39 protein-coding genes (2 of these 39 only partly in view) are annotated in these 57,671 nt (G+C 35.2%); 21 read left to right on the top strand and 18 right to left on the bottom strand.

The annotated features are described in order from the left end of the window. Both KMW28_RS27955 and KMW28_RS27950 read right to left on the bottom strand, forming a co-directional pair. On the bottom strand, nucleotides 1–60 hold the start of the coding sequence (locus tag KMW28_RS27955) for a thioredoxin family protein (protein WP_169666662.1). It extends 603 nt beyond the left edge of the window; the window shows 60 of its 663 coding nt (coding positions 1–60); its start codon is at nucleotides 58–60; the stop codon falls past the left edge of the window. Nucleotides 61–68: 8 nt separating this feature from the next. Beyond that, a complete protein-coding gene (locus tag KMW28_RS27950) occupies nucleotides 69–599 on the bottom strand; it encodes a TlpA disulfide reductase family protein (protein ID WP_169666659.1) in 531 nt (176 codons plus the stop codon). Between the two features lie 255 nt (nucleotides 600–854). Here KMW28_RS27950 and KMW28_RS27945 point away from each other — a divergent pair, with 255 nt between their 5' ends. Next, complete coding sequence (locus tag KMW28_RS27945) at nucleotides 855–1,034, top strand: hypothetical protein (RefSeq protein ID WP_066215675.1); 180 nt, start codon at nucleotides 855–857, stop codon at nucleotides 1,032–1,034. A gap of 788 nt (nucleotides 1,035–1,822) precedes the next feature. On the opposite strand, the gene KMW28_RS27940 is transcribed toward KMW28_RS27945, so the two are convergent. Next, complete coding sequence (locus KMW28_RS27940; RefSeq protein WP_066215674.1) at nucleotides 1,823–2,128, bottom strand: hypothetical protein; 306 nt, start codon at nucleotides 2,126–2,128, stop codon at nucleotides 1,823–1,825. A 297-nt stretch (nucleotides 2,129–2,425) separates the two neighbouring features. Here KMW28_RS27940 and KMW28_RS27935 point away from each other — a divergent pair, with 297 nt between their 5' ends. The 7 genes from KMW28_RS27935 (at nucleotide 2,426) to KMW28_RS27905 (ending at nucleotide 9,443) form a co-directional block, all read left to right on the top strand. Continuing rightward, nucleotides 2,426–3,817, top strand: a complete 1,392-nt coding sequence (locus KMW28_RS27935; protein WP_183363968.1) for a sigma-54-dependent transcriptional regulator — start codon at nucleotides 2,426–2,428, stop codon at nucleotides 3,815–3,817. Next, entirely contained in the window at nucleotides 3,807–5,159 is a 1,353-nt protein-coding gene (locus tag KMW28_RS27930; RefSeq protein WP_169666653.1) for a sensor histidine kinase, read from the top strand. Before KMW28_RS27935 ends, KMW28_RS27930 begins: the two co-directional genes overlap by 11 nt. A 26-nt stretch (nucleotides 5,160–5,185) precedes the next feature. Further along, entirely contained in the window at nucleotides 5,186–6,226 is a 1,041-nt protein-coding gene (locus tag KMW28_RS27925; protein ID WP_169666650.1) for a sensor histidine kinase, read from the top strand. Between the two features lie 3 nt (nucleotides 6,227–6,229). Continuing rightward, nucleotides 6,230–6,991, top strand: a complete 762-nt coding sequence (locus tag KMW28_RS27920) for a LytR/AlgR family response regulator transcription factor (protein ID WP_169666648.1) — start codon at nucleotides 6,230–6,232, stop codon at nucleotides 6,989–6,991. An 11-nt stretch (nucleotides 6,992–7,002) separates the two neighbouring features. After that, a complete protein-coding gene (locus KMW28_RS27915; RefSeq protein WP_169666645.1) occupies nucleotides 7,003–7,596 on the top strand; it encodes an alpha-ketoglutarate-dependent dioxygenase AlkB family protein in 594 nt (197 codons plus the stop codon). A 1-nt stretch (nucleotide 7,597) separates the two neighbouring features. Beyond that, nucleotides 7,598–8,560: a transglutaminase domain-containing protein gene (locus KMW28_RS27910; protein ID WP_169666642.1), complete on the top strand. Its 963-nt coding sequence runs from the start codon at nucleotides 7,598–7,600 to the stop codon at nucleotides 8,558–8,560. Between the two features lie 130 nt (nucleotides 8,561–8,690). Beyond that, the gene (locus KMW28_RS27905; protein WP_169666639.1) at nucleotides 8,691–9,443 is read left to right on the top strand and encodes a class I SAM-dependent methyltransferase; all 753 of its coding nucleotides are present in this window, start codon (nucleotides 8,691–8,693) and stop codon (nucleotides 9,441–9,443) included. Here the strand turns inward: KMW28_RS27905 and KMW28_RS27900 are convergent. Then, the gene (locus tag KMW28_RS27900) at nucleotides 9,433–10,356 is read right to left on the bottom strand and encodes a sterol desaturase family protein (protein ID WP_066215657.1); all 924 of its coding nucleotides are present in this window, start codon (nucleotides 10,354–10,356) and stop codon (nucleotides 9,433–9,435) included. The two genes, KMW28_RS27905 and KMW28_RS27900, sit on opposite strands and share 11 nt — an antisense overlap. A gap of 36 nt (nucleotides 10,357–10,392) precedes the next feature. Then, the gene (locus KMW28_RS27895; protein WP_066215656.1) at nucleotides 10,393–10,752 is read right to left on the bottom strand and encodes a tellurite resistance TerB family protein; all 360 of its coding nucleotides are present in this window, start codon (nucleotides 10,750–10,752) and stop codon (nucleotides 10,393–10,395) included. Between the two features lie 135 nt (nucleotides 10,753–10,887). Between KMW28_RS27895 and KMW28_RS27890 the strand changes: the two genes are divergently transcribed. After that, complete coding sequence (locus KMW28_RS27890; protein WP_066215654.1) at nucleotides 10,888–11,310, top strand: hypothetical protein; 423 nt, start codon at nucleotides 10,888–10,890, stop codon at nucleotides 11,308–11,310. A gap of 103 nt (nucleotides 11,311–11,413) precedes the next feature. Here KMW28_RS27890 and KMW28_RS27885 read toward each other — a convergent pair whose 3' ends face one another. After that, nucleotides 11,414–18,352, bottom strand: coding sequence for a PKD domain-containing protein (locus KMW28_RS27885; protein ID WP_169666636.1), 6,939 nt, complete (start codon nucleotides 18,350–18,352; stop codon nucleotides 11,414–11,416). Between the two features lie 11 nt (nucleotides 18,353–18,363). Beyond that, nucleotides 18,364–19,425 (bottom strand): PorP/SprF family type IX secretion system membrane protein, encoded by a 1,062-nt coding sequence (locus tag KMW28_RS27880; protein ID WP_169666634.1) that lies wholly within the window; start codon nucleotides 19,423–19,425, stop codon nucleotides 18,364–18,366. 406 nt (nucleotides 19,426–19,831) lie between these two features. Here KMW28_RS27880 and KMW28_RS27875 point away from each other — a divergent pair, with 406 nt between their 5' ends. The 3 genes from KMW28_RS27875 (at nucleotide 19,832) to KMW28_RS27865 (ending at nucleotide 24,425) form a co-directional block, all read left to right on the top strand. Further along, the gene (locus tag KMW28_RS27875; protein ID WP_169666632.1) at nucleotides 19,832–21,193 is read left to right on the top strand and encodes a glycoside hydrolase domain-containing protein; all 1,362 of its coding nucleotides are present in this window, start codon (nucleotides 19,832–19,834) and stop codon (nucleotides 21,191–21,193) included. Between the two features lie 48 nt (nucleotides 21,194–21,241). Further along, nucleotides 21,242–23,545, top strand: coding sequence for a GH92 family glycosyl hydrolase (locus tag KMW28_RS27870; RefSeq protein WP_169666629.1), 2,304 nt, complete (start codon nucleotides 21,242–21,244; stop codon nucleotides 23,543–23,545). A gap of 358 nt (nucleotides 23,546–23,903) precedes the next feature. Beyond that, nucleotides 23,904–24,425, top strand: coding sequence for an outer membrane beta-barrel protein (locus tag KMW28_RS27865; protein WP_169666626.1), 522 nt, complete (start codon nucleotides 23,904–23,906; stop codon nucleotides 24,423–24,425). A 118-nt stretch (nucleotides 24,426–24,543) separates the two neighbouring features. Here the strand turns inward: KMW28_RS27865 and KMW28_RS27860 are convergent, their stop codons facing one another. The 4 genes from KMW28_RS27860 to KMW28_RS27845 form a co-directional block, all read right to left on the bottom strand. Then, nucleotides 24,544–25,059, bottom strand: coding sequence for a M15 family metallopeptidase (locus KMW28_RS27860; RefSeq protein WP_169666623.1), 516 nt, complete (start codon nucleotides 25,057–25,059; stop codon nucleotides 24,544–24,546). Nucleotides 25,060–25,432: 373 nt separating this feature from the next. Continuing rightward, the gene (locus KMW28_RS27855) at nucleotides 25,433–25,942 is read right to left on the bottom strand and encodes a transposase (protein WP_169666621.1); all 510 of its coding nucleotides are present in this window, start codon (nucleotides 25,940–25,942) and stop codon (nucleotides 25,433–25,435) included. Between the two features lie 358 nt (nucleotides 25,943–26,300). Beyond that, a complete protein-coding gene (locus KMW28_RS27850; protein WP_169666618.1) occupies nucleotides 26,301–26,999 on the bottom strand; it encodes a DUF6873 family GME fold protein in 699 nt (232 codons plus the stop codon). Further along, nucleotides 26,971–27,981, bottom strand: a complete 1,011-nt coding sequence (locus tag KMW28_RS27845) for an elongator complex protein 3 (protein WP_169666615.1) — start codon at nucleotides 27,979–27,981, stop codon at nucleotides 26,971–26,973. Before KMW28_RS27845 ends, KMW28_RS27850 begins: the two co-directional genes overlap by 29 nt. 184 nt (nucleotides 27,982–28,165) lie before the next feature. On the opposite strand from KMW28_RS27845, the gene KMW28_RS27840 reads away from it, so the two are divergent. Together KMW28_RS27840 and KMW28_RS27835 are read left to right on the top strand one after the other, a co-directional pair. Continuing rightward, nucleotides 28,166–29,590: a glycoside hydrolase family 28 protein gene (locus KMW28_RS27840; protein WP_205958234.1), complete on the top strand. Its 1,425-nt coding sequence runs from the start codon at nucleotides 28,166–28,168 to the stop codon at nucleotides 29,588–29,590. A gap of 2 nt (nucleotides 29,591–29,592) precedes the next feature. Next, a complete protein-coding gene (locus KMW28_RS27835; protein WP_169666613.1) occupies nucleotides 29,593–31,140 on the top strand; it encodes a sulfatase-like hydrolase/transferase in 1,548 nt (515 codons plus the stop codon). A gap of 92 nt (nucleotides 31,141–31,232) precedes the next feature. Here the strand turns inward: KMW28_RS27835 and KMW28_RS27830 are convergent, their stop codons facing one another. The 4 genes from KMW28_RS27830 to KMW28_RS27815 all read right to left on the bottom strand — a co-directional run bounded on the left by KMW28_RS27830 (nucleotide 31,233) and on the right by KMW28_RS27815 (nucleotide 36,322). After that, nucleotides 31,233–32,441 (bottom strand): hypothetical protein, encoded by a 1,209-nt coding sequence (locus KMW28_RS27830; protein WP_169666610.1) that lies wholly within the window; start codon nucleotides 32,439–32,441, stop codon nucleotides 31,233–31,235. A 311-nt stretch (nucleotides 32,442–32,752) separates the two neighbouring features. Next, nucleotides 32,753–34,846, bottom strand: coding sequence for a xanthine dehydrogenase family protein molybdopterin-binding subunit (locus KMW28_RS27825; protein ID WP_169666606.1), 2,094 nt, complete (start codon nucleotides 34,844–34,846; stop codon nucleotides 32,753–32,755). Nucleotides 34,847–34,848: 2 nt separating this feature from the next. After that, nucleotides 34,849–35,313, bottom strand: coding sequence for a (2Fe-2S)-binding protein (locus tag KMW28_RS27820; RefSeq protein ID WP_317171303.1), 465 nt, complete (start codon nucleotides 35,311–35,313; stop codon nucleotides 34,849–34,851). Further along, entirely contained in the window at nucleotides 35,300–36,322 is a 1,023-nt protein-coding gene (locus tag KMW28_RS27815; protein WP_169666601.1) for an XdhC family protein, read from the bottom strand. Before KMW28_RS27815 ends, KMW28_RS27820 begins: the two co-directional genes overlap by 14 nt. A gap of 691 nt (nucleotides 36,323–37,013) precedes the next feature. Here KMW28_RS27815 and KMW28_RS27810 point away from each other — a divergent pair. Continuing rightward, nucleotides 37,014–38,828, top strand: coding sequence for a hypothetical protein (locus KMW28_RS27810; RefSeq protein WP_183363956.1), 1,815 nt, complete (start codon nucleotides 37,014–37,016; stop codon nucleotides 38,826–38,828). Between the two features lie 92 nt (nucleotides 38,829–38,920). Here the strand turns inward: KMW28_RS27810 and KMW28_RS27805 are convergent, their stop codons facing one another. Further along, nucleotides 38,921–39,145: a hypothetical protein gene (locus KMW28_RS27805; RefSeq protein WP_169665640.1), complete on the bottom strand. Its 225-nt coding sequence runs from the start codon at nucleotides 39,143–39,145 to the stop codon at nucleotides 38,921–38,923. A gap of 188 nt (nucleotides 39,146–39,333) precedes the next feature. Between KMW28_RS27805 and KMW28_RS27800 the strand changes: the two genes are divergently transcribed. Next, entirely contained in the window at nucleotides 39,334–42,573 is a 3,240-nt protein-coding gene (locus KMW28_RS27800) for a glycoside hydrolase family 2 TIM barrel-domain containing protein (protein ID WP_169665638.1), read from the top strand. Nucleotides 42,574–42,730: 157 nt separating this feature from the next. Here the strand turns inward: KMW28_RS27800 and KMW28_RS27795 are convergent, their stop codons facing one another. Together KMW28_RS27795 and KMW28_RS27790 are read right to left on the bottom strand one after the other, a co-directional pair. Next, a complete protein-coding gene (locus KMW28_RS27795) occupies nucleotides 42,731–43,114 on the bottom strand; it encodes a carbohydrate binding domain-containing protein (RefSeq protein ID WP_244994573.1) in 384 nt (127 codons plus the stop codon). 79 nt (nucleotides 43,115–43,193) lie between these two features. Continuing rightward, a complete protein-coding gene (locus tag KMW28_RS27790) occupies nucleotides 43,194–44,060 on the bottom strand; it encodes a family 16 glycosylhydrolase (protein ID WP_169665636.1) in 867 nt (288 codons plus the stop codon). A 444-nt stretch (nucleotides 44,061–44,504) separates the two neighbouring features. Between KMW28_RS27790 and KMW28_RS27785 the strand changes: the two genes are divergently transcribed. The 5 genes from KMW28_RS27785 to KMW28_RS27765 all read left to right on the top strand — a co-directional run. After that, nucleotides 44,505–49,907, top strand: coding sequence for a PKD domain-containing protein (locus tag KMW28_RS27785; RefSeq protein WP_169665634.1), 5,403 nt, complete (start codon nucleotides 44,505–44,507; stop codon nucleotides 49,905–49,907). A gap of 264 nt (nucleotides 49,908–50,171) precedes the next feature. Further along, entirely contained in the window at nucleotides 50,172–52,406 is a 2,235-nt protein-coding gene (locus KMW28_RS27780) for a beta-galactosidase (protein ID WP_169665632.1), read from the top strand. A gap of 243 nt (nucleotides 52,407–52,649) precedes the next feature. Next, nucleotides 52,650–55,220, top strand: a complete 2,571-nt coding sequence (locus tag KMW28_RS27775) for a glycoside hydrolase family 2 TIM barrel-domain containing protein (RefSeq protein ID WP_169665630.1) — start codon at nucleotides 52,650–52,652, stop codon at nucleotides 55,218–55,220. Between the two features lie 3 nt (nucleotides 55,221–55,223). Then, complete coding sequence (locus KMW28_RS27770; protein ID WP_169665628.1) at nucleotides 55,224–56,639, top strand: family 16 glycosylhydrolase; 1,416 nt, start codon at nucleotides 55,224–55,226, stop codon at nucleotides 56,637–56,639. Between the two features lie 127 nt (nucleotides 56,640–56,766). Beyond that, nucleotides 56,767–57,671, top strand: partial view of a sulfatase family protein gene (locus KMW28_RS27765; RefSeq protein ID WP_169665626.1) — the 5' portion only. The gene runs 607 nt beyond the window's last position; 905 of the gene's 1,512 nt are visible here — the first part of the coding sequence; its start codon is at nucleotides 56,767–56,769; the stop codon falls past the right edge of the window.

The following is a 57,671-nucleotide window of genomic DNA, read 5'->3' as shown; positions in this document are numbered from 1 at the left end:
AGTAGATCCACAAGAGAAAAATAATAAAACAGATAAAGTGCTTAAAATGAAAGTTTTCATAATTAAAGTTAGATAGAATTTATAATTGTTTTTATGTCGTCTAGAGATTCAAAATCTCCAAAATGGAATTTTTTATTTTGACCTTTAATAAATAAAGTAACGGGGATAGCACCATCCCAATCTTTTTCAATTTCACCAATCCAATAATTAGCATTGGCATCATCCAACCAATAACTAGTGGTATTAATTTTATTTTTATCGATGAATTTCACTAAGTTTTTTTCGCTTAGATCTAAACTAATCAACATCACTTTACTTTTTTTGTTCTGTGATTTAAACTCTTGATCTAAAGTAGTGAAGAATGGGATTTCCTTTACACAAGGAGCACACCATGTCGCCCAAAAATTAATTACTCTTAATGTATCATCTTGATGTTTAAATAAGGGAGCTAACTTATCAAAATTCTCAAAGTATTGAATTTCTGTAGTGGAAGTTGAAATTGTTTTATCAGGATGTAAAACTAGTGGTTTGTTTTCTTGGCAGGCACTCAAAGAGAGCATCATTCCAATTAAAAAGAATAAATAATAGAACTGTTTCATATGTAAAAAATGAAGATATAATGGATTAAACCTACTTCGTACAATTTTGAGGTAATTATTTTATAAAAATATTAAAAACATCCTTTAGAATCTAAAAGAGGAAATTAAATTAATTTAAAATATATAGAATTTATATGTCATAGTTCACAATTGGTGATTTAATTAAGAAATCATACATCATAATCATTTCAATTTAAAACACTTTGCAGGTATTAAGGGTATAAAAAACTGATGAACAATTAAACGCTAATTATTATGTCGAAGTATTCTAAAACCTCACAAAAGAAATTAATTATATATAGTATTGTAACATTGTTTACGCTTACTTTATCATTAGTTGCAGAAAAGAAATTTGATAACAAAAAGCATGATGATCACATTGTTGTTGTGGGTATTATGAATCAAAATCATATCAAAATGAAATACATGGAATAGAACTGTTTATAATTTAGAAATCATATAATTTTAAATAGATAATTATAATAATTTGGGTGAATTGATTAACTTAATAAACACACCACCCAAATTATTATATGACAAAATTCAAATTCGTTATTACTTTATACACCTTACTGTTTTTTACACTTGTTCTTATTAGCTCTGGCTTACGATCGAAAAGAATAAAACAGAGTTTCGTTTCTGAAAAATCTTACGATCACAAATTCACTAAATTATTCTCTAGACATACTGGATTAAGGCCAAATAAAAATTTTTCACCTTGTGTGAGATATTTTTCTGGTCAATAATTGTCCACATTGAATTTTCGGTTGTCTTTAGAATTGATTAGCATATTACTATAGATATACATTGAAAAATCTTACTGATGAAAGAAAAAAATTTCACTCAATTAATTTACAGTGATCATTTAAATTACTACCGATTGTCCTTAATAAACTTTGTTTTAGGTTTATTACTTCTTCTGAATACATATTCTGTAGAAGGAATGTCTTACAGCAGTTTATTATTAGTTCTAGTATTTTCTTTTGGTGCATTGAGTTTTCTAAGCATTGGCTTAGTAAATTCATACTTGACTAAAAAATTAACCTTTTAAATATCACACACAAGAAATTAGTAAAAGAGGTAGTCATAATTTGTATATGACTACCTCTTTTTTTTAAAGATTTTGAGACTATATTTTTTCTGTTTTAAAACAAACTTCTGAGTTTCGATTCATCAATAGAAATAAAAAAAGCCTGAGATTTCTCACAGGCTTCATAATTCTTTTATTTACTCCATTTCATGTATGGATATTTTGCAGTTGTTTGATCAACTGTTTTACCAGCATTTACACCTTGTGCTTCTGCCAAAGTATTTACGCCAGCATGGTTTTGTATGTGGTAAGCACCTTTGCGGTTCTTTCTTACAACAGCAACATCTTCATTTGTTGAAATACTCTTTTGAGTTTTCTGTACTGTTGTTGTTTTGTAACCCTTTCTCACTTTGTTCTTTTTAGTGATTGGGTTGTCTGCTAAAGATGTTAGTGAAACACCTGCAGCAAGAAGAATCGTACCAATTAACTTTTTAGTCATCGTTTTATGTTTATAGTGTTCCTTATAAGTAATATTATGTATTTATATACCTCAAATTTATAGAAATTGTTACAAAAAATTATTGAATGAATCTTAACGAGGGAACTCTTATTTTTATCAATTGTAAATCACCTAATATTCTATTGATTTGCTAGTAAATCCACTAACAAATTGATGTTTTTGTTAGAAATAACATGATAAAACAAAAATATTGTATCACTTATTTTTTTCATAAATTTTTTATTCTTTAATTGTTCTGTCCATAAACGTACAATCAAATTATAATTCACCGTCGAAATAATGAGTAAGCCCCTTGGAAAAATTCTAGTAATAGATGACAACGAAGATATCTTGTTGGCAGCCAAAATGTTATTAAAAAAGAATGCAGATTTGGTTCAAGTTGAGAGTAACCCAGGTAAAATTCCGTTTTTATTAAAGAACGATAGCTATGATGTTATTCTTTTGGATATGAACTTCACAAAAGATACTACTTCTGGAAAAGAAGGGTTTCATTGGTTGGAGCAAATATTAGAAATAGATCCAAATGCAGTCGTCGTTATGATTACCGCATACGGTGATGTAGAAACTGCTGTAAATGCTGTAAAACAAGGAGCGACAGATTTTGTACTAAAACCATGGAATAACGAAAAACTTATTGCGACATTAACTTCTGCTGTTCGATTAAAAAAATCGTACGAAGAAGTAAAATCCCTAAAAGAAGAAAAAACAGAATTATCATCTGCATTAAATAAAATGCCTGGTTCTGAGGGTATTGTAATAGGTGATAGCCCGGCCATGAGAAAAGTGTTTGCTCTTATTTCTAAAGTAGGTAAAACGGATGCAAATATTCTTATCCTTGGCGAAAACGGTACAGGTAAGGAAGTAATCGCCAGAGCCGTTCACGAACAGTCACTACGACATGAAAATGTCTTTATTGGAGTGGATATGGGATCTATTTCAGAAACACTCTTTCAATCAGAATTATTTGGACATAAAAAAGGGGCGTTTACCGATGCTAGAGAAGATCGTGCTGGTCGATTTGAGATTGCAAATAAAGGTACCTTGTTCCTAGATGAAATTGGTAACTTGCCAATGACTTTACAATCTAAATTGCTTACTGTCTTGCAAAAGAGAGAAGTAATTAGAGTGGGTGATAATAAAACGATCCCTGTTGATATCCGTTTAGTGTGTGCGACCAACATGCCGGTATATGAAATGGTGGAAAATAAAGAATTTAGACAAGATTTACTTTATCGTATTAACACTGTAGAAATTCATTTACCACCTTTAAGAGATAGGGCAGAGGATATTCCTTTATTAGTGGCACACTTCTTAAAGATATACGCTAATAAATATCGTAAAGGAAAAATGAAGGTAGCTGCTTCTACTATGAAGAAGCTTCAGAAATATTATTGGCCAGGTAATGTAAGGGAGTTACAACACGCTTTAGAAAGAGCAGTAATTATGGCAGATACCGATACATTACAGCCAACAGATTTTACTTTCTTGGTTGAAAAGAAAAAGGAAGAAGAAGATTTTGACTTATCAGAATTTGATTTGGACACTGTTGAAAAAATGATGATCCAAAAAGCTGTAAGTAAATACTCAGGTAACATCTCTAAAGCGGCTAAATCTTTAGGTTTAACGCGAGCATCTCTCTACCGTAGATTAGAAAAACATGGTCTTTAAACAATTTAGACTTCAGGTCTCCTTACGTGTTTTCTTAATCGTATTGAGTGCCTTTATATTTAGTTTCTTTTTACAAAAAGAATTAATTGCCAATGCCGTATTTGTGTTTGCATTAATATGGTATCAAGTATGGCTTTTATTGCAAAAATTAAATAGTATTGCTTTTGATTTACGTAAGTTTTTAGATTCCATTAATTATGATGATCTAACACAGACGTTTACCATCAATAATACCAACGAGGCAAAAGATGATTTAAATAAAACTTTTCAAAAAGCTTTAAACAGGTTTAGAGACAAAAGATCACAAAGAGAATCTGATTTACAATTTTATAAATCAATAGCACAGCAGTTAGATACCGCAATTGTGGCTTTTGATACATCTGGTAAAGTGGTTTTTTCTAATAAAACTACAAAACGTCTTTTTACTGGAGTGAAGTCTTCTCACGTATTGGATTTCGAAGATATATCAGAAGAATTATTCAATATCTTTAATAACAAAGATGAGGAAGGCATTTATCACTGTACTATTCCTGGAATGTATGCATCCGAAAGGGTTGTAGTTCAAAAAATGCTCTTGTATGTAAAAGGAGAAATGATTCATGTTTACAGTATATCAAGAGTAGAAGAAGAGGTGGAGAAAGTGGAGATACAAGCTTGGGAAGCTCTTATTTCTGTGCTTACTCATGAAATCATGAATGCTATTGCACCTGTTGCGTCTTTAAGTGATACTGTGAAAGGAGAACTTGAATACTTAAAAGATAATTATGACAAAGAGGTGCCTACCAAAGAAGAAATTTCTGATTTAATTTCTCCTATGGAAACCATTTCACATCGAGTTTCATCACTTTCTACTTTGGCGGAGAATTTTAGAGTGTTAGCACATTTAAGAGAAAGTCAATTTGAACATTTCAATGTCAATAAACTTTGTGAAGAAGCCGTTGAATCTTATCAATCGACTTATCCTAATGTGAAGTTCGAACTTCAATTACAGCAAGAAAGTATATTAGTGACGGCAGATCCATTGCAAATTAGATCGGTGATTGATGCCGTTGTAAAAAATGCAGTGGAGGAGCTAGAGACTTCAGGTGCTGAACGAGCATCCGTGATCATAAGAAGTACTCAGGATGAGAATAAGAACAAGCCTATCATCAGAATTATTGATAATGGATCTGGAATTGATTCGGAAGCTCAGAACAAAATATTTATACCGTTTTATACCACAAAGAAAGACCACGTAGGTATTGGACTTAGTTTATCAAGACAAATAATGCGTAGAAATAATGGTCGATTAACGCTTAAAACAGCATTAAATGAGGGTAGTGAATTTACCTTAAGATTTTAGTAATAACGCTTACACCGTACTATTTCATGACAATACTAGAAAAAGATTATCCTTGGTTATCTCCGGTACTTACCTTTTTTGTATCAATAATTTTATTCCTATTTACTTATTGGTCTGTATCTGATGACTTTTACATCAGGGAAATGTTTTTCTTTCCCATTACTTATATCTATTTGATTTATTTTAATGGGACTGTTTTTGTTGGGAAGAGATTATCTAAGTACATGGATAACTTTTCAATAAGAGACAAACCTCATTTAAGGATCACCTTGGAATTGGTATTTCTATGCATTCTAAGTTTTTTGTTTTTTTATATCTCAATTGTTCTTTTGGGGATTATTAATGAAAAAGAAAATCCATTTCAGTTTAGAAAACAAGAAGTTGTTCTTGCGTTGAATCAATGCATTGTATTGCTTTTATATTCTTCTTTAGCAGTAACCGACGATTTTCTTAGAAAATGGAGGACGTCTTCATTACAAATAGCTGAACTAAAACAAGAAAAGTTGAAAGTGGAAAACAGAGCTTTACAATCTCAGTTGAATCCACATTTTTTATTCAATAGTCTTAATGTTTTAGTTTCGGAAATAGATTATGATCCTCAATCAGCTAAGACTTTCGTATTGGATCTATCTAATATTTATCGTTATGTATTGGATAGCAAAGATAAAGAGTTGGTGCCCCTCAAAGAGGAATGGGAATTTATGAAGAGGAACATCAGAATTCATCAAGTTCGATTAGGAGATGGACTATTACTGAAAGAAAACATTGATAGTACACAAATGGAATTGAAAATTCCACCGCTTGCATTACAGTTGCTACTAGAAAATTGTTTTAAACATAATACGGCCACAGTTCGAAAACCTCTAACAATTGAAATTGAAGTTAAAGATGGTTTCATAAGTGTTATAAATAATAAACAGTTGAAACCACAAAAGCCACAATCTCATAAAATTGGCTTAACTTTCTTAAAGGAAGCCTACAAGAACTTTTTAGATGGGGAGGTTGTAGTAGAGGAAAATGAAGAGTATTTTAAAGTTAAAGTTCCACTTATAGACGAAAAACAATAAAAGGTGAAGATATTAATTATTGAAGACGAAATTCCAGCACAGAGATATTTAAAAAAGTGTATCGAAAAAGTGATGCCAAGTGCTGAGTTTATTTTTCCTATACAATCTGTGGAAGAGGGTAAAGAGTTTTTTAATAGTAAATCTGATCTACCCGATTTAATTTTTTCTGATATCGAATTATCGGATGGTTTAAGCTTCGATATTTATAAAGATATTGACCTAAAAGTGCCAATCATTTTCGTTACAGCATATAATGATTATGCATTAAGGGCATTTGAGGTAAATAGTGTTGACTATCTTCTAAAACCCATTAACGAAAGTGATATTGAAAAGTCATTAGAAAAGTTTAATAACAATACTATTAATCACTTGTCTAATGAAACCATCAAAGACGTTGCTAAAGGAGTAGAACAACAAGAGCTATCATTTAGACAACGAATATGGGTAAATTACCCTACCAATCTAACTATTGCAGAAGTAAATCAAATACATGCTTTCCAATCTGAAAATAAAACTGTTTTCGTTCATCAAGATAATGGTGTAAGTGGTCATATTGACTTAACTTTAGATAAGCTTGAGAAAGAGTTAGATCCTGAATACTTCTTTAGAGTGAACCGTCAGTTTATTGTAAATATTAATGGAGTTGTAAGTATTGAACCACATTACAACGGGAAGTGGGTACTCAGAATAAAAAGTGATGAGCAAATTGAGATCATTATCCCCAAAGAAAAGGTAAGTAAATTTAAACAATGGATGGTGAAATAGATTGATATTTTATGACCTATACACCCTCTGATATACAGCTACCTTATGATGGTATTATAGAATACTATCCTCATCTGTTTTCCAAAACAGTAAGTGATGAATATTTCGAAATTTTAGCCAATGAAATCCATTGGGAACACGATAAAATCATGATGTTTGGAAAAGAAATCATTACCAAACGGAAAGTAGGGTGGTATGGGTTAAAGCCGTACGAATATACTTACTCAAAAAATACAAAAGTGGCCTTGCCTTATACAGAGGTATTAAATGATTTATCAAAGGTAGTACAAGGCATATCAGACACTACTTTTAATTCTTGTTTACTTAATTATTATCATAATGGTGAGGAAGGAATGTCTTACCATACGGATAACGAAAAAGAATTAAAACCAAGAGGGACAATAGCATCTTTATCTTTTGGAGCAACAAGAAAATTTTCATTTAAACATAAAGTTTCTAAAGAACGTATCGATCTTCAATTAGAAAATGGTACTTTGTTATTGATGAAAGGTGAAATTCAAGAGCATTGGATGCATGCTTTACCAAAAACGAAAAAGGTGAATACTCCACGTATCAACTTAACTTTTAGAACTATAATCGACTAAAATGGCAAAATTTATATCAATTATTCTTTTCAATTTAATATCGCTATCCCTTTTAGCACAAGATCTTAAGGCTGTTGATGAATATGTGGTACAGCGTTTTCTTAAAGTGAAAGATATTGATGTCTTGGCTACAAAAATCAACCAAAAATATACCGATCCTTTAAGCAAAAGTAGAGCAATCTACTGCTTTATAGCAAATACAATAGCTTATGATGTAGATGCTTGGAAAAATCCACAAAGAGGATATAAGTTTACCTATAAAACGGAAGCCGAAAAATTAGAAAAGCTCGAGAAAATAAGAATTGAAAAAGCCGAGAAGGCCATTAGATCAAGAAAAGCGGTATGTGATGGATACTCTACCTTATTCGAAATTTTGTGTGAAAAGACAGGAGTAGAGTGCTATACTGTGAATGGGACTAGTAAAGCTTTTGTTTCTGACCTTCCCAAAAAAACAGTCGATAAGATACCTAACGATCATGCTTGGAATATAATTACCATTAAAGGAGAAAAATATTTAGTAGATGCTACATGGGGTGCAGGAAGTGTAGACTTTAATCAGCAATTTGTAAAGAATTATACAGATACTTATTTCATGATGCCTCCAAAAGATTTTATTCTAAATCATTATCCTTCTTCTGAAGGTGACAAATTGATTAATGTAAATAAGAAAACATTTTACGATTATCCGTTATTTTATTTGGACTATTTTCTATCTCATGTTGAATTAGTTCAGCCTCTAAATAAAGAAGTCAAAAGTAAGAAAGCTTTTCAGATGGTGTTCACCGATGTAAATAATCAAAATGATTTATTGTTCGCATATGATGATAGTAAATATGCTTTGGAAGTGAAATTTTCAAAAAGGGGTAATAAATTGATAGCAGAAGTTCCGGCATCAACCGCAAAGTCAAAATACTTCAATGTTTATTTTAAAAATAGTAGTATTGTTACTTTTTTAGTGAAATAACATGATTAATTACCTGTTTATTTGCATCTCAAAAACATTGAATTTATTTTGAGTATATAATACTTAAAAACTTGAGTCTATTGATTTTAGGCTTTTAAATTCTTTCTCAATTTCTCATAAACTATTAACGATGAAACAGGTTATTGACAGATTCACCACAACGTCTTCTACTTACAAAAAATTTAGACCAAAATACCCATCAAGTATTTTTGAATACATATGTCAGAATACCAAAAACTTTGAAACAGCTTTAGACTGTGGTACAGGAAACGGACAAGTCGCTATTCATCTATCTAAAAAATTTAATTCAGTCATTGGAATTGATATCAGTAAAAATCAGATCAATAATGCTGAATCCCAAAAAAATATATGGTACATAGAAAGTAGGGCTGAAGTAACTCAATTTAAAGATGAGTACTTTGATCTAATTACCGTTGGACAAGCTTTGCATTGGTTCGATCTAGAACTCTTTAATAAAGAGGCTTTTAGATTATTAAAAAAAGGAGGTACTATAGCTTGTTTTGGATATAACCTTTTTAAAGTGAATGATGAAATTGATGAAATGATCAACTATTTCTATTATGATGTAATTGGCCCTTTCTGGGATCAAGAACGTAAAATTTTAGAGGAGGAATATAAAAACGTACCCTTTGATTTTGAAGTGATCTCAAACGAAGGATATGTAGATATGACTGTCAATTGGGATTTGGAGCAATTGTATGGATTTATTCATACTTGGACTAGTGTTCAGACGTACTTAAAAGCCAATCCAACACATGATCCTGTTCAGGAATTAATGGAAAACTTGAAAAATATTTGGGGAGAAAACACCAAAAGAGAGGTGAAATTCCCTATTTTCTTAAAGCTCGGAGTTAAAGGATAATCTTGGATTTCTCCTGATCTTCTGATAACTGTCTTCTTAAAGTTTTTGCCCTTTTATCATCACCTAGATGACTCCAACCCGGTGCTTTAAATAAATACCGAAGTTTATCAGTAAAACGATCAGCACTTTTGATGTCCCTCCAAAGGTTTTGATATTCATGAGTAACCACCTTGAACTTATTGAATGTATTAATATTTTCAGTGAGTCCATAAACAGGAGGGTCAATTTCTTTAAGTTCTTCAGCATAGGTACCAAAAAATCTATCCCAAATAATTAAAACTCCAGCATGATTTCTATCTAAATATCTAATGTTAGATGCATGATGAACTCTGTGATGGGAAGGAGTATTAAAAAAATATTCAAACCACTTTGGTAACTTATCAATCAATTCGGTGTGCACCCAAAATTGATAAAATAAGCTGAGCCCCATCATGGTGAAAATCATTAATGGATCAAACCCTAGAAGAGGTAGCCATAGCCAAAAAAAGTATTTATGTATTCTTTCTCCAACTCCTTGTCTTAAGGCCGTGCCAAAATTAAGATACTCTGAGGAATGATGAGTGACATGCCCTGCCCAAAAAAGTCTTATTTCGTGATTTAGTCTATGGAAAAAATAATAGGAGAGATCTTCACAAAAGAAAAGTAATAACCATGCCCACCATTGTCTTTGTATTATATCTTTTAAAGGACTGATCTCATGTAGATATATAAAGACTATAAATGCTATAAGCTTGGGAATAAATTCAATTATTCCAGCAAAAAGCATCATTAAAAGGGATACGCTTGTATCTTTTCGGTTATATTTTTCTTTGGCTACTTTTACTTCAATTATTATTGCGATGAAAAATATAGGAAGTGAAAAATAGAGAAGTTGATCTTGTGAAAGTTCAGCTAAATAATTCGATAGTGTCATTGTATTGGTGTTGGTTAACAATGAATATCAGAAAAATTAAGAGGATCTCCAAGAATTAGCCTGAGGTTTAAAATGAATCAATTGGCATAGATTGTCAATTAGCACTTTTTCATTAGGATGAAATTCATCATCTACATTTGCCAATTCAACTAATGAATCATAGACAATTTGTTTCTTTGAATTTGACATCAGTTTTAAAATTTCAACACATTTCATGGTATCTAATCTTTTAGCCTCTTCAACGAAATCATTAGTAAAACTTAGCCTTTTTTTCAATTGCTCAAAATACATTAATTCTTCCTGTTCAACTTTGCAGTCAGCATGAATCATATTTTCTATTACTTTGATGAAAGATAATTTTTCATCAAAATTAAAATCGGAGATAATTTTTACCATAACAGTACTTATAGTTGTTTATTTACATATATTAAACAATTTATTTTAGAAATTAGTTTATACGACTTTTTTTATTCTGAATTTTATAAACTGTACAATAGGTTATTAATTTTGTACCGAAAAAAATAAATGAAAATGGAGAAAATTAAATTCTTTAAAGTAAATACTTATGTTCAGATATGTGTTTATATCTTATCAATATTATGTGTTTCTGTAGGAGGAGGTTTTATCAAGAATAATCTATTACCCTTGTACAATAATATTCTAATGGTAATTGGTTTTATTATTCTGATGGCTTATCAGTTAAAAATGGTTTTTTGGAAACATTATGTTGAAATTAATTCAACTGGATTGCTGATAAAAGTAAACTCAAAAAAAGGTATCCGTTTTTTAAATCGTCAAATTCAATCATCAAACCTAAATAAAAATACCTTAACAATCACTTTGATAAATGGTCAAGATTGGGAGTTTGATATGAGTAACATTGATAGAAATGATGTTCAAGAACTGCATTATATTATTATGCAGAAAACTATTCAAGAATTAGAGGAGAAGTAATAAGATTATAGGGACATTGTTCTATATGGAGGTTGCTCCGTACGGACGTTGCACTGCAACGTCCCTACCGAACTACGTTAATAAAAGAACAATGTCCCTAAAACTATCTGATAACAGTTAGAGGAGTAGAATTTCTATAATTTTCTCCATCTAACTCACTTAAATATTCCACAATAACAGTATAGACACCACCCATTACTAAGTTCCCTCTATACATACCATCCCAACCATTTCCTTCCGTTCTCGCTTCTTTAGAATCTGCATATGTTCTACTGAAAATAATTTCTCCCCAACGGTTATAGATATTTAATTTAATGTCAGTGGCATATTTAGAACGAATTAAGAACTCATCATTGGTTCCATCGTAGTTTGGAGTGAACGCTGTTGGAACTATTAATCTAGGAGGACAAATATCATCAACAACAACACTTGTAATTGTTTCACAATCTGTGTCGTAACTTTCATCAATGATATAAACGGTGTATTCCCCTTCTTCAGTTCTGCTCACCGTTGAACTTGTTTCGCCAGTATCTTCCCAATAGTAAACAAAGTTATTTCCTTGAGGAGCTTCTAAAATGATTTGACTTTCTGTATCGAAACAAATAACTCTTTCTTTTACCGCAAATTCTGCTGGAAGTGGTCGGTGTACAACCTCAAAACTTTGTGTTAGTACACATTCTTTTCCACTTTCATGCGTCACTGTATTGCTTACAGTATATGTACCTGGCTGATCAACATAAATCACATCTGATGTTTCTCCATTCGACCAAACAAAATCTTGACTAACACCATCATAATCATCAATGTTAGCATTTAACTCAACAGTTTCTCCTTCACAAACTTCATAATAAGAGGCTTCCACTTTTATGTTTGGAATAACATAGACTGTAACACTATCATAAGATACACATCCTGCAGCAGATGTTACTTGAACTACATAGGTCTGATCTTCTTTTGGATCCACAGTAATTTTATTATCAGTGAGGCCTAAACCTTCCCAATAATATGTTGAACCACCACTTGCTTCTAAAGTAATTTGATCATCCTCACAAATGTAAGTGTCTTCTGTAAGTGAAATAACTGGTTCAGGATGCACTATAAGTGTATTCATAAATTGCTTAATACAACCATTCGTTGTTGTTACCTGTAATAGGATGGTAAACGTTCCTGATTCATTATAGGCATTTCTAGGAGAGAACTCATTAGAAGTGAAGTTTGGCGTAGAACCATCATAATTAAAATCCCATTCTATTAACGCAATATCAAAACCTCCTTCTAGAGCTCTTACTCCTTGGTAAGTGGTGTTATTATTAAATTCCGCTTCACCATAAACACAAATTTCATCCACATCAAAAGAAGGTTCAGGAAGTTCATAAACAGTTACCGTTTGGGTAACTGCAGGAGAAGGACATCCCCCGATAGGGTTGACCACTAAGGTAACTTCATGATCACCAAAATCTGGGAATTCATAAGTTAAATTAGGAGTGTCTGTTGTAATTGATTCATACGAACCTAATGTCCATTGATACTCAATTTTCAATCCATCAAGATTTTCATATTGAGCTGTTAATTCAGTCTCAGTACCTAAACAAACTTGGGTGAAAGCGAATGCTGCATCAGTAAGTGGATCAAATACAACTACACTTGTTGTTGTTGAACAATTTGTGGTGTCAGATGTATCCGTAATGGTCACCGTGTAAGTACCTGGTGCATTTTGGATGACAGATGGAGTGTTTTCTCCTGTATCCCAAGCATACGCATATGAAGGGCCTGTTGGAGCATCAATTGTAATAGGACCATCAGAGAAACAGTGCACCAATGTATCTACTGCAAATCCATCAGGAAGAGGATTAAATCTAGCCGTAAACGTCTTAGTAAATGTACACGATCCGCCATCAGGTCTAGTTATCGTATTAATTACAGTATAATCTCCTGGAGTTGAAACAGTAAGCGTAGGGTCTGTACTGCCATTATCTACCCATTCGAAGGATTCAATAGTGCCATCATAATCATTGATTCTGGCATCAAAAGTAATCTCTTCACCTTCACATGCAACAAAGATCGTTTGACTCTCTCTGAAGTCAGGAATAACAAATACCTTAACGCTATCGACAGTTAAACAATTGTATTGATTCCATGCTTTCACTACAAATAAAGAATCTGCAATTGGAGCAACGGTAATATCTTGAGTAGTTTCTCCAGTAGACCATTCATAAGTAGTTCCTCCGTTAACTGATAATGTTACCTGATCACCGAAACAGATATACAAACTATCACTCACTGTAATGGTCGGAAGCTCTCTTACAATCACTTCCTTCGAGAAGGATTCCATACAACCTTCTAACGTGAAGACTTCCAATAGTACATTATATGTACCTGGTGCAGGATAAGTATATAATGGGTTAATATCTGTTGAACCCACATCATTAGGTGAGTTGTCGACATCAAAATACCATTTTACTTCTTGAATAATACTTGGATCTGTAGAAATTTCAGTACCCTCAAATGTAGTAAGGTTATTGAAAAGCATTTCATCCCCAATACAAACCTCTTGAGCTTCAAAGTCAACTACAGGTAATGGTTTTACTCTTAATGTTTGACTCACTGTAGAGTCTGCACAAATATTATCAGATACGACAGTTAACTGAACATCATAATCACCCTCTTCTGGGAAAATGATTCCTAACTCAGGGTCAGTGGTTGTGGTATCTTTTAAATAAGAATTAGCTGATGTAATATTCCAACGATACTCAGTGATGTTACCTCTTGTATAAGGTTGGAAACCAGAGCTACTAGCATTAATGTAAATAGAATCTGATAAACAAATTGGATTTAATGTCGGAAGTACTGCTACAGGAGTTGGATCGTATTTTACATTAAATGTTCTTGTAGAGTAACCCACTCTTTGATCAGTATGATTATGTGTTGGATCTACCTTATCAATATATTCTGCATCCAACCATATTTCTAACGTATAGTCTCTACCATCAACATCGTCTGGATTGATATCAAAATATCCACAGTTTGTAGTGTCTTTACAGTAAGTTAAAGTGATAGTGGAATCCATTCCACCATCCATTGCTGGAATTAACTGACCATCCACATACCATTGATAGAATATTTCACTTTTATAACTGTAGTGAGTTGTATCAATATCAGTTAGTTGGAAATTCGGATCGAATGCATTGATTGTTGTATCCCCTTCAGTAGTACAAATGAAAATATCATCGATTTCTACTTCAGGGTTCTTTAAAATAGTGACATAATTTAAAGGATCTTCGTACGCTTGATACCTACATTCTACTGTGTCACCATTCACTAATATAATTGATGAATTAAAGAATAGGAAAGGGAAGTAACTAATTGATGAGCCAGGTATAGCTGACCAATCAGGTTCATAATCTACGTTTGGAATTTGACCACTTGCTGCTCCACCATTGCCAAGAGTCCATAAGTATTCAATAGATTGAATCTCACCTGAAACGTCTGCAGGTATAGCTTCTAAATTGGTGTTTAAAGGCCAATAGCCAATTTTTTTATGAATGTAGATATCTCCTTTTACACCACCCACATTGATGCTCATACTATCGGCATACATGATACATCCTTCAGTATCTCGGGTAGCCATGCTGATTTTGTAATCACCAGGCTCAAAGTAATAACTAAATTCACCTTGATCATCGTTTTTAGTGTATACAGTGCCATCGCTGAGGGTTACACTCCATACCCAATCAGAAATACTTACTTCATTTCCATTGGCATCTTGTCTAGGAATTGTGTTACCATCGGTACCATCAGCAAGGTCGGTGAAATTAATAAAACCTGGACAAGCTAATTCTTCTTCTGAAGGCGTGAAAGCGGCTCTGCTGAATGGAATTTCAGGGACATCAAAAGTTAGACTGTCTAAAGTAGTACAACCATTATCGTCAGTAACTGCTAAAAATGCTTTGTATGTTCCGAGTGTAAGATTATCAAAACGGAAAATATAATTGTCGATTCCGTCAGGAGTAATAGGTGTTTTTGTGCCATCAGGATACTCTAATTCCCAAATGAAATCAGAGTTCCAAGGATTATAAACTGTGTTCGTATTAATGTTTGGATCAATATACGTTTCGATATAATCACATCTGAAAGCAAAAGAGACATAATCTTCAATAGGTCCTGTGAAATCAAGTACAGGTTGTGTTACTCTTGTTCTTTCTGTATTAGAATTTCTATCACAAACATCAGAATATACTTTTAATCTTACTCTATGGCGGTCGCTTTGAGGGGTTAAAACATCATTATACACCCAAACCAAATCATCTACTACAGGTCCTGAACCTGAACTTACATCGGTGCCATTCACTTCCCAAACCCAAGTAATGTTTGGTGCTTCTAATTTATAGCCGGTTTCTACAAAATAGGTGATAGGCTCGCCAATACATACATTATCTACATCATCATCAATTCTGAAATCCATTTCATATACTGTGAACGGTCCAGTTGTGATGGTTTCTGTACAGCCAGAATTATTATAATTTACAGTGACTTCAATTTCCCAATCGCCTCCTTCGTTAAATTCTAAATTTGGTCTACGATTGGTTCTTGTGTACTCTGTACCTGTAGTTAAATTGGTAAATCTCCAAAAGTAACTACCAGGGTAAGTGTTGTTATTTACGGCAGGATCAAAATATAATCTTGTACCTGAACAAATTTCAGTAGGATTAGTGTAATTATTATTGGCCAATCCCCAACGAGGATTCATTGGAGGAGGCTTATTAGGAATAGTGATGATGACCTCGTAATCATCAACACAAAAGTTTGGTGGAGTTACTGAAGGTACTGAAGCTGAGTTTTGTACTGTCAATAATGCGGTTACTTGATCGCCAAAATCAATATTTAAACCTAAAAAGTCAGGGTGATTAGGTATATCTTCATTTATATCAGTAGTGATAATTTGAGTAGTTCTATTTCCTCCTGTTCCACTTACAGAAATATCCCATATATAATTACCTCCCGCTTCTGCACCAGTAGATAAGTTATCGATAGTAATTGATGTTGGATCACAAGCCAATGACATTTCCATATCAAAATTAGCTCTTGGAGTAATCACCTCAATTTGTTTAAATACTGGAATGGCTTCACAACCATTTTGAACGGCATAGAAACCAATGGTATAAAAACCTGCCTCCAATTCATTGAATGTATGAGAAGCATTACCGTTTACATTTCCTGCAGCCTGCCAATTAGGGGCACCTTGTACATTAAAATCCCAGTAATATTGTATATCAGCATCAGGAATTCCTTTTCTATCTGATGTATTCGTAAAATCTACTGTTGTATTATTACAGATCGCTGGACCAGGGAAGAAAGTAAAATCAAGATCAATTTGCTCTCCTACATTGATCACTCTTGTATCTGTAGAAGTACAGCCTCCTCCAAAATCTAATACAACTGTAACGTCATAATCGTCTGCCGTAAGGTTGTTTACAGGGAAAGTGGTACCCGTTCCTGTTAGGTTGACCCCATTTGTTCTACCAGTTACTGTCCATGTTCTAGTGACAGAATTATCAGGAATTGCTATCCCTCCTTGACTTAAATTATACGATAGCGTAGTGGAGTATGGTGCACAGTTAACACCAACGCCTACACCCACAATTTGTGTGTCGATAGGAGTAGAAGTTACTTCTACCTCATCGATTAAACACTCTCCGTTATCGTTAGCAATTAATTGAATGGTATAAGTACCACCCGCATTAAATGTGAATGTTGGATTCGGGTTATTAGGGAAATCTGTACTATTTGTCTCTCTTATTCTCCAAAAGTAATTGTTTACATCATGTAAATTATTGATGCTCATATTTACCGAGAAATTATCCGAACAGAACAATGTATTGTCTGCTGTAATTGAAATATCAGATAATACCATTGATGGTACTGTTACAATTTCAGACCATGTACACCCATTATCTAAAGTAGCCGTAACGGTATAATTTACAGGAGCACCTGTTGTATTCGAAAAATCATGAACAACATTATTAGGTACGTTTGAAGAAACGATAGTTCCATCACCAAAATTCCATGTGATTTGCTCTCCATCTAAATCAGCCGGTAATTGAGGTCTGAAAGTCACTGGATAGGTAGCACAAAAAGTTGCCGGAGGAGTGTAATCAAACATATTTTCTGATACTCCCAAATACACATTTGCTGTTTGTGTATCTACGCAACCACCGTTTGTTGCTGTTACAGAAACCGTATAATTTTTACCATTGCTTATATCAAAAGTATGTGTTGGATTTTGATCTGTTGAGGTTGTGCCATCACCAAAATTCCAAGTATAAGTAATATCAGGAGCAGGAGAATCATCCTTCACTAAAAAAGTTTCAGCAGTAAAGGTTTGAGTAAGTGAACTCTGACAACTTGAAACTATTGTAGGATCAATGTTCGTGTAGATTCTCTCCGTAATGTTGATATAGGTTTGCTTAAACGTTTCGACTTTACATCCATCGAGTGTTTCACCAACTAGATATACATCGTACCCATCTGCTTTTGGAGCCAATTGATGTGATTGTTGACCGTCTTGGTAACTTTTACCATCAATAATGAATTCATAACTCGCTAAATCAATATTTGTGGTTTTAGTAAAGGTGATTCTAGCACCATCACAAGCAGTTTCGACATCCGACTCAAAATCGATTGTTGGGATGGGTTTAAGTCGAACAGTTGTACTTAAAGTTTTCGTAGTACCACCTTGTGTAAATGATACAGTCACCGTAAAGTCTTTTATCGAACCACTATTGTCTGTGAATGCTTCCGTAGGATTAGCAAGTGTCGAAGTATTTCCGTTACCAAAATTCCAACTATAATTAGTAATAGGTCCTAAACCTTGATCATCTACATAAAATGAAGTGAGCAAAAAGTCGCAGGCTTCTACAACACCTCCAGAGATATCAGTACCAGAAGGGGGATTACCTTGCATTAACCTTTGAGAAAAGGAGTTGTTGGTAAGACCTGTTGTTAGAATTAGTAAAAACGTTATGTATAGTAAATTTAGTTTCATTGCTATTGCTGTTAGAGATTAGGGATTGGACATTTGTCAGTTGGCACTCCAACTTTTCCTTTTCTCTTCTTTTTTCTATAATTCGGATAAAAATTAAGATCGTATCTAATGGATAATTCATGCGAATTACCTTCGGCAAATTGTAAACCTCCAATAGGATGGTCGAAACTATAACCTATGGTAAATCTTTTCACCTGAACACCGGACATGAATACAATACTATCGTGGTTAAACTGACTTGGATCTTCGTTTGATTTTACAACGAGACCTCTGTACCAGATACCAAAAATGATAGGGTTGTAATTTAAATTTACACCAGTACTTAATTGATCTTTTTTGCCTTGAGATTGATAGTGCATCATGAAACTTACTGTGCGATCATCGTAGTTTGCAACCGTGCCATGCCAGCGATAGGTTAGGGGAATTCTATAGCCTGCATGTGCTGAAAATCGAACAGGTAAGTAATCTGTTCCGTTAGTAAATCTTGTGATCTTTGGTTGATTCATGTGATATACGGATAAACCAAACCAAAAGTCTTTGCCATATAAAAGTGCACCACTTGATATGTCTGGATAGATATGACTTTCTCTATCGACTCTATCTTTTGTTGGATCACCTGTGATGCCATCATCATCAATTTGATCTCCGAATAACAGTTTATAAAATCCTAAAGAGGATTGTTCAAAACCCAATTGAAGACCAAAACTTAAGGTGTATTTTTTATTTAGTTTTAAATTATACCCTCCTGAAAAGTTCATCACAAAACGGTCCATAATAGAACCAGAGTTGGTGCCGACTACATCTTGATGCAGGGTAACACCTAAACCAATATTTTTCTTTGGGATTGGAGTATCGAAAGAAGCCATAAAGGTGGAATAGTTCGAAGGAACTCCAACCCATTGGTTTCTGTAGTTCATATTCACTCTTCCATCACCGGCTGTTCCTACTAATGCTGGGTTCAAGTATAAGGGTGCGGCATAATACTGAGATAAATGTGCATCCTGAGCTTTAGTAGTTGTTCCGATGAAAAAGGCAAAGTTTAGTGATAATAATATTAGTAGTTGCCTAGTCATTTGAATTTATTATACTAAGAAATAAGTGCAGTACATTCTTAGAAAATTACTATAAATTTGTTGTTACTTTATATTTATGCAATCTGCATTCCAAAAGTTTTAATTGCTTATTATTTATTGTTGTTCGCTTGATTATTGGTTGTCAATTAACAATTTAGCTTGGACAATTATCTAAAATAAAATAACAGGATTCCTAACCTTTTATGTAATTCTATTCATTCACCCGATTGATCACTTTATCTACAGAAATTGATATCATATTTGATTTATATTTTTTTAGTCAAATAAATCTAAAGTTAAAAGCAGAATAATAAATGTAATTTTGAATATTCTAGTTATAGAAATATCTTGCACATAGTTGCACGGAAGTGCGTGTTTTTGCAACCATACCATAATATCTTTCTTCATGAAGAAGAATATTTACTTCTTTTTATATTTATTTTTTACTTTTTGTTTCATCTCATGTAAACAAGAAGTGAAGGAAAAAGAATTGATTAAGCCCATTAATCAAGTGAAAGTATTTTTTAATACTACCGAAACACCGTATTATGGGGTGAGTATGCCTACGTCTAACATCGTACAATTTCCTTCAATTGATAGTAAAAAATCTAATGAGGACATTTATTTAAAAGATAGTGTTTATCAAGGGTTTTCTATGCAAGCCAAATTAGATAATAAGGAGGACTTGATAGGGCGAATTTCAATTTCGACAACCACTCAAATTATCGACAATAACACTGATTTTATCAGTCCTGAATTACAAATAGATACCCAAAAAAGCATTTTAGAACCAGGTTTTTTTGAGGTTTACTTACCAAATGAAGACATTACTGCTGTATTTACTACAGGGAAAAATGTAGCTTTTCAAAAATACACCTTTCCGAATACAAATAGTGCTCAGATTATTATCGATCCAATATATAAAAATGCAGGTAAGGTAATCGACGCACAATTATATACTACCTCTCCTAGAGAAGTATTAGGTTACAATGTTATTCAACAAAATAACAAAGCGGTTAAGGTCTATTTTGCTATTAAGTTTACCAAAGATTATTATGGTTTTCGTTTAATCAATGATCAAAAAATCTCCAATAAATTAAAGCTTAACAGTAAGAAATTAAAAGGGGTAGCTACGTTTATGACCAACGAAAATGAAGCGGTTGAAGTAAAGGTAGCATTTTCAGGAAAAAGTATCAGAGAGGCTAAAAATATATTGAGGTCAGAAAGTCATAATTCTTTCTCTTTGGCTGTAAACAATGCTCAGAATGAATGGGAAAGTCTATTTGGGAAATTTTATTTAGAGGGTGGAAGTGATATTCAAAATGAAAAATTCTATTCTGGAGTTTACTTCAGTCATCATTTTAATCCTTTTGATAAAATCGAAGATTATAATCCTTTAATGAGTTTCACTTCAAAAATGACCACTACTAATTCTTACGGGAAAGTAGATTTTGCTTCTAAAAAATTACAACAAAACACATCAATTGACTCATTAAATGTAGAGTACTTTTCGTTTATTTCTACGGGTTTTAGACTGACAGATATTGATGAAACTTATCAGATAGATGCTCCAATTTTCAATAGAATAAGTTTGGATCTATTGAATGGGAAAAACTTAGTGATAGAAGCGAAAAACAGAACGGAATTGAATAATAAAGTCTCTAAAGTGACTTTTAACGATAAAAAATTAAATAATAACCTTATTACATATTCCCAAATTATGGAAGGCGGGATATTAAAGGTATATTTTGATACTGTAAATAACTGATCGAATCAATTAAAATTGAGCTTAAATAAATAATATAATTAACAGGAAATGAGATCATTAAATCTAATATGGTTGAGTCTTGCAGCGTTACTAACGGCTTGTTCAACAGATAACTCAAAAGAAGAACTTCTTGATTTAACTCCATACGTGAGTACTCAAGTGGGTACCTTATCCGATTTTAAATTATCAACAGGTAATACTTATCCAGCTGTGGCTACTCCCTGGGGTATGAACTTCTGGACACCTCAAACCAATGAAAACGGAGACGGTTGGGCCTATATGTATCAAAAAGATAGCATTAATGGTTTAAAACAAACGCATCAGCCTTCACCATGGATTAACGATTATGCGGCTTTTTCTATCTTCCCAATGGTAGGCGAAGTGAAGTTTAAAGAAAAAGAACGTCAATCAAAGTATTCTCATGAAACTGAAATTGCCAAACCACATTATTATAAAGTTGAATTAGAGTCTTACAATACCACTGCAGAGGTAACTCCAACCACTCGTGGTGCGGTATTCCAATTCACTTTCCCTAAATCATCAGAATCTATCGTATTGTTAGATGCATACCATAAAGGTTCTTATGTAAAGGTGATTCCTGAAGAAAATAAAATTATCGGTTTTGCTAAAAATAATTCAGGTGGAGTTCCAGAAAACTTTGCAAATTATTTTGTAGTACAATTTGATAAGTCTTTCACTACTCAAGGTACTTGGAACGGTAAAGAATCTTCTGATGCTTTAGAAGTAGAAGCGTATAGAACTGCAGCTTATGTAAAGTTTGATACAAAAGAAGGTGAAGTAGTAACTGCTAAAGTGGCTTCATCATTTATCTCTCCAGAACAAGCGCAAATTAACTTGGATAGAGAGATTGGTGACAAAACTTTCGCTCAAGTATTTGATGCTGCTAAGTTAGAGTGGAACACAGAATTTAATAAATTAAAAGTAGAAGGTGGTTCTGAGCGATCAAAACAAAACTTCTACACTTCGATGTACCGTACTTTACTTTTCCCAAGAAAGTTCTACGAGTATGATGCGAACAATAAACTAGTTCACTACAGCCCATACAACGGTGAAGTGAGAGATGGATATATGTTTACTGATAATGGATTCTGGGATACGTTTAGAGCAGTTTTCCCATTCTTCACAGTAATGTACCCAGAAATGGATGGTCAGATTATGGCTGGTTTGGTAAACACTTACGAAGAAAGTGGATGGTTACCAGAATGGGCTTCTCCTGGTCACAGAGATTGTATGATTGGTTCAAATTCAGCATCATTAATTGCAGATGCTTACTTAAAAGGTATCCGCGGCTATGATATCGAAAAATTATATGAAGCGATTATCAAGAACTCTAACCAACAAGGTCCTTTAGGTTCTGTAGGTAGAATGGGTGCAGATTATTACAACGACTTAGGTTATATCCCTTACGATGTAGGTATTCACGAAAACACTGCAAGAACTTTAGAGTATGCTTATGCTGATTTCACTATCAGTAAATTAGCTGAGGCACTAGGTAAGCCACAATCAGAAATTGATTTATTCAAGAAGAGAGCAAATAACTATAAGAATGTATTTGATCCATCAACTAATTTCATGAGAGCAAAAATGAAAGATGGTTCTTGGCAAACTCCATTCATTCCAGAAGCATGGGGTGGAGCATTTACAGAAGGTTCTTCATGGCACTACACTTGGTCGGTATTCCACGATCCAGCAGGTTTAGCCGATTTAATGGGTGGTAGAGAAGCATTTGCTGCCAAATTAGATTCAGTATTCTCAACTCCATCAATTGCTAACCACGACTACTATGGTTTCGAAATCCACGAGATCACAGAAATGAAAGTAGCTGATGAGAAATATGGAACTGGTCAGTATGCACATGGTAACCAACCTATCCAACACGGTATTTACTTATATGACTATGTAGGTCAGCCTTGGAAAGCTCAGAAATGGACAAGAAAAGTGATGAAAGATCTTTACAGCCCAACACCTGATGGTCTTTGTGGTGACGAAGATAACGGTCAGACTTCTGCTTGGTTTGTATTCTCTGCTTTAGGAATGTATCCTGTTGCTCCTGGTACAGGTCAGTACATTATCGGATCTCCAGAATTCGAAAAAGCATCAATGAAGTTAGAAAATGGAAATACATTTACAGTAATCGCTAACAACAACAGCGAAGAAAATGTATATATCCAATCGGCTAAATTGAATGGAAAAGACTTCAACTTAACTTACTTAACGCATGATCAAATCATGGCGGGTGGTAAAATTGAGTTTGAAATGGGTCCTCAGCCTAATAAAGCATGGGGTTCTTCAGTGGAATCTGCTCCATATTCGATGTCGAGAGAGAAGTAATTTAATATTCCTAGGAGTAATTCCTAGGCTTTTGATACAGAAACCCAAGAATGTATTCTTGGGTTTTTTTTGATTCTAAAAAATATTATCTGATTTATATCTTTGTTATAAAACGCTGGATAATCATGTTTTTCTTCAGTCGGGATGTTACATCAACGCACCTAAAAAAGAGTATTAGATATTTTTATATGTAATTATTTTCCGTGTTACTTAAAATTTATTAAAACTATTTATGCTGAATCAATGAAATATTAACTTAATTTTATAAAAACTAAAATGATAACTGACATAGTTAAAGTAAATAATTGTCTCAGATTTCTATCAAAAACTATAACATTGTAATAAACTAAAAGCAAAAATGAGAAACTTCATCTTATCAATCGTCGCAGTACTTGCATTTTCTTTGGCGTCTAATGCACAGAACAGGTTTTCAATTATTCCATCTATTGGGGTTTTCAGTTCAAGTGAAGCAGACACTAACCCTGTAGCACTAGGTCTTAGTCTCGAATATGATTTTGATTGTGGAGATAATCATTATTTCTATTTGGGAGCAGGTATGGATCATATCTCAGAAAAAAATCAGGGTGTAACATCTAACATTACTATTTTTCCTGAGGTAAACTTTGGATATAAATATGCTCCTGTAAATAATTTAATGTTGGGCATAGGACTAGGTGTTGCTCCTACTAAAGTTGGTGTTAAATACCAACAGGAATCATATAAAGAGACTCAAACTCGTGTGAGCTTAGATTTAAAAGCGGGGTATCAAATCAATAATAAAACTGCCATTTATGCTCAATATCGTGGTTATAGTGAATCGGATAACAAAGGAGCTGCTTTTGGAATTTGGTCACTAAATACAGCATTTAATGTACTGTAACACCTCATTCTAAATCAATTGATGTGTTGAAATAATAAAATCATTCTTAGAGTAATACCCTTTTAATCAGTTTACTCTAAGAATGATTTTTTTCTCAATTTTAGCTTTGTCAATCACTTTAGAAAAAAATATCCGACAAGGACAATTGCAAATGCGGCTTATCTACTATAGATCGAAACTCACCACCCCAAACTAGACCATGTTGTTTTCCAACCTCACCAATTCGGTCCCAATGTTTCGTATTCCAGTTAGGTTTGCCATTTTCATAGACGGCAATATCCACAGCCCATCCGTAATTATGAAAAGATAAGCCTGGAATAGCGTTGCTAATTATTCCACCTGCTTTAGTTCTTCCTTGAGCATAAATATCTTTTTGTTTTTCTAGAGATCGATATCCACTGATCACTTTCGCATTGATGCCTTCTTTATGTAGCTGAGCTAAAACTGCTTTTATTTTAACATCTAATTTAGGATCGATACCTTTTGTAGTTCCTTCATAAGGAGTGGTTTTAAAAACTATTTCTGCAACCAATGCTATCTTTGGCAAAAGAAATGCTCTAGTCTGTTTGGGATAAAAGAGATATGATGTACCCAATATTCCGATGGTCACTGTACCTAAGATAAAGAGTACCACTAAGGTTTTTATGAATTTATTTTTCATTTTTTGAATGATTTTTCACCAATAAATGATAGAACTTCATTGGTTTTACTAATGAGCAAACTATGATCTTCGTTTTTAATCTTTTTCAGGTTGAAAAGACTAGTTGATATATCTTTGGCATATCCTCTAGAACGATCTGGATGTCATAAATAAGGTTTACAAGCTGATATTATAAATAATCCAATAATATATAAAATGTATTTCAAATTAGATGATGTGTTTTATAAATTATTCTCTTATTTCGTAGAAATTTTTTATAAAAATAAGATTCAACTATGCGACCAATGTGCAGTTTTTAATAAAGTAAGGTGTTCCACCTTTGTACGGACGTTGCACTGCAACGTCCCTACGAACCACTTGAATAAAATCTATCCTCATCCCATTTCTCAATATTATTTAAAATATAATCCTCGATTCTTTGATATTCTCTACCATTCTTTATGATATGATCGTAATATCTATTGTGCCAATCAAATTCAAAACCTAATCGTCTTGCATGCTTAGTGACCATAGATTTATATGTTCTTACAATTGTAGAAATACTTCCTTGATTAGGCGAAATCTCAGAGTGATACCCTTTTACATCTCTTGTACTAATTATTTTTTCATTGATTTCAATAACCCCGTGCATATGATTTGGCATAATTACATATTCTCCCAAAGCAATATGTTTATTAAAAATAGGTATTTGCTTCCAACAAATCTCAGCTATAACACCTACAGGTGAATAAATCATTTTGCCGTCAATGATACTTCCAAATTTTAAGTTAAAATTTTTTACACAGATTGTGATGAAATAGTCGGAGACATCTCTGTAATCCCAATTGTACAGTCTGTTGGATTGTCTGTTTTTCATAGTATTAAGTGAATCGTTAAATGCTTTTATTATGTGGGATATATCAATAATTAAGCCTGGATTGTTTGGGTGGCTCGAGGGGACGTTGCAGTGCAACGTCCGTACAGGATATTGCTTTAATAATTTTAGAGTTCTTTTTTAGAATTGACTCGAGGGGACGTTGCAGTACAACGTCCGTACAGGATATTGCTTTAATAATTTTAGAGTTCTTTTTTAGAATTGGCTCGTGGGGACATTGCGGTGCAACGTCCGTACAGGATATTGCTTTAATAATTTTAGAGTTCTTTTTTAGAATTGGTTCGTGGGGACGTTGCAATGCAACGTCCGTACAGGAGGAAGGACAAATTCAAAATTTGATTTAAACAAAAAACACCCCACCACCGTCATACATATAATCCTTCATCAATGCTATAACCTCAAATCCATGAATTCCACAAAATGAAATCAATTTCTCGCCATCTTCATGGAGTAGAGGATTTCCCAAAACCATCACTTTGTTGTTTAAAACACCGCAGCATCCTCCAAAAAAACCATATTCATGGTCTTCTATTCTTATATCTTTTGGAGTGAAATAAAAGCATTCCCAAGCATATCTTTCAAGTGCCTTTTGAACTCCTTTATCTGATGTTATGGCAACTCCTTCCTTTAAGACCAAAGTGGTGCACCTTGTGTAAGCCTGTGGTAATTCTAGTAATGTTTTAGGGTGAAGTTTTAAAATTGAAGAGGAGGTGAATCCTTTCTTATGAATCAAATATTGAGGGGTGCTGATGCAGTTATAATAAGTACTGTTCTTCAAGGTTTCCCCAATTGCTTCCTCTCCAAATGTATATGCTATCTTTTCTTCGTCTAAGATTTTTTGATATTCATTTGGAATATTGTGAGCTAAAATAAGTGCTTTATTAGGTAACTGATGTATAAACACATCGGGGTGACAAGAAATAGAATTATAGGTAATTCCTTGGGTTTTAAATCCAATAATTTGTTCAGCATAAGCGGATAGTTTTTTCTCCACTCGCGGAAGAATACGATCATCCACAAAAACTAATTTTGCTTTCATAACCCTTTAGATTTTCATTACCTATAAACTTCACTTGAAACCCATTCTCGGTTAAGAAGGACTTATTCTTTCCTTTAAAACCTACAGCATAATTCAATTGTCGATTTGCCACCTCTACCAAATACTGCCCTTTAGCTTTCGGTAAAATGTATTCTTCAAATAACTGATGCCAAATATCCGACATCACTAACTCTTTAAAGGCAGGGTGTAAAGGTCCAGAAATCAAGTTTTTCCCTTTCACTAAATCTTCTGATGGATGTAAACCCACACGAAGCACATGAATATCATGTTTAGAAAAATAGGATAAAATATCTTTTGTCCAATCTACAGCGGTTTCCAAAGAAAGTGGTTGATATAAACCTTCAAGAAAACGTTTTTCTAACACAGTATCTTTTACAACGATGGTTGGATAAATTCGAGTTGTTTCAGCACCTAAAGCCACAATGTCTTTTGCCGTTTGTAAACTTAATTCTTTTGTGTCTTCAGGTAAACCGATCATCATTTGTAAACCTAATTCGATACCGGCAGACTTGATTAAATGAGCAGCTTTTTTGATGTCTTCAAAAGAGTGTCCTCTACCAGATTTTTGTAATACGATTTTAGCTGTCGATTGAGCTCCCAGTTCAACAGCTGTAACACCATATTTTTTTAATAATTGAATGATATTTTGATCAATGTAATCGGGGCGCGTAGAAAGTCGAATTCCATGCACCTTTCCTGAAAGGATATAGGCATGGGCAATCTTCAAATATTCTTCTTGTAATTTGATGTCAATCCCTGTAAAGCTACCCCCGAAGAAAGCGATTTCAATGGTTCTACCATCGTTCATCGTGCTTAAATATTCATCAATAATATCTTGAATTTCATGAGGTTGTACAATGCCTTCCTGACCAGAAATATTTTTCTGATTACAAAATACACACTGATGCGGACAAGCTAACTCAGGGATGAAAATGGGGATATTTGAATGTTTATTCTTCACGGATTAGGTTTTCGATTACTCAAATGTACAATGAATTGAGTTGGATTGGAATAAGGTTAATATCTATTGATAAAAAAGTTATTCTGCAAGTGGATCAAATTCATACCCTTTATTTCAACAATACAGCCCCCGTTAAATCAACCCACTTTATTTTACTTTTGATTACATAAAAAATGAAATCGAAATGAATAAACTATCGCAAATTACTCTACTCATTTTATGGTTGATGAGTTTCGGCTGTACTACCCAAAAATCCTACGATGTAAAGGATTATGGAGGTGTTCCTGATGGAATTACTTTGAATACATCGGCTATACAAAAAGCAATTGATTCTTGTTCAAAAAATGGTGGAGGAAAAGTGATCCTTCAAGGTGGCACTTTCTTATCAGGAACAGTCTTGCTTAAAGATAATGTAGAGTTACATATTGCCGAAGATGCACAATTGAAAAGTAGTCCAAATCCAAATCATTTCGAAAGCATTGATCCCTTTATTGATGCAACAGGTCAGTACAGAGGGCAATGTTTGATTGGAGCAATTGATGTAAAAAATATTCGCATTACAGGTAAAGGGACTATCGATGGACAAGGGAAAGAATTTACATGGGAAAACATCCAAAAAAATATAAAGGCTTTAGGAATTACTTTAGATGTTCCTCAAATGCCAAAGGAGAATTTTGAGGAGAGAGGATATGTCGATAAAAATGTGAAGCCTTCTTATCGCCCTTTTTTGATTCGATTAGTACGCACAAAGGGGGTAAGCATTCAAGATGTGAAATTAAAAAATTCAGCGGCTTGGACATTGCACTTTTATCAGTGTCAGTCTTTTTTGGTGGACAATATTTCCATCTATAACCATGCAAATAGAAATAACGATGGGATCGATATTGATAGTAGCAAAGATGGTCAGATTATAAATACACATATCGATTCCGAAGACGATGCTTTGTGTTTTAAAACGACAAGTGCTATTCCTACAGAGAATATTAGTGTAAATAATTGTCGATTAAAAAGCGATTGGGGGGCAATTAAGTTTGGTACTGAATCGATGGGAGATTTTAAAAATATCACTATAAAAAATTGTGAGGTGTACGATACAAAAGGCGGAGGTATTAAACTTTTAAGTGTTGATGGTTCGAATGTGGAAAATATCCTGATTGACAGCATCAAGATGACCAATGTTGATATGCCGCTTTTTGTTCGATTAGGGGAAAGAAGATTGGTGTATAGAAATGCACCTCAACAACCTGTGGGAAGTATGAAAGGGATTAAAATTAGTAACCTTACTGCAAAAGCAAGAAAGATAGAGGAGTCAAGAGTACAGCCACCTTCAGGCATCATGATTACAGGAACGCCAAATCATAGCATTGGTTTTATTGAGTTATCTAACATCAATATCACTTTGCCGGGGGCTGGAATTAACAGCGATAATCAAACGGTTGTTCCTGAAAACATTACCCAATATCCAGAATATACTTTATTAGGAAAATCGCCTGTATATGGACTTTACGGTCGACATATCGATAAAATAAAGTTGGAGAATATTGCCTTCCATTTAGAAAATGAGGATGGCCGTGAAGAAATGAAACTAATTGATGCTAACCAGATTTAACCATGAAAAAATACATTCTTTTTGTTCTCTATTTTTTGATATCACTATCCCTAAAGGCACAAAAACCCAATGTAGTATTGATCTATACAGACGATCATCGTTATACTGGAATACATGCTTTGGGTGGTATGCAAGTAAAGACGCCAAACATCGATGCATTAGCAGACGAAGGAGTGGTTTTTACCAAAGCATATTTAATGGGTGCTTTTACTGGAGCCACTTGTATGCCAAGTAGGGCTATGTTGTTATCTGGGAGATCACTGTTTCAGTTGGAAGGAAAAGGATATACTTTACCTAAAAAGCACACGACTATTGGGGAGTCTTTTCAGGCGGCAGGCTATCATACGCATATGGTGGGAAAATGGCATCAGGATAAAAAATCACTCAATAGATCTTTTAATTCTGGTGGATTAGTGATGGGGTTAGGAGCCTATTTGGTCGATCATTACCGAATGCCCCTTTGGGAGTGGAACAAAAAAAGCGACTACAAAGCAGAGGACAGCTTTATGATACGATACGATAAAAATGATCATCAAATAAGAACTGCTTACAATCCAAAAGAGGTGAAGGGGCCAATATCCAACGATGAGGATGGACCGCATACTTCTGAAATATTTTCCGATCAAGCCATTAGTTTCATTGAAAATTATCATAATGAAAAACCCTTTTTTATGTACTTGGCGTATCATGCTCCTCATGATCCAAGACAGTCATCAAAGAAGTATAAGAAGCAATATCCAATTGATAAAATTGAACTGCCGCCGTCTTATTTAAGTATGCATCCTTTTGATAATGGACATATGAATGTGAGGGATGAAGCACTTGCTCCATGGCCAAGAACAGAGACAATAGCAAAGGAACATTTGTCTGATTATTATTCGATTATTACTCATTTGGATCATCAAATTGGTCGTGTAATCGAAGTATTAAAGGAAACTGGAAGGTATGAAAATACAATTATTGTTCTTGCTGGTGATAGTGGTTTGGCTGTAGGGAACCATGGGCTAATGGGGAAACAAAATATTTATGATGAAGACGGAATCCATGTGCCATTCATTATTTCTGGTGGTAAAATTGATGCACCAAAAAGGTTAGATGCTTTGTGTTACATCCATGATATTTTTCCAACAATTTGCGATTTAGCAGGGATTGATGCTCCTAAAAGTGCCACCGGCATAAGTTTAGCAAAGGTCATTAATGGAGAAGCAAAACAGATACGTGATTATACCTATCATGCATATCGTCAACATCAGAGAGCCTATAGAGTAGGTGATTATAAATTGATAGAATACGTTTCGGCGCCAGATTATTCGAACAATAAAGGTGAGTTCAGAGCGGGCTCTAGAGTCACTCAATTATTTAAGCTTTCAGAAGATCCTTGGGAAGTAAATAATCTTGCTGCTTTGGATACTTACCAACCTATTGTAGAGAAAATGAGGATAGAAATGATAGAGAAATCAAAATCATTGGGAGATACCAAAAAGAATACTGGGGAACGATATGATTTTTGGGAGAATTATCAAATAAATAGAAATGATAATATAGAATAGGGCTCACGAAGTAAAAGTGAAATTTATTTATAACAAAAGGGTTGTTTCAAAAAAATGAAACAACCCTTTCTAAGAGATAGTTAGAAGTTAGCTTATTGCTCGTCGTTCATAGCGACAGCTTTTTGATAAGCTTCATATCTTGATTTATAGCTATCGATGAAATCATCGATTTGCTTTAATTGTCTTTCGAATTTACCCTCACCTAAGATTTTAAGTTGAGTAGTATGCATTTTTACCTTCTTGAAATCTTTAGTAAACAAGTAAGCTGAAGCTAAGTTAAAGTGCATACCACCTGTTACTTTTGCGTTTACTTTTGCTTTCTTGTTTTTAGGATCTTTCTCTTTTAAAGTTTCTTCCCAAGCTGCAATAGCACTATCGAAGTATTCTTTAGCATCAGCATAATCATCTTCATTTTCCATCATGTTGTAACCCATAGACACTTGGCTAAATGCTTCTGCATGTTCTGGGTAGATGTCTTTTTTAGAAGCACCCATGAATACTTTTAAATCCATTTCCTTAACAACATAACCGAATTTGCTGTTTAAGATACTGTTTGCCGCTTTCATGTTTTTAGAAAGTAAAGACTTCTCGTTGCTACGATAGTTCTTTTCTCTTTCAGGGCCCCAAGCTTTTGATAACTTAGAGTAACTTGTGCTTTCACCCCATGTAATAGTAGTGAAATCGTTTGAACCTGGCACATATGCATCATACAAAACTTCACCTGAAGCTGCAGTAACAGTCATTTTTACAGGGTTTTTCATTGTATATTGAACTTTCTTTAATGAATCACCTACGATTTTATAATCTGTGTAATCCATACCATTGAAAGAAAATTTGATCGTAACATTTGCATCATCAGATTTTGTTAAACCTTCGATCTTAATGTTATTGTTTACTTGTGTGCTACCGTCAATTTCTTTAGGATACATAGGCTTTTTAGGATATGATCCTTTTTTTACCTCAGCTTCAGTAGGACGAGTGTCTCCAAGAAGTAAAGCTGTCGCAATTTTAGCACCTGCAGAAGCAGAGTCATATTGTGCCTGACGTCTTCTTAAATCAGCTAAGTCAGCTTCATATCTAGCGTCTATTTTTGCTTTTGCTTCCTCATAATTCTTCTTCATTTCTTCTGCACGTTCAGCAGAAGTAGTTTCAGTCTCAATTTTGTACAATCTTTCTGCTTTAGGAAAAGGAGCAGAAGGGTATTGAACATAGCGAAATTCAACTTTTTCGTTTTTGATTTTTTGACCAAATGACGTGATAGAAACCAATAAGGCAGAGAGTATAAGTAAATACTTATTCATCGTTTAGTTATCTTAATAGTTAGAAAAAATAATAGTTTAAAAAAATACAGATGCAAAATTAAAGAGCAAAATAACTTTAACCCATAATTGAAGAGATAATTTCATAATATCATAATTTATGTTATACATAAACTTAGAATTTTAATATTCTTTGATAATGAAATAATACAATTTTAAAATATAAATTGACATTAGGAGTTGTATAACATTGTAGTGTAAGAATCAGATGGAAAGAAATAGTATTTTGAATAAAGTTTGTATGGATGTTGCATAACAACACCCATACAAAATACATGACTTAACTTAAGATATTAACCTAAAAACGGATGGGCTGTCCATCGTTTTCCTGTCGCTTTTTTAACCGCATTGGCAAACGCGGCTGCCGCAGGAGGGTAGGCAGGTTCACCTAAACCTGTTGGAGCTTCATTTGTATCTACAAAATGAGTTTCCACAATTGGCGTCTGCATCATTCTACCTAAAGCATATTGATCAAAGTTCTGTTCTTGCACTTTACCTTTTACAATGGAAATCTCTGAGTTTCTTGAATGTCCCAACGCATCTAAAATACTACCTTCTACTTGTGCTTTAGCACCAGATATATTGATGACAATACCACAATCTACGGCTGCAACTACTTTTGTTGGAATGGCTTTTCCATCTTTCATTTCTATTTCACAGACCTCGGCTACATAAGTGTTGTGGCTGAAGTAACAAGCAAAACCTTGAATAGCATCTGTTTTACCCCAATTGGATTTTTCTTTGACCAAATCAATGACTGCTTTCATGCGTTTTGGTGCATAAGGTAATTTTTTACCTGTGGCAGCATCCAATATTTCCTGATGGAACTCAATACAGTCTTTGTTTAAACTCTCGGCAACATCATCTAAAAAGCTACCCGTAGAGAAACCAAGGAAATTGGTGATGGGTGCTCTCCACCAAAGTGTACTGATGTCGGTTTCAATATGCTCCGAAGTAGTATGATAATGATCGACCGTTCCGCCAGGGAAAAAGTTAGCATTCCATGGTCTTAGTCCACTTTTTTGAGTAATGGCTTCTTTAATCTCAAGAGAATGTAACTTGTTATTCTTCATCCCAGCAGTAAGTTTATATTTTACTTTAGGTCTAAACATTCCCGAATCCATATCGTCCTCTCTCTTGTGCACTAATTTTACGGGAGCTTTAATCTTTGCAGAAATTTGAGCGGATTCTAATGTGAAATCTGTACTCAAACGACGACCAAAACCGCCACCCATACGTGTCATTTCCACAGTGATATTCTCTTCTGGAATACCCAAATCTTCCGCCACAGTTTTAGCACTATTTCTAGGAACCTGTGTAGGGCCAATAAGTCGAGCACTGTTTTCTTTCACATCAGCAAAGAAACATAAAGGCTCTAAAGTAGCATGTGGTAGATAAGGTGATGAGAAAGTTTTAGAGATCACTTTATAGGCTGATTTAATCGCCTTGCTATACTGACCTGTCGAAACTATTTTCTCTCCTTTACCCAATAATGCCTTATCCATTTTCTGATCAATGATTTTGGTATCTTGATCCGATTTAATGTTCTTCCATTTTACTTTAACAGCATCTTTGGCTTTAAAAACACTCCATGTGTTCTTACCAATAATACCTACTTTATTATCAAATGATATGACCTGTTCAATACCATTCATTTTAAGTGCTTCGGCAGCATCAAAGCTATCCAATTCTGCACCGAAAGGAGGGATGATGACACTGGCGTATTTCATCCCTTCTTCTTTATAGTCAATACCGAAAATAGGCTTGCCGGTAATGATGTCATCGATATCTACATTTAAGATAGGCTGACCGATCAATTTGAAATCCTTTGATTTCTTTAATGGAGCCTCCTCAGGAATCTCTAATTTTGATGCCGCTTCTAATACATCAGCATATTTTAATTGATCGCCTTTGGAATTTTTGATGATCGCATCTTCTGCTATACATTCTGAAACATCCACTTTCCATTGCTGAGCAGCAGCGGTCATCAACATCAATTTGACAGTTGCACCGGCATTTCTTAATGTTGGGAAATTTTGACGGATGGATTGAGATCCACCAGCCACTTGACGATTGAAATCGTTACTCAAAGGTGCCTGTTTTACGGTAACCATTTCCCAAGGCACATCCAATTCCTCAGCTACAATCATTGGCATAGCGGTCTTAATACCTTGACCAATTTCTGGGTTGGGAGAATAGATAATGACATGCCCCGTCTTGGCCATTTCGATATAGGCATTAAACGCCGTAAAGTCCAACTCATCTACATTTACAGGCATTTCTGAGCCTTTGCTCTCACAACCTGCAAACTGTAAGCCTACCAAAAGTCCACCGCTTCCTAACAACGATAGACGTAAAAAATTTCTTCTGTTAATTGAGTTTCCCATGTCTATTTTGTTAGTTTTTCTGCAGCCACTGCCACGGCTTTTTCAATACGATTATAAGAGGCACATCTGCAAATATTTGTTTGCATGGCCATTCGGATTTCGTCTTTATTGGGTGATGGATTTTTAGCTAAAAATGCTGAAGCTTTCATTATTTGTCCACCTTGGCAATACCCACATTGTGGAACATCGATTTCCTTCCATGCTTCTTGCACCGGATGATCGCCTTTTTCTGAGAGTCCTTCTATGGTAGTTATTTCTACACCTTCGGCCAATTCGACCATAGTCTGACAACTTTTTTGTGCTTCTCCGTCCAAATGAACAGTACACGCACCGCATTGTCCGACGCCACAGCCATATTTTGTACCCATTAATTGAAGTTCGTCGCGGAGCACCCATAATAAAGGTGTGCCTGCTTCGACATCTACCGTGTAGTTTTTCTTATTGACTTTTAGACTAAATTCCATGATTTATTGTGATGTGATAATCTTGATCAAGAGTACTATCTGATTTCTTATTTTTTTGAATTTGAATGATTTCAGCCATAATAGAAATGGCTATTTCTTGAGGCGTTTCCGCTCCAATATCTAATCCACATGGAGAGTGTATACTTTCAAGAAATTTATTTGATACATCTGGAGAGAATTCCTCCAAATGTTGTAATAGTTTTTTCTTTCTTTTCTTGGCCCCTAAGATGCCTATATAGCCAATTTCTTGGTGTTGAAGTTGGGTGAGGTAATGTAGATCTTTAATCAAATTATGAGTCATTAAAACCACACCCGTCTGATGATCAAAAGACAATTGACTCACTTCATCTTCGTTTATTTTGATATAATTGACTTCCTCAGGAAATAAACTCACTTCCCCTTTTCCGTGAATACTATCCACCACATTTACTTTCCATCCATTCCCCAAAGCAAATTGCGCTAAGGGTAAGGCATCGTGATCTACACCGAAAATATAGAGTTGATAAATAGGAAGTAATGTTTGATGAAAGCTTTGCAAATGAGGACTATCCATTGATAAGTCATAGGAGAATAAAGGAACACCGTCACAGATAAAACGTGTTTGGGAATACCTCATCTCTAAAACGTTTTCAGAATATAAAGAGTAACATTCTATGACTTTTCTACTTTCAATGGCTTTTTGAAAACCTTGGTAACTGTTTTCATCAATGTGAAGTGGTTCGATAAGAATACTTAGAACACCTTCGCAACCCAAACGTAGTTTTCCATTATAGCGAATTACTTTAGGAAGTCCACTTTGAAAAACATCGACAGATTGTCTTCTAATTTCATTCTCTACACACCCTCCACTAACAGCCCCAACAAAGTCGCCTTCCTCGGAGATTAACATACGTACACCAGGCTTACGATAGGAAGAACCGTCCAAAGCCACGACTGTAACCAAGACCGTTTTTAAATTTTGAGTATTCCATTTGTAAGATTGCTGGACAATATATTGAAGCTCGTGTAACATGTTTAGAGTGTAGAATTAGATGCAATGACAATTTATAAAATTTGAATAGCAATGTCCTGAGTTTCATTACAATTTTATGTAATGATAACATTCTTAGAGAAATATTTAAACTGATTATAAATAGGAGGGTAGAGATGGATAATTGAGGCGTAGAAATAGATAAAATTAGAATAGAATTCTTTTTGGGTTGATGTTTATTTGGGGGGGCTTTGTAGCTCGACTGTTTGTAATGTTAAGCCGCAGGCCAAACTATTCAATTGTATAAGTTTTTAACTTATCACAACTAAATACTGAGTATTAGGTGATAAGTCGCAGACTTAAACTATGAAGAGTTCTTAGTGACGCCTTCGGCTTAACACAAAGAACAGAAGAGAATTAAGCTCAATCTGGTTCGAGTGTTAAGCGATAGCGTCACTCGGACCCCTAAACGTACAAGGTCTCCCGACCTTGTAGGATTGTGTCATATATCTTACACAAATCGCTTCGTTACCAATAAAAAATATAACTATACACAGAATCAATTGTGTACAACAAATAATATTAATTATCCTCCGATAATATCATTTCAAATAAATTGATTAAATACTACTTTCGGGCTGCGAAAAACTTGACAATTTTTCGTAATACGACTAATAAATTTTTTACACAGCGGTTATTTTTATCGATTCGCTAAAACTGAAATATTTTTAACATGAAAAACAAACTAACTACACTAGTTGCTATACTAGGTTACTTGTTATTACTGACAACATCATGCGATAAGTCAGAAGAAGAAATTAACGGTGGTGATGATCCTGTCAATGGGATGGACGGCGTAACTGTATCTGCTTTAGATCCTAAGATTGGTTATACCTCTTTGGAATTAATAGGTAGTATTGCCAATTATGAAGATTCATTAGAGGCTTCTGCGAAATTCGTTTTATACGATGGAGAAGAAGTGGTTTCAGAAAAGACATTTACTGATTTACAAAATCAGGAGTATACTTTAGAAGTTGAGAAATTGACTTCTGGAAAAGAATACCAATACGATTTTTCTGTGATTCGTGGAGAAGACGTAGTCACTACAGGAAAAAAGAAAGTAAGTACTCAAGAAGTGAAAACAAATTTCTCTGCTGATGGAGGATTTACTTCATTCAGAATAAACGGTGCTTTAGAAGGAATTTTAGAAAATACTAAAATCACAATCGTAACAGAAGTAATTTCAGGAGATGAAATAGTAAAATCGGAGACGAAAGAATTCGATAAAGATAAGGAAGAGTTAGAAATTGTCGTTTCTGGCTTAGACATGGCAGCGAACTACTCTTCGAAAGTAACAGTGAAGTACGTTGATGAAGTACTTTCTGAAGAAGAATATGATTTTAAAACGCATACCTTTTCCGTTAGCACTAAAGATGTAAGTAATAATCAAGGTGGTTTATATATGGAAGGAACATTCACTTCTGATATCGACCCTAACGACGATCTTGCACTTGGTTTCTACTACAAAAAAGGAACTGATGCTGACGATGCATACACTTGGATGGATGCAGAAATGAAAGACGAAACTACTTTAGTAGCGGTAGGACACGGTTTGGAGATTGGTGTTGCTTACGATGTAAAAGCAGCAGTTAAAATTACTTCAGAAGAAACAGAGGAAGTAGCGACTGAGGTGAAAACCTTAGATGATTTACATGGTGGTGTATTTGTTGATGTTGCTGCGACTGGGACTGGAGATGGTAGTAGTTGGGAGAATGCGTTTACGAGTTTAAAAACAGCTGTAGAAACTACTGAAGCTGCAATTGAAGGAGAGGATAATACAATTAATGTTTTGGTTAGAAAAGGTACTTATACAGAGTCAATAGTAACTAATTCTAATTCAGCTTTTCTTAATTTTTATGGCGGTTATAGTTCAGATGGATTTGAAAAAATTGATGAACGTAATTTAGTAGAAAATATATCGCTTATGAATCTTTCTATTGTTTTTGGAATAACAGATCTCAATCATGTGAAAACTCTAAGAGTAATTGATGGTTTTGAATTTGATTTTGAAGGACTTAATGCAGATAATTTATTTACTTTAGTTACAATTGAAAGTGGAGATTACAATATTGTTAATTGTAGTTTTAGAAATGGGCCATATGGTATTTTAAATAGGCATATGAAGATAAATGAAAATTTTACAATTAATATTAAAAATTGTGTTTTGGAAAACACACCAAGAGGAATTTATATTAATAATGCTTTTGATGATAATACTGTTCTAGTTGAAAATACAAAATTCATCAACGCGGAAATCGTCATTGAAAAGAAGATAAGAGTTGATGAAAATAATACACTATCAGTTGAAAATATAGAAATAATAGGTGATAAAACTAATGTCATTTTTATGTTTGATATAGATCAAGATGCTTCCAATTATGAAAATTGGTTAAATAATAATGGTGTTTGTTTAAATGGTGTAGGAGATGTTGAAGAAATAAAAACTCAAATAAATGTAAAAGATGGGGTTTTTTATCCATGTAATTAATCGTCATTTTGTTTAATAATAATGAAATTAAATCCCCAATGTTTTGAGTATTAAGTGATAACGCACTCAGAACCCCACATACCATAAGTTTATTAACTTATACCAAAAAAATCCCACAAGATCACACCTTGTGGGATTTTTTTATCTCTGTTTAATATCAAATAGATATTAAGAAACCAACTCACTTCCTTTCCATCAAAATCACCCCACCAACATAAGACCTGTATGTCAAACTCAGAAGAATATTCTCTACCCTCAACAATCAAAGCAAGCATCAGCCTTTCTAAATCATACAGCTCAAAGTTTAAGATTTGCATAAAATACCAACTGAACAAAATATAGACAAGAGGTTGAAATTATCTTAGAATACGGGGTTATATCTGAACATTGCTCATAATAATCTGAGTAAATAAAGAAGAGGATTCACTATTCATTATGTTTGATTAAGCGATTACTATTAGAAGTAACATCATTTTAAATAAACAATGCTAACCTGATAGATGAAATGAAAAAAATTATTCAAACCATTATCTTCTTGACGCTTTCAATACCAACTTTTTCTCAAAATATTTGGGAAAACGAAGAGGTATATGAAAGGAATAAATTAGATGCACGAGTACCTTCTAACTCTTACACTTCAGAGGAGGATGCCAAAACCTTGGATAGAAGCAAGAGTAAATTGAAGATGCTCAACGGCACCTGGAAATTTAACTATGTGGATGATGATAAAAAACGACCTTTAGAATTTTATAAAAAAGAGTTTAAAAGCAGTAATTTTAAAGATATTGAAGTGCCCTCCAATTGGGAACTAAAGGGATATGGACAACCCATTTATACGAATATAGTGTATCCTTTTACCCCTCATATTTTGGAAGGTAAATTACCCAATTACGATTGGAGAGGTCCAAGACCTCCTATGCCTCCTTTTATTTATAGAGATAATCCTGTTGGATCCTATTACAGAGATTTTGAAGTTCCAGCAGATTGGGATGGAGATGATATAATTTTACATTTTGGAGGAGTAACGTCTGCTTTTTATGTATGGATTAATGGAGAAGAGGTAGGCTACAGTCAGGGTAGTAGATTGGCCGCAGAATTTGATATCACAAAATATCTTGTGAAAGGTAAAAATAGAGTGGCTGTTCAAGTATTTAAATACAGCGATGGCAGTTATCTTGAAGATCAAGATATGTGGCGATTAGCGGGTATCCATAGGGAAGTAATGATCATGGCGCAACCTAAAATATCAATGACAGATTTTAGAGTGAGGACCATTTTAAATGATGATTTAACGGAGGCTACGCTAAAAGTTGAACCCGAAATGTGGAAAGCATCGGAACATATTCAACTAAAGGATTACACCATAAAAGGGAAACTATTTGATGATAACGGAAAAGAGTTAGTGGAAACACTATCAGATGTTTCTGCGGATGATGTAGTGAATGTTCGTTGGCCTCAAAGAGATCTTCCTGTTATACCTAGTTTAAAAGCGACTTTTACGAATCCAAAGTTATGGTCTGCAGAACATCCGAATCTTTATACTTTAGTCATTTCTCTTTACGACAAGAAAGGGGAATTATTAGAAGCAAGAAGCGAAAAGGTAGGTTTTATAAAAGTAGCCTTTGATAACAATCAAGCACTATTAATTAATAATATTCCAACAAAAATTTTAGGTGTTAACCGACATGATCATCACCCTGTAAGAGGAAAAGCAGTCACGAGAGAGGATATGGAAGAAGAGGTGAAAATAATGAAACGTTTCAACATCAATGCAGTGAGAACTTCTCACTACCCGAACGATCCTTATTTCTTGGAATTGTGTAATAAATATGGTTTGTACGTCATGTCTGAAGCCAACATAGAAACACATCATTTAGGAGGATATATTCCAAATAAAACGTCTTGGATTGCGCCATTAATGAGTAGAGTCTACCGTATGGTGGAAAGAGATAAGAACAATCCAAGTATTATCTCTTGGTCGCTAGGTAATGAAGCGGGAACTGGTCCTGCTTTCGCAGCAGCGGCCGCCTGGATTAAAGATTTTGATCCTTCAAGATTTATCCACTACGAAGGTGCACAAGGGGACCCGACCCATCCACAATATCAAGAGGGCTTTGATATTGGGCAATCTCCAGCAATGGCGAATCCAACCGACCCTCCATACGTAGATGTGGTGAGTAGAATGTACCCTAATTTGTCGCAAGTAGTGAACATGTCGAAAAGCGAATATATTAAAAGACCAATTGTAATGTGTGAATATATGCATGCAATGGGCAACTCTATGGGTGGCCTTGGAGAATACTGGGATTACATCAGAAAAACACCAAATACTATAGGAGGATTTATCTGGGATTTTAGAGACCAAGGGTTAGTCACAAAAAATGATAAAGGAGAATCCTATTATGCCTATGGAGGGGACTTTGGTGATGTTCCTAATAATCAAAATTTCTGTATGAATGGTGTTTTCGCATCAGATCTAACCCCTCATCCTCATGCTTACGAAATGAAACATGTTTTTCAACCATTCGAAATCCAATGGGAGGATAAAGAAAATGGAGTGGTGAAAATTAAAAATAGATTCCATGATTCTTCATTTAGTAACTATCAATTCGTAGTAGAACTTTTAGAAAATGGAGTAGCGATACAGACTACTGAATTAGATAAAATTGATGTAATGGCAGGGGAGGAATCGACCTTTACACTTCCCATCAAAAAGAAACTCATCAAATCCGATGCAGAGTATCTAATTAACATCAAATTATTAGAGAAAAAAGATAGATTATGGTGTAAGGCCGGGAGTGAAGTAGGGAGCACTCAACTTATCTATCAAAGTAAACATCAATCAATTGTTGTAAAGAACAAAAGAGCTTCAAAAGATCAATTTAAAGTTGAAGAAAAAGCGGATCAGTTAATCGTTAAGAGTGAAAATGCGCATGTTGTGTTCTCTAAGAAAACTGGAGAATTGACATCTTATCAAATCAAAAATGAAGAATTTTTAAAGCAACCTGTTAAGGTAAACTTTTGGCGACCATTGACGGATAATGACATGAGAGGATCATCTGCTTATTCTATGCGTCAATCAACTAAATTCTGGAAAGATATAGATCAGAAATGGTCTACAAACATCACTTCAAACCCATTGAAAGGAGGCGAAGTGGAGGTCAATGTGCATCATAAAATGGAAGATAAAGTGGACCTTCACCTTACCTATATCATATCAAATGAAGGGGTGAAAATAGATATGCATCTAAATGCCAATAACGACCTTCCCGACCTTATTAATTTTGGTTTGACTATGGGTATCAATAAAAGCTTAAATCAGACGGCCTTTTATGGAAATGGTCCTTATGGAAATTATATCGATAGGAACAGAAGTGGTCAAAAGCGTTTGTATCAACTCAAAACAGACGATTTGTATTATGCCTATGTGAAGCCTCAAGAAAATGGAAATAGAACAAATACAGATTGGGTAAAATTTTCGAATAACAGTTCATCCGAATTATTTGTACAAGGTGAACCTACACTAGAGTTTTCTATTTGGCCTTATTCGGCTTCAAAAATTAGAAAGGCATCGCATCAGTACAAACTAGTTGAAGATGATTTTTATACTTTAAATATCGGTTTAAGACAAGCCGCCCTTGGTGGAACTTTAACTCACATACAGAAACAGTTTTTGATGAAATCTGGTGAGTATCGTTTTAGTTGTATCATTGGAGGTAAAATAGATACTAAACAAGTGAATTAGTAAATAAAAAAATGTGGATGTATCATAAGCCCCGGAATTAATTCCGGGGCTTATGATACGAGGTACAGTAGACAAAAAAATCCCACAAGATGATAGGTCTTGTGGGATTTTTTATACTCTCCTAACTTCTCTGATGTCTCAGAAAAATTATCTATTGCTATATGCTACTATCCTTTAACGATGGACTTTCGATCAACTCAAAATGATCCACACGTACCTCATGTTTTTTCCACTTATTCGTGAAATACACCAATGTTTTATTGGCATTACTTCCTGTTGTAAACAAGATCGACTGTCTGTACCAATCGTTCTTAAAGTACTTGATTATTGGTTGCTGACCTGCACCGTAATTCTTCACACCCAACCAACCGTTTTCATAGATCGTTTTCCCATCAGAATTTGGAAGACGAGCATAGGCTGATAGAATGTAGGTCGTATTCGGCTTCAATTTTATGGTCTTAGAAATTGTCGCTTCGCTGTTTGGAGATAATTTGATGTGATTTTGGCCATCAAAGCTACCTTTCTTCGTCATCAATTTCACTTTTCCTGTTGTTTCCCAATCGCCAATACCTTCTTCGAAACTAGCATTTGATAAAAGGTTTTCAGGTTGTTTGTATGCCTTAGGCTACATCACCTTTCTTTTGCCAAATTCGAACATAATCGATATTGAATTTTAAACCGTCGGCAGGGATATCTTCTTTCTTAGGGTTAACTTTCCAAGGGAAGACCTCATTGTCCACCCATACTTTTTGTTCATTGTTCATTACCCACTTATCACCCAATTCTTCTTTAGTAATGTAGCGGACTAAATGACCGTCGATAAAGATTTTCATAAAGTCTTCGTTCCATTCACAGCCATATACATGGTAATCTTCCGATAATCGGAAAGGCAATTGTACTTTATTGTCCCAGCTTGTTTTACCAAATAAGGGATCTTTCGGATTTCTGCTCCAATCGTGGAATGAAGTATGATAGACTTTCTCATGATGCTTGTCTTTTGGGTACTTCCCAAAGATCTCAAAAACATCTAACTCACCACCTTTTCCAGTAAACCAAAAAGCACTTGATAACGGACCATCAGCAGCTTTACATCTGATCTCCATATAGCCTTCTTTGAACTTACTTTTCGAGATGATCGCACCTGTCGTGATGTTCTCAAATTTATATCCTTTATGTTTCCCTTTAAGGAAGTTAAAGCCGGGTTCCCATCGAGTCGTAATTACCAATTCGTTATTTTCTACGCTCACCGCATGTGGCACAAATTGAGAAGGGGCTCTTCCTTTAAAGTTGTTCTCGTAGTTGTCGTTTTCACCCTGAACAATCCACTTGTCTTTGTCGAGTGAGTTGCCTTTAAACTCATCACTCACAGATTCATTCAAGACCCATCCTTCTTTGTTGTTCGGATCGGTAAAAGGGTTTTGGGCATGCAACGTCATCGACGATAAAGTCACCCCACCAATAAGTAATAATTGCTTTATTCTATTCATTTCAATTGATATTTATGATTATCAAAAGCGAAGAACTACAATAATTAAAATAGGAGTGTTTTTCTAAGTAAATAAAAAGAAAGTGTCGGTCAGTTCAATTTTTAATGCTATCTGATGCAGAGGGTAAGTACTTCTTAATGAGCTGGTTATGTGGTATTGTTTGAGTAGAAATGTTTATCAAATGTTTCTTTTGATGCTGAATAAGTATTGACTAATAAAAACATCATTTTCACTAATAACAACCTGCTTCGGGGAGAATCAAAATACCTTTGGATCATTAAAAGCGTAATTTTCACATTATAAAAAGAAATGAAATGAAACAATGAATTAACAGGGAATACCTATCTGTAGGTTCTTGATGACACATAACTATTACAGAGACTATTAAGCAGACCGATCTCTCAAGAATCAAAAATTATTTAATTATTACATAACTAAAACAATATGATGAAAAGTTTTAGACTTTTTCTAGGGACTATTGCCCTTATTTTTTCACATTTTGTAGTAGCACAAGAAAAGCCAAACGTACTAATTATTCATACTGACGAACATAGTTTTAAGACTATCGGGAAGTATAGAGAATTAGACATGGGTAGTGGAAACATATCCAACGAAGATTATTACAACCCATGGGCGGCTACAGAAAATGTTCCTACTCCCAATTTAGATAGAATTGGGGAGGAGGGAGCAGTAAGTACAAAGCATTATGCAACTTCTCCAACATGTACACCTTCTAGAGCATCGTTAATGACGGGGCGTTATCCTTTTGTAACGGGTGCGGCACGTAACGACCGACCTATGCATGGTGAACTAAAAACTTTTGCCGATGCCTTTAAAGAAAATGGTTACTCAACAGCTTACGTTGGGAAGTGGCACTTAGAAGGAAAAGACGATCCGGAAACGCAAGTTTGGGGTGCAGGTAGAAACTTTGGTTTCGATAACATCGAATGGAGAATTGAAAAGGAACACTGGACTTGGTACGACGAGGACGGTAACCCTCCTTACAACTGGGGTGAAAATGGTAAGCCTGGCGATGGCTGGATTTATGCCACTGAATTCTACACCAACAAAGCCATAGAAATTATGGAACAAGATGTAGACAATGGCGATCCGTTCTGTTTGATGATCTCGATTCCAGATCCTCATACACCAAACCACTCAGCTCCAGAATATCAAGATTGGTGTCGTAATGTAGACTTCCAAGCTCCTTATACCTACGAACAAACGTATGTAACACCAGAGGAAGATGAAGCAGGTATTATCAAAAGACCACATTGGGCAAACGATAGAAACAATAACGACGTATGGCATGGTTCGCAACGTTATGCAGAATTCGATGAATTCTATATGCAAGAATATTGGGGGATGCTTTCTGCAGTAGACGATAACGTTGGTAGAATGTTAGACTTCTTGGAAGAGAAAGGTCAGCTAGACAACACAATTATTGTGTACTCGTCCGATCACGGTGATATGCTTTTCGAGATGAGTAGAATCAACAAAGGTCTTCCGTACGATGGATCAGCAAAATTACCATTCTTGATCCGTTACCCTAAGAAAATCGATGCAGGTAAAATCGTCACCACTCCTCATACAAATGCGGATGTGGGACAGACTTTATTGGCATTGGCAGATTTGCCTTCGATGGACGATATCGATGGTCAAGATAAATCGGAATTATTTACTAGAGACCAACAAATGGTTACCGACGAAGATACGGTATTGATCGTACAAGACGGAAACTGGTGGATGTGTGTAGCTACAGAACGTTATAAGCTCGTATTGAACAACAAAGAAGAACCTTACCTTATCGATATGGTAGAGGATCCTCTAGAATTAGATAACCAATTGTCGGACAAAGATGCGGCAAATTATGATGAGTATTATCAAATCGCTTTAAAGTTGGAAGATAATATGAAGCGTCAGGTAGTAGAAAAAGGCGAATTGTATGGCGCCGGTTTCAAGTTCTTGATGTGGATGACAGAAGGTCCGGAAATTCCACCGCTTCCATCGGTTCCAGAATCAGAATTACCTCTTGATGCAACATTATTTGGTTTCGAAGGTCCTGCCATTGTAGACGGTACGGCCAAGCGTTGGACGTTGAATGCCGATTATCATGAGATTGTAGACACAAAAGCGTATTCGGGAGATCATAGTTTGAAATTCTCATACAACTCTCCACTTGCAGCCAATGCATCTTTACACGCTCCAGGTGGTGTGGTAAGGTTGGCCGATGGATATTACACATTCAAAGCAAAAATGTTTGTAGAGCCGGGTAGTGGTTTGAATCGTTTCCGTTTGAATTTCAAAAACCCAAGTAAGAGTTTAGATCCATTCGATGTTTCCAATGTAAGAACAGGAGAATGGGTAGAAGTAGCTTTTAATTTTGATATGCTACCAGGGACAACATCAGAAGGTACGTTCTCTTTGGTGATCCAACCGGGAGATACAGACGGCGGCTCTTTTGCCGAAGTGTACTTCGATGATATCGAAATTGAAGAAAGAATTCCACTTCAGTTTACTGGATTAGACCCTGTTTTGTACGGCTTTGAAGGAAGTGCATTTATCGATGGCACAGAGAAAAACTGGACATTAGGAAATGGTGCAGCTTATAGCAGAGAGGAGATGCATACCGGACAAAGAAGTTTAGATTTATCGGATGTTTCGAACATTACATCAAGCGTTACTTTGGCTGCTCACTCACCAGTAAAATCACTTTATATGAACCAAGGCGATTATAAATTGAATGTGAGAGTGAAAGCGAAGGAAAACAATAGAGTCAACACTTTCGATATCATTTTAAAAGACAACATGAGTCAGAGTCTGTATATCATTCATCAATTTGATATTTCAGGTATTACAGAAGCTGATGGATGGGTAACCTTATCGAAAAACTTCACTTTCAACAAAGAAAGCGACCCAAGTAATGGTCAGATCACCATTCGTGTGAGAGAATCTGATTTGAACCCATCGGGAACTGAAGAATACTTCTTTATCGATGATATCGAACTTATTAAATTCGAATCGGATAACGGCGGAGAGGAGACAGAAGTGGCTAAAGATGTTCCAAATGCAGAAGGAGACATCAACTTAGTCAATTCTCATTTACATAGTTTCGAAGGTCCAACATTATTGGATCTAAATGGAGACGGTACGAAAACTCGTGTGGATTGGATCAGTGCGCAAGCATTCTCAATTGTAGAGATGAATGGTGCACCTCATGGAAAACGTGTGATGCGTTTCACTCACGATGCCCCATTAAGTGCAAACCAAAGTACGTATTTGGAGAAATTATCGGCTCCATTGCCAAATGATAAAGACTTAGAGTTCTCAATGAAAGTCTATAAAGAAGAAGGCAGCACGATCAACACCATCCGTTTGATCAACATTTCTACAGCCGTTAACTTCGATATTTCTTCTATTGCAGAAGGCGAGTGGGTAACACTAAAAACAGTTTTCAAAGCGGGTACAATTCGTGAAGACTTGAGAGTAAACCTACAAGTACAAACCGGAAATACGGGCGATCATGCCACGCTTTATATCGACGATATTCGCATTATCGATCCAAACGATATCGAAGATGGAGGAGAAGAAGAAGGATGTGTTTCTAACCCATCAGCATTTTTGAACTCATGTAATTACGGTTTCGAAGAGCAACAAAGTGAGTGGTCGAATACTTCTGGAGTATACACTTTCACAGACGAAAAATCTTGGGGAGGAAACTACAGTATCAAAGCAGTAGTCGATGAAGTGATTGCAACAGGTAACAAAAACTTATCGCCTAAAACATCTATCCAACAGCCTAAAGTAATGCCAGAGGATTATGTGATTAGCATGAAAGTTTGGATCGACGAAAACTGTACTTTAGACAATATCGCCACGGTATATAAGTACGATGTGAGCAATGCACAAACAGATTTAATTGCTTTAGATGAGCTACCTAAGAATCAGTGGGTAACGGTTATGCAAAATCAGACTTTACCTGCAGGAGACGATATTGTTTTGGAATGGGTTGGACTTCGTTTCAATAAATACACGGTTGGTACAGGAACAATGTATGTTGATGATTTTAAAGTGACTCCATTAAGCGAATACGTTCCTGAAGAGGAGAAAACGGTCACAATCACTGTAAAAGATGAAGAAGACCAAGCGGTTGATGGAGCGGAAATATCAACTTCGAATTTCGACAACTTGATGACAGACATGTTAGGCGAAGCAGAATTAATGATCTCTGCTGTTTCTAACAAAGTATTTACTGTGATGAAAGACGGTTACAACACCATCACTTCTGCATTTACCGTAGAAAATGATGACGTATCCGTAAATGTGGTCATGAAAGAAAAAACATCTGATTTCATGGTTGAAGTAACAGATTTAGACGGACAGATTGTACAAGGTGCAACGGTAATCTTAAACGAGTCTCAGACACAACTTTCTGACGTGAGAGGTTTAACCGTATTCCAAGGATTTAGTGTGGGTACGGTGATCGATTACAAAGTGTCATTGGCAGATTTTAAAGAAGTAACTGGTCAATATATTACGACTGAGGAGCATAAAACAATGGTTGTTCAGTTGGAAAAAATGATTTATGCACCTGTATCAGATTTTGAGGTAAATAGAACAACTGGCGAATTACCGTTGGTGGTGAGGTTCACTGATTTATCAGAAAATGATCCAACAGAATGGGCTTGGGATTTTGGAGATGGCAATACATCAACAGAAAAGAATCCTTTCCATACCTATGAAACTGCTGGAGAATATACAGTACAGCTGACAACGAAAAACGTAACTGGAGAATCGACAGAAACGAAAGAAGCGTATGTAATTGCAGGTAATCCAGTAGTTTCAGACTTCACAACAGACGTTACCTCAGGTACAGTGCCTTTGACCGTTCAATTCACAGATCAGTCGACCAATACACCAACATCTTGGGCTTGGGACTTTGGCGACGAGTCGACTTCTAATGAGCAAAATCCCACACATATTTATACAGAAGTAGGAACCTATACTGTAAAACTGATGGCCCAAAATGCAGATGGAGGCAACGAAATCGTAAAAGAAGATTTGATAACGGTCAATCAGATTCCAGCTCCTACAGCAGCATTCTCAGTAAATACGGAGGAAGCGATTTTAGGAGATCCGGTTCGCTTCACAGACGAATCAACAGAAACGCCAACATCATGGGCATGGGACTTTGGCGATGGTAATACATCAGAAGTTCAAAACCCAACACATACCTATGCCGCATTGGGTGAGTATACGGTAACATTAACGGTACAAAATGCAGGTGGAGAATCTACAGAAACCAAAGAAAACTTTGTGACTGTTATTGAAGAACCACTAGAAGCTCCTATTGCCGATTTTGAAGCAGATCCAACAACAGGCAAAGGAGAATTAACCGTTCAGTTTACCGACCTGTCTATTGGTGAGATTGTTTCTTGGTTCTGGAACTTTGGTGATGGCAATACATCAGAAGAGCAAAATCCGAAGCATACGTATACCGAAGTTGGTCAGTACGATGTGAGCTTAAAAGTAAGCAACGAAGCGGGTGATGACACCAAATTAATGGAAGACATGATTACGGTAGAAAGTGATGCACCTACAAGTGCAGAATTGGATAGATTGAACATCAAGATCTTCCCTAATCCAGCACAACATGAAGTAAATGTGGTAGGACCAAACATCGAATCGGTAAGTATCTTCAATAGCCTAGGTCAATTAGTAAAAACAATTGATCATCAAGGAGATGGTGTGAAGGTTGATGTGAACGCACTTCCAAAAGGTATTTATATTTTCAACTTGCAATTAAGCAATGGGAAAGTAATATCGAATAAAGTGCATGTAAAATAATCATAGTGATTAAATAAGGGCTGTATAAACCCGAAACCCCAAGAAACCGTGGGCTAGAGATAAACTCAAAGTATGAATAGTTATCAAATTATTTTGAGAAAAATCAATAAGACTTCAGTCTTTTTGATAAAGATTATCCCCAGCCCATGGTTTCAACCATGGGAAATCTAAGGGGAACTCCAATGTCTAATTTGTGGAAGGAATCTTATGGGTATATACAGCCCCAATTTTTGAATAAATAGATCTATTAAATAACTTACTAAAATGACAAAAAAACTACCACTACTCATCTTTATCACCTTCTTATTTACAGGCATACACGCCCAAACATTTGAGAAAAACTTTCAGAAAGAGAAGAAAGCACTGTCAACACTCATTCAAAAAGCAAAGAAAAAAGGCATTGATGTTTACAAGGAGCAAACTACCTTAAGAACAGCCGAAATTTGTTATCGATTTGCCGATTGGGATCGAATGAACATTAAAAAAAATACAGAGTTATTTAAGAAGGTAAAAACCTACAGGGATTCTGCAGATCAGGTGGCTATTGAACTACCTATGCGAGAAGAAAAAGAGATTTTGATGATGCTCGAGGAAGCCCAATTATCCTTACAAAAAGCATTAAAAGGAGAGATTAAAAAGCAAAAGTCGGTAGCGATCGATTGGGCCAATTTAGAAATAAAAGAGAACGATATTTTATATAAAAACCAACCCGTATTCTTAGCCGATTATTCTTGGAAACCTTCGGATAAATTTACTACTGACTATCATGGGCAGTTAGATGGATTGTTTATGTCGACGGCTTACATCACTGACTCGAAGGGAGATTTGAAGCCTAAATTAGTAAGTGAAATTGAGAATAAGCTAAGTAAAACTGCAGGCTTTGTTTTTATCAATCATAAAAATCCACCAAAGTGGTTTACGAAGCAATATCCGGAGACATCAATTGGTAAAAGAAGGTATTTTGATTACGATATCGATCACCCAGAAACAAAGAAATTATTGGACTTACTTTTTAAGAATACAGTCCCACAGATTCAAGGAAAAAAGTACAGTCAGTTAGGCTATATGTTGGTGAACGAACCACATTGGCATACAAAAAAAGGAGAGTGGGATACAGGAGCAGTTTCAACGTTTACGCATCAGAAATTTAAGGAATATCTCAAGGAGAAGCATCAGCATATAGATCAATTAAATGCGGTTTGGGGAAGCAATTTCACTTCTTTTGATGAGGTGACGATTGAAGTTCCCATCGATGAGAAGTTACTAGGAACAGCACAGTGGTACGATTGGTGTCGATTTAATCAAATTAGAGGAAATGAGTGGTTTAAGTTCTTAAATGATGAAATCACACACTACGATCCAACCGCCAAAACACATATAAAAGTGATGCCTCATCTGTTTACCAATAACGGTAGAACACACGGTATCGACTTAGAATACATGACTCGTCTGACTTCAATTATAGGAAATGATGCAGGGGCGACCTATAGTGATATGTGGAACAAAAAAGCAGAACCTTGGAAAGCACGTTACTATTTTGATTTCCGACAATTATGCATGAGCTACGATTTTATGAAATCCGTTTCCCCAGAGAAAGTGATGTTCAATTCGGAGTGCCATTTTATTTCGACGATCCGATTTAGAGATTTGTACTTAAAACCGGAGTATGCTAGAGCCACCTATTGGTTGGCAACCACTTTCGGAATGAATGCCGTACAAACTTGGTTTTGGCCTAGAGGATTGGACGGATCGTTACGAAAAGAAGCAAAAGGATATGCTGCATCGATCACTCAGATGCCTTCAGTGCTTAACGAAATTACATTGACTTTTGCCGATTTAAATGCCAACGGAGCATCCATTGCTGCCCTTCAGAAACAAAGAAAACCCATCAGAGTTTTTCAGTCGGAAACTTCGGCTATTAACGTAAAATTGTATATGGACGATGTGTTTGCGACTTACGAAAGTGTATTGTTCGATGGCTTCCCCATTGGTTTTGCCACCAAAGGAATTTTAGAAGAGCAAAATCATAATCAATGGGATGTGATCCTTATTCGAAAAACTCCGAATGTAACCAAAGAAGAAAGAGATGCTTTGCAAAGTTACATCGATAAAGGCGGTAAAATTGTAATGGATAAAGAAAGTATTCTGACGGATGAATATGGTCGAAAACTCTCTCCTCTAAAAGGATCTTCGATTGTTTTTGTAGATGATTTGAAAGAGTTTAGGAAGCAAGCCTTGGCAAGTGTTACAATCAAAAAGCCATTTGATGTACAAGAACAAAGCGAATTGTCCAACCAAAGTTGTATTTGGAGATATCATCAAGTAAATGAAGACCAAGCGATCTTTTCTATTGTGAATGTGGGGCACTCTGAGAAAGAAATCAATATTAAATCTTCAAAGAAAATGAAGATTAAAAACATCATTGAAGGGACTTCATCTAAAGCTAACTTTGTGATGCAACCTTTGGAGGTGAGGTATGTACAAGTAAGCTTAAAGTAACTTTTATCGGTAGGTGAATTTTTAATTTATATCAATTAATTCATTCCTAGAGTTTTATAAATCGCAATTTACTGATTTTGTATATCTGCGTTTGAACGTATAGTAACATAGGTAAAAATGTAAATCAGTCACATTTCATTTTCTGAGAGTCACGTTGCCCCGTACAGTTTGCTCTAATTTTACACTATGCATTTAGGGTGCATTCACGCAACAAACAATTTGATACAACTTAAAGAAATTGAAATGAAGAAAAAGATTATCATTTTACCAATTTTATACTTTTTATTTAGCCTAGTAGGTCTTGCACAAAACAAGAACTTACAAAGCTTTAATGATGATTGGTATTTCACTTTATCAGATCAACCTGAATACGCGTTAACTACATACTCTCCCAAAGAATGGAGGAAATTAGATCTACCACATGACTGGTCGATCGAGCTGGATTTTTCTGAAGATTTGGAAGGATGTACAGCATTTTCTCCAGGAGGGATAGGTTGGTACTCTAAAATTTTTGATACGCCTATCGAAGATCATCAAAAGTGTTACATCATTTTTGATGGGGTGTACAACAATGCCGACTTCTGGATTAACGGAATGAAGATCGGAAATCACCCTTATGGATACGCACCTATCTACTACGATTTATCTCACCTTTTATCACCGAAGGGACAAGAAAATAGATTTTCTGTTCGAGTAGATCATAGCCGATATGCCGATTCTAGATGGTATACAGGTTCGGGTATTTATAGAAATGTTGAGATTTTAGTGGTCGACAAAATGCATATTCCGGTTTGGGGCATTTTTGCAACGACACCAAAAGTAGAAAAAGAAAGTGCAACGGTTCAGCTTCAAATCGATATCAAAAATGATTATGATAAGACGTCTTCTGCCGAGGTGATTACAGAGATTTTGAATGCAAAGAATGAGGTAGTCAAAACAACATCCTCTAAGATTGAATTATCAGCGAAAGCGAAAGGACAAATTGTTCAGTCTTTAGAAGTAAAAAATCCTGCACTTTGGGATGTGGATGATCCGAATTTGTACAAAGCAAAAACTATTGTAAAAAGAGGAGATGAAGTTCTAGAGGAAAGATTTACCACATTTGGTTTCAGAACCACAGTATTTGATAAAGACAAAGGCTTTTTCTTGAACGGTAAAAACATTAAAATTAAAGGTGTTTGTCTTCACCACGATGCGGGTCTTGTGGGTACAGCTGTACCAAAAGACGTGTGGAGAAGAAGGTTACAAAAATTGAAAGATGGCGGATGTAACGCAATTCGTTCGGCACATAATCCAGCATCAGACGAATTCTTAGACCTTTGCGATGAGATGGGATTCTTGTTACAAAACGAGTTTTATGATGAGTGGGATTTGCCAAAAGACAAGCGTTTCAATATGCACGATAAGGATGTAGATTATATTACGAGAGGTCACTCTGAACATTTCCAAGTTTGGGCTGAAACGGATTTGAAAAATGTGATGAGAGCGAGTAGAAATCACCCAAGTATTTTCCAATGGTCGATTGGTAATGAAATTGAGTGGACGTACCCTGGTAACCGTGGTGCAACAGGTATCTTTAAGGAAACGAACAAGGACGATAAAATGGACTGGACGTTGTGGAGAACAGAAATTCCTCCTCACACTCCTGAGGAAGTAAGAGCGTTTTGGGAGAATTTCCCTGAGCAAACTTTTACGATTGGAGAGACAGCTAAGATACTTGCCGATTGGACAAAGGAGATGGATACAACTCGTTACATAACAGCGAACTGTATTTTACCTACATCAAGTTTCGAAACGGGTTATACCGATGTATTGGATGTAGTTGGTTTTAGTTACAAGCCACACAAGTACGATTACTTTAAAGAAACGTACCCTAACAAAGCCATGATGGGTACGGAAAATGTGCCTCGTTACTACGAATGGAAAGCGGTAAAAGAAAGAGATTTTATTCCTGGTTTATTCTTGTGGACAGGTGTAGATTATATGGGCGAACGTCGTCAACATCAATGGCCACTAAAAGTAACTAACGAAGGTCCATTGGATTTGGCAGGTTTCGAAAGAGGTTCTTATTATATGTTTAAGGCACTTTGGAGAGACGATATTCCAGTGATCACTATGTATTCTCAAACAGCCAAAAAATCGATTTATAAAGTAGATGAAAATGGTAAAGTAGTAGAGAAGAAGAAAGGCTATTGGGAGTTGGCACCAAGAGTATGGCAAGATGTAAATCCTCACTGGAATTATGAACAAGGCGACGAAACAATTGTAGAAGTATATTCTAACTGTGAGGAGGTAGAGTTGTTCCAAAATGGGAAATCGTTAGGCAAGCAATACTTAAAAGATAAAGAAGATTATACGTACAAGTGGGCAGTAAAATACAAAAAAGGAAAGATTGTCGCGAAAGGTAAGAAAGACGGTAAATCTACATCCACTGTCTTAGAAACAGCTGGAGAGGCGTATGCTATCGAGATTACTCCAGACAGATCTTCGATGTTGGCCAATAATACGGATGTGGTACATTTTGTAGCTCAGTTGGTCGATAAAAAGGGAAAACCTGTAAAATATTCGGAAGATGAGGTTATCTTTGAGTTAGAAGGTGAACACCGATTCTTAGGTACTGACTGTGGCGATTCTAGAATGATTACGAACTTCAAAAATCAGTCGGTAGCTACAGTAAACGGTAAGTGTTTAATGGTAGCACAATCCACTAAAAAGCCTACGGAGTTAAAAGTAACGGCCCGAACTAAAGATGGAAAATTAATTTCCAATCAGGTAATTATCAATATCAATCAAAAGAATACGATCGAACAATAAGAAATGAAATCAACAATCAAAAATATATTTAAAGTGGGTGCCTCTCTAATGGCACTCACCACCACTTCACTATTCGCTCAAAATCCGGTTTCAGATCCTGATAATAAAGAAAAATGGATCTTCAACGAAACATTAAGTGATGAGTTTGATGGCAATACTTTAGATAAATCGAAATGGTGGATCTTGGGAGAGAATGGCGATTATAGATCAAAGTGGAAAGGTCGTGCACCAGGACAATTCGTTGCCGAGAACGTTCACGTTAGAGAAGGCGAATTAGTTATTCAAAGTAAGTGGGATCCCGATTTCGAATTCATCAAAGAGAAAAACAATGGGGTGTTCTACGGAGGGACGAAAGATAAATTCGATAAGAGTCATCCTATCACTCAAGCTTGTATTATGAGTGAGTCATTTTTTCAGTATGGATACATGGAGATTCGTTGTAAAGTAGCCGATTCCCCAGTAACCTCTGCTTTCTGGACGACAGGGTATAAATCAGAAATCGATATGATCGAAAACTTTGGTAAACTACCCATCGGAAATCCAGAAAATAAGCCAGAAGCATTGGAACGTAAATACAGAACGAATGTGATCAATTGGGAAGCCAAAAAAGATCCTGAGTTCAAAACGTACAAAGCTGAAGATGTAATGGAATATCGTTTGGCAGAAGATTACCATGTGTATGGTTTTGAGTGGGACAAAGACTACATGAAAACGTTTATCGATGGAAAGTTAGTTCGACATGTCACGCGAGCAGAATTGGAAGAGAAAAACCAATGGATGCATCAGTTTCCTCAAGAATTATGGATCAATTCGGAAGTATTCTCTTGGTACGGTTTACCAACCAAAGAAGACTTGGCTGAACCGGCAGAGTTTTATGTAGATTATGTTAGAATCTGGCAAAAAGAAACTACGGGTCCACATTTTGATGCATTGGGTTTTGAAGGTCCCTTCTTTTTTCAAGGAAGAAGCGTAAATTGGTGGTGTCCAGGAAAAGAACCTTGGAGATTATCAGACGATAAGGCTTCTGACGGAACGTTTGCCTTACGCTTTAAAATGGATAAGAAAATCAAAAACAAATCGTCGATTTTCTCGCCATTTGGATCACTTGATTTACCGAAAGGAGAAAATGAGTTAACCTTTAAAATTTGGATAGATAAGAAGACGGACATCAAAAAATTAACCTTTGTCTTACAGAACCCTTTCAAACCTGTGAATGTTAACTTAAGTGACGTGAAGAAAGGGAAGTGGGTAGAAGTAACAGTTCCTTTCAAAAGAAAAGCGGCATCAGATTTAGCCTTAAAAGGAGGAGATAGAATTCAGATTTCGGTGAGTGCTGATGACATTAAAGGGGAGCAAGCGTTATTCTATATAGATGAAATTTCATTTAAGCAGAATAATAACATTAAAGAGGCGAGATAGTCCTTAAAATAACCTTTAGATGATGTTTTGACACGTAAACCATCTTTCTTTTGACGGAAAACGACATCACTTCTAAAGGTTATTTCTAGATTGCAGTATCAATTTTTAGAATAAGTATTGATAAGAAATGAAAAAATTAACCAACAGCTTAATGGCAATTTTAGTGCTCTTCTTCTTAGGGAATATTGCACATGCCGACGACAAAGACAAATCACCTAGACCAAACATTATCATGATTGTTTTGGACGATCTAGGGTATGCAGATATGGGTTTTATGCCTAATTCAGCAAAAGATATTTATACGCCTAATTTAGATAAACTAGCAAGTGAAGGAACTGTATTTACATCTGCTTATGTAACGCATCCTTATTGTGGTCCATCGAGAGCAGGTATACTTACAGGTAGAATGCCTCACGTATTCGGAGCTCAATTTAACTTAGCCGCTTTTTCTGGTTTTGGTGTAGCAAAAGGAGAAACGTTTATGTCTGATGTGATGCAACAGGCAGGTTACCATACAGGTATTGTTGGAAAGTGGCACCTTGGAGAAGAAGGAGAATTCCATCCTAACGAAAGAGGATTCGATTATTTCTACGGATTCTTAGGTGGAGGTCACGAATACTATTCAAATTCTTGGTTACCTGCAGCCACTTACGATCCTTCTCAGTATAAAATTGGTCAGTATGCAAAAGATTACCATCGTCCGATGATGAAAAACGATACATTCTTGGAAACAGAAAAAGGATTGTTCCTTACGGATGTACTAACTGATGCAACTTTAGATTTCCTTGATGAATCTGCAAAAGACGATGAGCCATTCTTCTTGTATTTATCTTACAACGCTCCGCATACTCCACTTCAAGCCAAAGAAAGTGATATCGAAGACATGCAAAAGCATCTAGGAAAAAATGCTGCCGAAAAAGGAAGCAAGCGTTTGACTTATACCGCCATGGTATACAATGTCGATTATAACGTAAAGCGTATAGTTGATAGGTTAGAGGCTAATGGAGAACTAGAAAATACGATGATCGTTTT

The sequence above is a fragment of the Flammeovirga yaeyamensis genome (assembly GCF_018736045.1).
Taxonomy (GTDB): domain Bacteria; phylum Bacteroidota; class Bacteroidia; order Cytophagales; family Flammeovirgaceae; genus Flammeovirga; species Flammeovirga yaeyamensis.
The sequence above is the reverse complement of the archived record's forward strand: the minus strand, read 5'-3'. Positions and strand labels throughout refer to the sequence as shown.

Bases quoted from the DNA above. Each gene is read 5' to 3' on its own strand.
- KMW28_RS27950 (WP_169666659.1), bottom strand. From the start codon at position 599: ATGAAACAGTTCTATTATTTATTCTTTTTAATTGGAATGATGCTCTCT.
- KMW28_RS27945 (WP_066215675.1), top strand. From the start codon at position 855: ATGTCGAAGTATTCTAAAACCTCACAAAAGAAATTAATTATATATAGT.
- KMW28_RS27940 (WP_066215674.1), bottom strand. From the start codon at position 2,128: ATGACTAAAAAGTTAATTGGTACGATTCTTCTTGCTGCAGGTGTTTCA.
- KMW28_RS27930 (WP_169666653.1), top strand. From the start codon at position 3,807: ATGGTCTTTAAACAATTTAGACTTCAGGTCTCCTTACGTGTTTTCTTA.
- KMW28_RS27925 (WP_169666650.1), top strand. From the start codon at position 5,186: ATGACAATACTAGAAAAAGATTATCCTTGGTTATCTCCGGTACTTACC.
- KMW28_RS27915 (WP_169666645.1), top strand. From the start codon at position 7,003: ATGACCTATACACCCTCTGATATACAGCTACCTTATGATGGTATTATA.
- KMW28_RS27910 (WP_169666642.1), top strand. From the start codon at position 7,598: ATGGCAAAATTTATATCAATTATTCTTTTCAATTTAATATCGCTATCC.
- KMW28_RS27905 (WP_169666639.1), top strand. From the start codon at position 8,691: ATGAAACAGGTTATTGACAGATTCACCACAACGTCTTCTACTTACAAA.
- KMW28_RS27900 (WP_066215657.1), bottom strand. From the start codon at position 10,356: ATGACACTATCGAATTATTTAGCTGAACTTTCACAAGATCAACTTCTC.
- KMW28_RS27895 (WP_066215656.1), bottom strand. From the start codon at position 10,752: ATGGTAAAAATTATCTCCGATTTTAATTTTGATGAAAAATTATCTTTC.
- KMW28_RS27890 (WP_066215654.1), top strand. From the start codon at position 10,888: ATGGAGAAAATTAAATTCTTTAAAGTAAATACTTATGTTCAGATATGT.
- KMW28_RS27885 (WP_169666636.1), bottom strand. From the start codon at position 18,352: ATGAAACTAAATTTACTATACATAACGTTTTTACTAATTCTAACAACA.
- KMW28_RS27880 (WP_169666634.1), bottom strand. From the start codon at position 19,425: ATGACTAGGCAACTACTAATATTATTATCACTAAACTTTGCCTTTTTC.
- KMW28_RS27875 (WP_169666632.1), top strand. From the start codon at position 19,832: ATGAAGAAGAATATTTACTTCTTTTTATATTTATTTTTTACTTTTTGT.
- KMW28_RS27870 (WP_169666629.1), top strand. From the start codon at position 21,242: ATGAGATCATTAAATCTAATATGGTTGAGTCTTGCAGCGTTACTAACG.
- KMW28_RS27865 (WP_169666626.1), top strand. From the start codon at position 23,904: ATGAGAAACTTCATCTTATCAATCGTCGCAGTACTTGCATTTTCTTTG.
- KMW28_RS27855 (WP_169666621.1), bottom strand. From the start codon at position 25,942: ATGAAAAACAGACAATCCAACAGACTGTACAATTGGGATTACAGAGAT.
- KMW28_RS27850 (WP_169666618.1), bottom strand. From the start codon at position 26,999: ATGAAAGCAAAATTAGTTTTTGTGGATGATCGTATTCTTCCGCGAGTG.
- KMW28_RS27840 (WP_205958234.1), top strand. From the start codon at position 28,166: ATGAATAAACTATCGCAAATTACTCTACTCATTTTATGGTTGATGAGT.
- KMW28_RS27835 (WP_169666613.1), top strand. From the start codon at position 29,593: ATGAAAAAATACATTCTTTTTGTTCTCTATTTTTTGATATCACTATCC.
- KMW28_RS27830 (WP_169666610.1), bottom strand. From the start codon at position 32,441: ATGAATAAGTATTTACTTATACTCTCTGCCTTATTGGTTTCTATCACG.
- KMW28_RS27825 (WP_169666606.1), bottom strand. From the start codon at position 34,846: ATGGGAAACTCAATTAACAGAAGAAATTTTTTACGTCTATCGTTGTTA.
- KMW28_RS27815 (WP_169666601.1), bottom strand. From the start codon at position 36,322: ATGTTACACGAGCTTCAATATATTGTCCAGCAATCTTACAAATGGAAT.
- KMW28_RS27810 (WP_183363956.1), top strand. From the start codon at position 37,014: ATGAAAAACAAACTAACTACACTAGTTGCTATACTAGGTTACTTGTTA.
- KMW28_RS27805 (WP_169665640.1), bottom strand. From the start codon at position 39,145: ATGCAAATCTTAAACTTTGAGCTGTATGATTTAGAAAGGCTGATGCTT.
- KMW28_RS27800 (WP_169665638.1), top strand. From the start codon at position 39,334: ATGAAAAAAATTATTCAAACCATTATCTTCTTGACGCTTTCAATACCA.
- KMW28_RS27790 (WP_169665636.1), bottom strand. From the start codon at position 44,060: ATGAATAGAATAAAGCAATTATTACTTATTGGTGGGGTGACTTTATCG.
- KMW28_RS27785 (WP_169665634.1), top strand. From the start codon at position 44,505: ATGATGAAAAGTTTTAGACTTTTTCTAGGGACTATTGCCCTTATTTTT.
- KMW28_RS27780 (WP_169665632.1), top strand. From the start codon at position 50,172: ATGACAAAAAAACTACCACTACTCATCTTTATCACCTTCTTATTTACA.
- KMW28_RS27775 (WP_169665630.1), top strand. From the start codon at position 52,650: ATGAAGAAAAAGATTATCATTTTACCAATTTTATACTTTTTATTTAGC.
- KMW28_RS27770 (WP_169665628.1), top strand. From the start codon at position 55,224: ATGAAATCAACAATCAAAAATATATTTAAAGTGGGTGCCTCTCTAATG.